Consider the following 57,671-nt stretch of genomic DNA (forward strand, 5'->3'; position numbering starts at 1 on the left):
AACGAGACTGCGTCGCGCTTGAACTGCTCGGTGTAGGTCTTGCGTGGCATGGTGGAAAGGTACCTCACTTCCCCAGCGAGATGCTGGTTTCAAGGTGTCCACCATCTGGGGGTCAGGTCCGTCTCGCTAAATAGAGCCGACAACAAAAACTAAAGAACGCCCTATGACAATCATCTTTTGCATCCATCAGATTCCACGAGCGTTCACGCCAATTCTATGAACGAAAGCGCAATGAAGGCAAAAGACACAACGCCGCAGTAGTAGCACTCGCCCGCAGACGACTCAACGTCCTTTACGCCATGATGCGCAACTACGAGTATTACCACGACCCCGCCCCCGCAAAAGAAGCCGCAGCAGCTTAACCCCTAACAGTGAAACAAGCCGCCTGGAAAAATCCCAGTCGGCTACCAGTCGCGCGCAAAACAACACACCTAAAAATCCCGAGTTAGGGATCCGCCCCCGTCCACCCCACCCGCGAGATTGACAAACTACATAGGAACACCCCCGGAAAGTAGACACGTCGGAGGGTAGCTATGCTACTAGGCTCAATGTAGCTGAATTAAGTGCTTCGAAGTCATCGGGGGCTTGAAAGTTGCACCAGGAGTGTCGTCTGCGCGTGTTGTAGCGTATGCACCACCGGAAGACTTCCTGGCGGCAGCTGATTGGACTTTCGAAGACTTTCCAATCACGCAGGACTTCACGCTTGAAAGCGGCGTTAAACGATTCTGCTAGGGCGTTATCGGTACTTGTACCCACCGCTCCCATGGATTGGCGCACACCAAGCTGGGCGCAGTGGTCCCTAAATGCCTGCGATGTGTAAACACTGCCGTAATCGGAATGGAAAATTGCCCCTGTAAGGCTTCCGCGGACCTTTCTAGCATGAGACAAAGCTTCGATAACCAGCGATACCCGCATGCGATCCGCGAGTGCATGGCCAACGAGCTTGCGCGAGTAGGCGTCGATGACTGTGGCCAGGTACATATTCTTGCCGCCCTTACACGGCAGGTACGTAATGTCGCCTACGTACACGTGGTTGGGCCTGTCCGCAGTGAATTTGCGGCCTACTAAATCTGGCATGGCTCGGTCGCCAGGCTTACGCCGAGTGGTGATGCATCGACGCTGTTTCGAAAAGCCTTTAAGCCCCATGGATTTCATGATGCGTGCGACCTTCTTGTGATTGATTGGGCGAATGCCCGAATCGTTGTTGAGGCTTGCAGCGATGCGTTTAGCACCATAAAGCCCGTGCTCATCATCGAAGATGGTCTTGATTCTTGCGCCAATAAGAGCATCGGAACACGTCTTTAACCTGCGATTTTCGCGGGTGTTGAGCCATTTGTAGAATGAGGATCGATTGAGCTTTAACACGTGGCACATCCGTGTGAGCCGAGTACTCGGTTCGGTGGTCATAGACAAACTGGAAGCGGATTACCAGCGTGTCTCTTTGGCAAAATACTTCGCGGCCTTGCGCAGGATGTCGCGTTCTTCGCGCAGCTTCGCGTTCTCTCTTTCTAACTGACAGATCCGCTCTGAATCAGTCATCACTTGAGCTTCATCGCGCAGGGTCTTCGTGCGGGCACGTTTGCCGGTGCCGTACTGCTTGATCCAAGAATAAAGTGAGGAACGATTGACTCCTAGCTCTGCTGAAGCCACGTGAAGTGAGAGGTCCTCATTATTTTCGCAGAGGGCCACAGCATCACGTTTGAAGTGTTAGGAATACCTAGGCATGGTGGTAGATTACCTTTCTTCCCAACCCAACCGGGCTGGATATCAGGTGTCTACCTAACAGGGGTCAGGTCCTTTTGCTACTTTTTGCCGCAATGGGGTTCCTTTCTAACTTTGGATGTTTTTATCAGTATTGGTTTTGTGAGATTTTTGGGTATTGGCGTTGTCAAATCGTTGTCGCAAAACGTGGCAACATAAATTACTCCCTGGTCAGACCCTTACATTACGTTAGTTGGTGTGAGTTCGAGTCTCACCAGAGGCACATTTCAACCCCGCTTCCTTCCGGATAAATATCCACGGAGGAAGCGGGGTTTCGTCATGCCACCTTGTTTATCTTGCTGCTGCCTCGATTGTGCGTATATCCTTCCACGAATTGCATATTTACACAACGCTCGAGAAGCATAGCCGTTGCAAAATAACACGTTCTTCCCTCGAGACTTTAAGCACAAGCCCATCTCATATAAGGTAGATAACCGTTAAAGTAATGAAAGATATGCAGACTTAAACCACCGCGGGCGATGGTGCACCACGCCGTTCGGTCTTGAGCCACGAGTTTTTGGCACCCCGAGTGGCCCGTCAACCGCAGTCATGTCTTATACCCAGGTAGATTTTTAATTTATGCACTATATTTTGAACGCCATTCGTGGCGCCCTCATCGGTATGGCCGAGCTGGTTCCCGGCATCTCCGGCGGAACCGTCGCCCTCATCGTGGGGATTTATGAGCGCGCCGTCCGCAATGCCAATGACCTCATTTCCGGCAACTTTAAAAAGGTCGAGTGGTCCTTTCTGGGCTCTGTCGCCGTCGGCATGCTGATCGCCGTCTTTGGCTTTTCCACGCTCCTATCCAACTTCGTCGACAACAACGTCTCTGCCTCCAGCGCACTCTTTTTAGGCATGGTGGTCATCTCCATCATCGTTCCGCTATCCATGTTGTCCAAGGCTGAGCGCACCGCCCCCTCCTCCATCATCGCGTTTATCGCTGCTGCGGTCGTAATTTTCATCGTCACGGGCTTTACCTCCGAGCCGCAGAATGACCCGAGCCTCATCGTGGTCTTCTTTGCGGCAGCGATTGCTGTATGCGCGCTAATCCTGCCGGGCATTTCCGGTTCGCTCATTTTGCTAACTATGGGGCTGTACCAGCCGATCATCGGCGCGGTATCAGACCGCGAGTTGGGCACCATGGGTGTTTTTGCATTAGGCGCCCTGTGCGGACTCGCCGCCTTCATCAAGTTGCTCAACTATTTGCTCAGCAGCCACCGCGCCCCCACCTTGGCCGCGATGGCGGGCTTCATGCTGGGCTCCCTGCGCGCCTTGTGGCCGTGGGGTGCAGACCAGGATGCCTCTTCGGGCGCCATCATCGGATACTTCATCCTCGGTGCCATTATCGTGTCCGTCTTCATCTACGTAGACCGCAGGAACGCGCGTGCCATTGGGGAAAGGACGGCGGAATATTAATGCCCTGGGCGATTAATCATCGACCACTCACGGCTGTCGTTATGGCGTGCGTACTCCCCTTGAGCGCGTGCGTGGTCAACGAGGAGGATTCGACTCCAGAGGGCTGGGAGGAACCACAGACCAGCGAGGTTCCCGAGATCGCCGCGATGTACCACGACGATGACGGCGTGCTGACGGCGGGAACGAACCCGCCCTATGCCCCGTTTCAGCTCAAGGACTCCCACGGAGATCTGCAGGGCGTAGAGCTCGACCTTGCCCGCGCCGTAGCCGGGGTGCTGGGTCTGAAATTCCAGGCCCTGGAGCAAGACTTCTCCATGATCCTGCCGGCGGTACAGTCCGGCCAGATAGACATGGGAGCCTCCGGGTTTACGGATACGGCCGATCGCCGCGATGAGTTCGACTTCGTGGATCACCTCTATGCGGGCATCCAGTGGGCAGAGCTTGTCGATGGCCCCAATATGGTCGATCCCCAAAACCCTTGCGGTTTGACCGTCGCCGTGCAGCGCACCACCGTGTCCGAGACCGACGATGTACGCCCCAAGCAAGAGGCCTGCGACGGCGATCTCACCGTCTTGTCCTATGACACTGGGGATAACGCCGCGCTCGCCGTCCTGATGGGCCGCGCCGATGCCCTATCCGCAGACTCGCCGGTAACGGCTTGGGCGGTCAATCGCTCCGAGGGAAAGATGCGCGCAGTGGGCGATATGTTCCAGGCCTCTCCTTATGGCTTCGCGGTTCCGAAGGACTCGGACTTGGGCAAGGCCTCGGCTGCAGCCCTCCAGCATCTTATCGATACCGGTGAGTACGCGGAGATCTTGGCCCGCTGGGGAATTGAGGATGGATTAGTAGACCAGGCGATGATTAATGAAAGGCCCATCAATGGTTAACGAGCACAAAGACACAGCCGGCCCTACGGCACAGCAGGAGGCACCCGCCAAGGTTGAAGCCCGGCCTCTGCGCCACCCCTGGCGGTGGATTTTTGCCGCTGTACTGTTGATCCTCGGCCTGTGGTTTGTCATAGCCTCCGCGCGCAACGAGGCCTTTGGGTGGGATACGTACTTCCAGTATCTCTTTGACCGGCGCATCGCCATCGCCTCCCTGCATACGATTGCGATCACCATCTTGTCCATGATCATTGGCGTGGTAGGCGGCGCCATCCTCGCCGTGATGCGCATGTCGCCCAATCCCATCCTGCGTGCCATTTCCTGGATCTTCTTGTGGATTTTTCGCGGCACCCCGATTTATGTCCAGCTGGTTTTCTGGGGCTTGCTCTCCGCGATTTACCAGTCCATCAACTTGGGCTTTGCAGAGGTTTCCCTGCAAAGCGTGTTGACCAATGCCTTCTTCTTGGCGGTCATGGGCTTGGGACTCAATGAGGCCGCCTATATGGCCGAAATCGTGCGCTCGGGCATTTCCTCAGTGCCGGAAGGACAAAAGGAAGCCTCCAAGGCCCTCGGCATGTCTTGGTGGATGACCATGCGGCGCACCGTATTGCCGCAGGCGATGCGCATCATCATCCCGCCGACAGGCAATGAGTTCATTTCCCTGCTCAAGACCTCGTCACTGGTGGTGGCCATCCCCTATACCCACGAGATCTTCGGCCGCGCCACGGACATTTCCGCAGCCCTCTTCCAGCCCATTCCGCTCTTGATGGTCGCCGCCTCGTGGTACTTGGTCATTACTTCCCTGCTCATGGTGGGCCAGTATTTCCTCGAGCGCCACTTTGAGCGCGGCGCCACCCGCGAGCTCACCGGGCGCCAACTTGCCGCGCTTGCCGATGCCGAAGGTACTATCCCCCGCAACGTCTCCGTAATCCAGGAGGGTAAAAACTAATGACTACTCCCATGATTTCCGCCCAGAATGTGCACAAATCCTTCGGGCAATTCGAGGTGCTCAAGGGTATTGACTTAGAGGTCCAACCCGGCGAGGTTGCCTGCCTTTTAGGTCCTTCCGGTTCCGGTAAGTCGACCTTCCTGCGCTGCGTTAACCACCTGGATAAGGCCACGGCGGGCCGCCTTTATGTCGATGGTGAGCTCATTGGTTACCGCGAAAAGAATGGAATCCTCTACGAAATCAGTGAGAAGCAGGCTGCGCAGCAGCGCTCCGATATCGGCATGGTATTCCAGTCTTTTAACCTCTTCCCCCACCGCACGGTGATTGAAAACATCATTGAAGCACCGATGCAGGTTAAGAAGATGCCAGAGGATAAGGCCCGGAAGCGTGCCATGGAGCTATTAGATGAGGTGGGACTTGCGGCGAAGGCCGATAATTACCCGGTCCAGCTGTCCGGTGGCCAGCAGCAGCGCGTGGCCATTGCTCGCGCCGTGGCGATGGACCCCAAGCTCATGCTTTTCGATGAACCTACTTCCGCCCTCGATCCCGAGCTCGTCGGCGAGGTCCTTCGCGTGATGAAGGATCTCGCGGCCCAGGGCATGACCATGCTCGTGGTGACCCATGAGATGGGCTTTGCGCGCGAGGTCGCCGATAAAATTTTCTTCATGGACAGCGGCGTAGTCCTAGAGTCCGGTACCCCGGCTGAAGTGCTCGAAACCCCACAGCAGCCGCGCACCAAGGAGTTCTTATCCTCCCTGCTTTAGGTGGGCTTCGCGCGGTGCCGGCCGCGCCCTAGGAACCGTAGGTGACGATGCCGCGAATCAGTGCACTGAGTGCACCGAGGCTTGCTACCGATAGCGACAGTGCGCGCGCGATATTCCTGGAGACTACATGCGCGATGCGCGTGCCCAGCCAGATGCCGATAAACATGCCGGCAATGCCTGCGGGCCAAATGATCCAGGGCAAGCCATCAAATGTCGCTGCACCGAGCGCCGTCTTGGTGATAACGGAAAAGAGCCCGCCCACCACAAAAATCGGCTGCAAGGTCGCTGTATACATGGCTTGCGGCCATTTGGCTGCCTGGGCGTAGACGGTAATGACCGGGCCTGCCACTCCCGCCAAAGTATTGGTAAATCCGCCAAGAATGCCCGCAGAAATGGCCGGGCCCTTGCCCTCCATCGGCGGGACGAACCTAGCGCCGTAGGTCACCACCGCCAAGGCGATAAGAAGCGCTGCACCCACCACTATCAATAGGCCTGCGGTATCGATCTTGCTAATCAACGCCGCGGCCGCCAGAGAACCGATAATCATCACGGGCGCGATGAGCCCGAACATTCTCCAGCTCACATTGCGGCGGACAGTCACCGTGGTCAGCAGCGCATTGACCGCCGCCAAGACGTTGATCACGAGGATGCCTTCTACTGGGCCCATCACCAACATAAGAATGGGCCCGCCGATGAGGCCAAGCCCCATGCCGGAGACGCGTTGCAGCGTGGATCCCGCAACAACGACGGCAAAAATAGTCAGCGCCAATATCATCGGCGGTATTTTTCTTTCACCGCTTGAACTACCGGATCCGGAAGCATCCCGGTGACCTCACCGCCGAATTGCGCGACCTGTTTGCACAGCGATGAGCTGATGTAGCCGTACTTTTCATCGGTAAGCAAAAAGACCGTATCGATGCCAGATAAACGCCGGTTCATCTGGGCCATCGGCAGTTCATATTCATAGTCCAGGGAAGAACGCAGCCCCTTGACCAAAACGTCGACGCCGTGCTGCGAGGTATAGTCCACGAGCAGGCCGGACCAGTAGTCCACGTTAATGCGCGCATCCACGCTTTGGCGGATGAGATCCATGCGCTCGTGCACGCTAAATAACCCGGAAGGCTTTTCTGGGTTGCCGGTAACGAGCACCGTAACCTCATCAAACATCTCGCTGGCACGCTCAAAAATATTCACGTGGCCAAGAGTGATGGGATCAAAAGAACCGGGACACACGGCTGTGGTCATACAATATCTCTTTCTCTAGTTATCTAAGGTGTCATCGGCATCGTCAGTACCGGGACGGGTATAGACTGCCATATCCATGCGCGCGATGCCGAAGGTACGCTTCTTTAATTTCTGCCCCGTCGGCGCAAACCCTTCTGGCCAGTCGGTCTCGGGCGATTCAACGTGGCGTTCAATGACCACCATCGCGTTATCCGTCAGCACAGGCTCTACTGCGGCGATGAGCCCGGGGACATCATCAAACGCATAAGGCGGATCGGCTAAAACCAGATCAAAGTAGCCGCGCGGGGCGCTGGCCAAGTACGTTGATACCTTCCGTTCCTCCACGCGGGCACCAGGATGCTTCACCACGCCAATGTTGTGCTTGATGATGGAGACCGCCGCAGGGTTGGACTCCACCAGCACTGCCTCGTCTGCCCCACGGCTTAATGCCTCCAAGCCCAAGGCGCCGGAACCAGCGAATAGGTCAAGCACCTTGGAGCCTGGGAACCCCCAGCGGGCATTCAACGAGGAAAAGAGGCCTTCCCTCGCGCGATCGGCGGTCGGGCGGGTTCCCTCTGCCGGAACTTTAATCGTGCGCCCCCGTGCTTCGCCTGCAATAATCCGCGTCATTTACGCTTCTCCAATCTCCATAATTAAGTCTCCGCCAATAACATCGCTAAAATCCGCCACCGCAATGCGCGAAATCGTCCCTGGACCAGGGGACACGACCGGCGATTCCAGCTTCGTTGCCTCAACGGTAGCGAGCTCCTGACCAGTGCTAATTTTCTCGCCTACATCGACATGGCAGCGAGCGATGCCCGCGAAGGGGGCGTAGATTTTCATACCTATAGCCTATCCCCTCTTAGTTTTTCTCCAAGTATTCCTGCTCGCTTTGGCTCAGATTCCGCGTTAGCTCTTCGGCCAACTGGGGATTGCGCTGGACCATGGCATACGCATCCGCGTGGGTGCGCTCGACAATATCTTGGTCATCTGCAAGGTTGAGCAGCCGCAGCGTCCGGTGCGTACCAGACTGCACCGCACCCAGGATATCGCCCTCGTGGCGTTGCCGAAGGTCTAATTCCGCAAGGTCAAACCCGGACGAGGTCTGGGCGATCTGGGTAATGCGCCGATACGAGGGCGAGTTATCCTCCGCTTTCGTATGCATCAGGCAAATCGATGCATTCCCACCGCGCCCTACGCGCCCGCGCAATTGGTGCAGCTGCGAGACGCCAAAATTCTCCGCTTCTCGGATGAGCATGACCGTGGCGTTGGGAACATCGACGCCCACTTCGATGACCGTGGTGGATACCAAGATATCGATCTCACCCCGGGCAAAAGAGGTCATGACCTCATCCTTATTTGGCATCTTGCCGTGCAAGATATCTACCCGCAGCCCTTTAAACGGGCCGGCGGCAAGCTGTTCTGCCAACTCAAGCACGCCGCCCTCGCCTTCGATGCGCGGACAGACGATATACGCTTGGTGCCCATGCGCCACTTCCTCACGGATGCGCTCGAGCGCCCGCGCCACCCATATGGGCCGCCATTCCGCCACCACGGCAGACTGGATCGGTTTTCTCCCACCGGGTAGCTCGGCGAGCGTCGATACCGCAAGGTCGCCGAAAATCGTCATGGCGATGGTTCGCGGGATAGGAGTTGCCGTCATGACCAAGACGTGGGGGCTAATCCCCTCGCGCGTTTTAGAACGCAGGCTATCGCGTTGTTCCACGCCAAAACGGTGCTGCTCATCCACGATCACCAAACCCAAATCGAAGAACTCGACGGATTCTTGAATGATGGCATGCGTGCCGATGACGATATTCGCCTCACCCGAGACGATATCCAGGAGCGCTTGGCGCTTCTCGGCGGTCCGCATGGAACCGGTTAAGAGCACAACCTTGACGCCTTCTGGCACGGACGTACCAATGGAGGCCGCGTGCTGGGAAGCCAAGACTTCGGTGGGGGCCAGTAGTGCCGCCTGGCTCCCAGCATCGATGGCCTGCAGCATGGCGCAGGTAGCAACCATGGTTTTTCCCGAGCCCACCTCGCCTTGCAACAGGCGCATCATGGGTAAGGAACCGGACAGATCATCGTCGATTTCAGTAATAACCCTGCGCTGGCCTTGCGTGAGCTCAAAGGGAAGATGGGTCAATAACTCTTCGCGGAAACCGCCCAAAATTGCAGGCATCGTCGGCGCCGTGTGCGCATGAGCATCGCGCTGGCGTAGCGCCATGACCAGGCCAATGGAAAGCGCCTCGTTGTACTTGAGGCGCTGAATCGCGCGTTGCGGGCCAGCCGCGCCGGGCTCATGGATTTCGCGCACCGCTTGATCCAGGCTGATAATCATCTGCTGGTCTAAAGGTTCCCTAATGGTTGGGGTGTGGGCGAGCACGTAGTGGATGGCCCCCATGAGGTACCACGAGGTGATCTTCGCCGTGGCGGGATACACCGGGATCCATTCCCGCTCGAGCAATAATTTATCGAGCCGCCCGAATTGGGACAGGTTGCGCAGGGACCCGGTTGCCTTCTGGGACTTTTTCTTCCCCGCCGTTGGCGCCTGTTCACGGTAGGCTGCGAGTTCCCCGTCTGGGCGCCCAAAAGCGTCGATTTCTACGAAATCCGGTTGCTGCAGCTGGGGCTGCTGGCGGAAATATTTCAATTTTCCGCTCATCATCACCCGCTGCCCACGGTGGAGCATCCGCAAGACGTACATGGCATTAAAAAACGTCGCGACGATATGACCATCGAGCTGGACATTGATGATGGTGATCTTGCCCGTATCGCGGGTCGTTATTCCCGTTACGGTTCCGGTTACGGTGACGATATCGCCCTCGGCGGCATCGCCAAGCCCCACGTCTTGATTATGGCGAATGTAATCGCGCGGATAGTGCGCTAAGAGCTCCCCGCAGGTCTTATACCCCAGCGCCTTAGTGATCTTGGTGGCGTCTTTTTTCTCCAAGACATCGGTCAACGGGCGATCATCTTGCCAGCCGAGCATCGCTATTCCACCCCGATCTCGGTAGGAATATCGGGCACCTGCAAGGCCACTACATCGACGCCTAGCTCTGCTGCCAGCTCTTCTTGCGAGATGGCAAGCGGGCTTATAACCGTCACCTGTTCCCCACCGGCGGTAAGCAGCTGGCGGCACGTCTTAGCGATGGCTGCCGCAGATTCTTCTGCCGGGTGCGCCACCCGCATCGAGTGCGCTGCATCGCGCATGGATTCTACGACCGCGGCGGTATCCGCATTATCCGGCTCATAGACGGAGATGGCGGCCAGCCCCGCCGCAAGGGAAGAGATTTCTACTGTATGCGCTGCGGTTGCGTGTTCTTCTAGCCCGCTAGATAACACGATGTCCTGGCCTGCCGCATGGATTGTTTCTCCTGGTTGAACCACCGTCACCCCGGCGGACTGCACCAGCTCGGCCACGGGGCCGGCGGGCACTGCAGCATAGACGGTGCGCGCATGACTAGCATCGGTCTCTTTGCTCCTTGCCGGGGCTTCCGGAAGGGACTCTAGGCGCAAGTTGCTCACCGATCCTGTGGCAAAGGCGGTCTCAATGACCTCACCGGCCTGGGTGGAATGAATGTGGATGGAGGCGCTATCCTCGCCTGCCTGCGCGATGACCAGGCTCGTACCCAAGGAGGCAATCTTTTCTTTCAGCGCCGCGCTATCACCTTCGAAAAAGAAGACCACCTCGAGTTCGGTGACGGTCTCTTGCATGGATTCGGGTGCGTGGCTGGTGGTTCCTTCAATTTCTGCAAGGAGGGCTTCTAAAAGGATGACTAAACCGGCACCGCCTGCATCCACGACCCCGGCTGCACGCAGTTCTGGCAGCTGCGAGGGTGTTTCCGCAAGAGCTTTCTGGGCAGCCGAAATCGTCTCTGCTACGACGCCGTGAAAACTAGATTCGGGTTGCCGCGCGGTGTGCTCCGCCTTTTCTGCTGCACACCGCAATACGGTGATGACCGTGCCTTCCACCGGCTCTGCAATGGCTCGGTCCACGAGCTCTACCGCATGCATGAGGGAGGCGGCAAAGATGGCGCCATCGATGGTGGAATCCACGGTGGCCTCCGCGATCCCGCGCAGGACCTGCGAGAGGACCATTCCGGAATTTCCCCGCGCCCCGCGCACGGCGCCCATCGCAAGCGCGGCCGCAACGTCGCCGCCACCCTTTTCCACCTCGGCGACGGCGGCTTCCATGGTGTGCGCCATATTCGAGCCGGTATCAGAATCCGGCACCGGAAAAACGTTGAGCGCATTGATTTCGGCGCGACGATGGGAAAGCTCGCCTACAGCGCGGTGCGCCCAATTGCGCAATCCGTGAGCGTCCAGCGTACTGGGGTATGACATGCGCAATAGTTTACAAGTCCCACGCGATCTCTCGCGCGCCTTGGTCCCGCAAAAGGGCGTTTGCCCGGGAAAATGGGCGGGAACCAAAGAACCCGCGGCTGGCCGAGAGCGGCGAAGGGTGCGGGGAGGTAATGCAAGGCACATCGGGGAGGAAGCGCTCGCAGGATTGGGCATCGCGGCCCCATAATATGGCGACCATCGGGGTGCGGTTAAGAGCGCGGATGGCGGCTTCGGTCACCTCTTCCCAGCCAATGTGCCGGTGCGAGCCCGCCTGTCCCGGTGCCACGGTTAGCACCCTGTTAAGGAGCAAGACTCCCTGGTCGGCCCAGGCGCTTAGATCGCCGTCCTCGCGCCCGCGAACGCCCACATCGTCATACAGCTCGCGGTAAATATTGACCAGGGACCGCGGGGGTTTAACCCCCTGCTTGGTGGAAAAGGCCATCCCCATCGCGTGGCCCGGGGTGGGATAGGGGTCTTGGCCAACGATGAGCACGCGGACATCGTCAAGCGGCATCTGCAATGCCCTGCACACGTCTTCTGCCGGCGGCAGGTAATCCTGATTGTCCAGCGCCTGAGATATCCGTGGCCACTGCTGCTCCAGCACCGGCGCGAGGACCGGTTCCCACGAGGGATGGTAAGTCGGGTGCATATCTAAAATCCTGCCCACCCTTCTGCATAACGGGGTTGTTTACCATCCACTGTAACGCCGCTGCCGCGCGAGACGGTGCCAATTTCCCGGAACCCCGAAGGCGCCTGCTTTGCGGTGGTTCCAATTAAGGTATGGTCCTCGCCGCCGGCCAGGACCCACTGCCAAGGATCGCAATCGAGGACGGTGGCCGCGGCGTGCAGGAGTGGATCGGGCTGGATGGCATCGGCCTCCAAATCGATGTGGACCCCAGAGCGCTCCGCCATGGTTCCGCAGTCTTGAATCAGTCCATCGGAATTATCGGTCATGGCGGTGACCTCGGCGGCGCGGGCGATAACGCCGCGGCCGGGGCTGAGCCAGGGGGCGCAGTGGGCATCAATAAGTGGGTACAAATCCGCATGCTCTGCCGGCAGGTCGCGGCCAAAGCGCTGCAGCAAAGATAAGCCTGCCGCCGCGTGGCCAATCGCGCCATGGGCTACGACCTTCTGGCCCGCGCGCGCCGCATCAAGGGTCAACGCTGCCCGGCTACCGCCCAAAAAGCCGACGGCGGTGATGTTGATAACCAGCAGGTCCGATTTCGTAATATCTCCGCCCACCAGCTCGGCGTTGTAAAAAGAGCAATGCTCGGCGATGCCCTTAGCCACGCCCCTGACAAAACTCACCGGCGTATCACCCGGTGCGGCGATGGCTAAAAGGGCCGCCACTGGGCGCGCTCCCATGGCCTCGATATCGGCGAAGTTGCGCAGGATGGCCTTTTTGCCTATTTCGCGCGGGGTGGACCATTCCCGCAGGAAGTGCCGGCCATCTACCATCAGATCGGTAGACGCTACCGTGCGCGAATTGGGCGGTGCCGCGAAAAGTACCGCGGCATCATCCCCATTCAAGCTGCTGGGAGCGGCCGCTGTGATTTCTTGAATCACCGCCTGCTCCCCCACGTCCGCGAGAGTCTGACTTAAGTTCACCGGCATCCTTTCGATAAAATGAACCCCTATGACATCCCAATTTAACCGCACCGCGATCCTCATTTCACTTGGGTTGTCCATAGTGATGGTTCTAGCGGTCCTTTTCGGCGCGAAATACGTATTCACAAACACAGCCAAGGCCCCCGTGGCGGTTTCCCCGGTGGATTCCCAGGAGGCCGATTCGCAGGCGTGCACGGACTTTGTGCAGGCGCTTCCCGATGAAGCCATGGGTCAACCGCGCGCCGATATTGCAGAACCCGTCCCCGCCGGCGTTGCCGCTTGGGCCGCTAATTCCCAGGAAAAGGTGACGGCGCGCTGCGGTGTTGCCATGCCCGTCCAGTACACCGATTACTCCACGACGCAAGACGTCGACGGTGAGCAGTGGTTCAAGGTCAAGGATGCGACATCTGGTTCTAGCCTCTCTACCTGGTATTCGACCCAGCGCTTTCCCGTCGTGGCGGTAACGACCTTTAATGATGAAAAGCCGCAGGACCTCAATGAGGCCGTTGCCACCCTGGAGAAAAAGCCAGCCGAGACCCATCCAGCCCCGTTGCGCGATCTTAAGGCGGCAAAAAATGACCGCTGCGCCGCGGTAGAAAAGGCGCTACCGGATGAGATTGCGGATGGCTACCACCGCCGTGAGGTTGACGATAAAGACACCTACGTGTGGAGCTCTGAAGGGCACGAGGACATCGTCGCGCGCTGTGGCGTCGCCCAGCCGGAAAATTACGAGGCTGGCGTGCAGCTCCAGCAGGTCAACGATATTGCCTGGTTTGAGGATACGACCTTGGCCCAAGGCACGACCGCAGGAACCTGGTTTGCGCTCGGCCGCGAGAACTACTTGGCGCTGCACGCCCCGCAGGATTCCGCACAGGCAGCACTGGTAGCCCTAAGCGATATCACCGCGAAGCACGTCCCAGAAAGGTAAAGGAAGCCGCAGACCTACGCGGTCCGGGCCTCTGCGCGTGCGATGAGTACCTCAAGCAGCGTGGGGTACTCCACGCCAGAGGCCGCCAGCACCTGGGGGTACATGGAAATCGGGGTAAATCCCGGCAGGGTATTGACCTCATTGATGTACAGGCCTTCTTCAGTGACGAAGAAATCCACGCGGGAAAGGCCTGCGCAGTTGAGCGCTTTGAAGGCCCGAATCGCCATATCGCGCAATTGCGCCGTGAGTTCTTCTGGGAAAGGCGCGGGAATCTGGGCCGTGACCACGTTATCTAGGTATTTGGTCTCAAAGCCATAGAAGCCCTCATCGGAGTCATCGATGCCCTTGAGCAGCGCCGGCACCGAGGCAATAAGCTCGCCATCCGGGTATTGCAGGACGCCGACCTCTACCTCGCGGCCGACGATTTCTGGCTCGACCAAAATCTTGTCATCGTCTTCCAAGGCAATGCGCACTGCTTCTGGGAAATCCGCCCAGTCGCTTACCTTGGAGACTCCAATCGAGGAGCCCCCGCGGGCAGGCTTGACGAAGACCGGCAGGCCAAGGCGGTCTTTTTCTTCCGCGGTTAATTCCGTGCGGCCCTGCACAATGACCTCTGGTGCCACCGGCAGGCCCGCGGCGGATAAAATCTTTTTGGTAAATTCCTTGTCCATTCCCACCGAGGACGCTAATACGCCTGGGCCCACATAAGGGATTCCGGAGAGCTCGAAAAGCCCCTGCATGGTGCCGTCTTCACCATAAGGCCCATGGAGAATGGGAAAGATAACGTCAACGTGGGCATACAGCGAACCGTCACTAATCGTGCGGATTTCACCCTTACGCGATGGATCCGCAGAAAGCGCCAATTCCGTGCCGCGCTTGACCTCAGGCATGACGCCATCGACAATTTCTAAGCCCTCGGTATCGCCCGGCGTCCACGTACCCTCGCGCGTAATGCCGATGGGCACCACCTCGAATTTTTCCGGATCAAGGTGCTTCATGATTGCGCCTGCGGATACGCAGGACACGGAGTGCTCGGTACTGCGGCCACCGTAAAGGACGGCCACGCGGGTCTTTTCAGTCATGGGCGATGATTTTACCTTTCTGCTACTCCGACTTCTTGGAGCGACCCATAAGGGCGATAATCATATCGTCTACAGCCATGCCCTGATGGCACACTCCGTAGACGGCTTCCGTTATTGGCATCTCTACCCCAGCCTGCTGGGCTAGGCGGAAGATGGAATCAGAGGAAAACACGCCCTCTGCTACCTGGCCATTGGTGGCCGCCTTCGCTTCTTCTAGGCTGCCGCCTTGACCGAGGCGGTAACCGAAGGTCCTATTACGCGAGAGCGTGGAGTTACACGTAGCCACCAAATCGCCCAACCCCGCCAAGCCGGAAAAGGTAAACGGCTCCGCGCCCAAGGCCGTGCCCAGGCGGGTAATCTCCGCTAAGCCGCGGGTAATCATCGTGGCCATAGTGTTATTGCCCAAGCCCTTGCCCGAGGCCATGCCGCAGGCCAAGGCGATGACGTTTTTGCAAGCACCACCGATCTCCGCGCCGATAACATCGGTATTTGTATAGGGCCGCAAGTAGGGCGCGGCGATGGCCGCCTGCACCGCCTTGGCACGCTCTTTGTCAATGCAGGCGATGACCGTGGCCGTAACCTGCCCCTGCGCCACTTCTTTGGCTAGGTTGGGTCCAGATAGCACCGCCACGCGCTGCGGATCTACGTCGGCGGCATCCACGATGACTTCGCTCATGCGCTTGAGCGTGCTGGTTTCTACGCCCTTGGAAATGGAGACCAGCGTGGAATCCTCGGGCAATACGGGCGCCCAGCGCTCCACGTTGGCGCGCAAGGACTGGGATGGCACGCCGAAGACCACGATATCCGCGCCGGAAAGCACCTCTTCCTCATCGTGCGTGGCGCGCAGTGTCTCCGGAAGGTGGATATCCGGCAGGTAATCAGGGTTTGTATGCGTTTCGTTGATCGCTTCCGCCAATTCGGCCCGTCGCGCCCACAGGGTGACATCGTTTCCTGCGTCCGCAAATACCTTGGCCAAGGTGGTGCCCCAGGAACCGGCACCCATTACCGCTACTTTTACCATGGCTTCCTCCAAACGTTTTCCTATTAGTTCCACCTTAAGGCATTTATCGCTCTGGGCGTGGCAAGGATGCGGCAGGGATCTCCCCCGTGGAACAATGATTATGAGGTTAACGCCAATTTTTCAGTCACCGAAGAAAGGCACGAAAAGCTATGCCGAGCGCGAAGAAGATGCACGAGACCGATAAAGATAAAAAGTCCGAAAAATTCATTTCCGGCCGGCATCAAGAAATTCCGGTGGATCCTGCCAAAGAATTTCCCCGCACTACCCTTGCCGCCGGCGCTGTAGTCTGGCGCGGCGACCCCGCGAACCCTGAAATCGCGCTCATTCACCGCCCGCATTACGACGATTGGTCCCTGCCCAAGGGAAAGGTGGATCCAGGCGAATCCCTGCCCACCACCGCGGCGCGCGAAATTGAGGAAGAAACCGGCTTCCAAGTGCGCTTGGGCAAGTTGATTGGCAAGGTCACCTACCCCGTACAGGGGCGCACCAAGGTGGTCTATTACTGGGCGGCGTTCTACCTCAGCGGCACCTATACCCCTAATGATGAGACCGATGAGCTGCGTTGGGTGCCCATTGACCAAGCACAGCAGCTCTTGTCCTATGACGTGGACAACGACGTCGTCGCCAAGGCACAAAAGCGTCTGCAGCTCGCCCCCACAACGCGCGTCTTGTACGTCCGCCACGCCCACGCCCACGACCGCAAGAAGTGGGAGGGCGATGACAACCTGCGGCCTCTGGATAAGAAGGGGCGCCGCCAAGCAGAAATGCTCGTGCCCATGCTGGCGGCCTACCACCCCACCGCGATCTATTCCGCTCGCCCGCATCGGTGCCAGCAAACTGCTGCGCCGCTTGCCGATGAGCTGGGTAAAGACATTGCCATTAATAAGGACTTTGGCGACGAGGTGTGGGAAAAGAATCCGGCGGCTGCCAAGAAGGCTTTCCGTCGCGTCGTAAACGACGGCGGGGTGCCGGTCATTATTAGCCAGGGACAGACCATCCCCGGCATCATCGAGGACTTAGCCCCGCAATTCCTCAAGAAGCCACAGGAGGAATTGAAGTTTAAAAAGGCCTCGGTGTGGGTTTTGTCCTTCAACAATGGTGAATTAACCGGTGCTGATTGCCTTCCCAGCCCCCTGCCTGTGCGCTAAATAGCTCGGGCCGCGCGAGCCCCTAGCCCTTAGCCGCGCATGCCAAGGTTGCGGCGCACGAAGAGGGTGGGGGCTAAGGCCATGAGCCCCGGCAGCACGACAACACCCACCACGGTTGAGCCCAGCGCCATGTAGAGGATGATGAGCGCGATACCGACCAGCAAGGTGGTACCGATGTTCCTCTTTGCGATATCCGCGGAAAGCTTAAAGCAGTCACCCAAGCCTAGGTCTGGGCGCGCTGCCTTGACGGCTGGGACCCACCACCAGAAGAACAGGGCGAAAAGTCCGGGGATTATGAGCAAGACAAAGCCGATGCCGATGACCACGCTAGTGACGAGGTAGGCCAACATGATGCCGCCCATGCCTTTGAACGTGAAGAAATCCCCGAACATCAAATCCTGGCCATTGACCTGCTTATTAGCGGCTTGGTACCAGATTGCATTTGCCCACAGATAGACAATTAACAGGGCTATTACCGCGATGGCGAGTAATAGCACGCCCAGTACGCCGAGGGAACCGTCCAAGGCGGTTCCCTCGGTCGACGCCTCGATGGAAAGGGAGCCGCCGCCGGCGGCAAAGACTACGGCGATGATGAGGTATGCGACGAAAAGGACGACCATTTGCACTAGTGGGGCAAAAAGCCACTGCACCCAATTGCGACCGAAATAGCGGAAACTATCGCCAATAATGTTGACGGCATCGATGTCGCCTGGAGCGGTCGACTCACGAAAATATCCCGGCTGCCCACCTGAGTAGGGCTGTTGGGAGCGGTGATTGTATCCATCATGGTCGCGTGATCCGGAATAAGGCGAAGTCATACCACAGAGAATAATAGATAAACCCAGCTGCACGCTTGCGAAGTCAGTTTTGTTACTCGACCGTTACCCCACCACTGCCCCGGATCATGACGACGGTGGTGTGCGCCCCGGCAAAGCGTGGGGCGCACCTGCTGGATTAGTCCGCGTGAACCGCGGGCTTGAAGCTGGTGCGAGAGTTCTCGAAGCTCGTGATCGCCTCTTCATCGCGCAGCGTGATGCCAATGTCATCGAGGCCTTCCATCAGGCGCCAGCGCGTGTAGTCATCGATGTCGAATGAGTAGGTGTTTTCGCCAATCCGAACGGTGCGCGCCTCCAGATAGACCGTGACTTGGGTTTCCCCGGCCTCCAACTGCTTCCAAATAAGCTCGATGTCTTCTTGTTCCATCAGCCCAGTAAGCAGACCAGACTTTCCCGAGTTACCTCGGAAGATATCCGCAAATCGGGAGGAGAATACTGCTTTGAAACCGTATTCGCGCAAGGCCCATACTGCGTGCTCTCGGGAGGAACCGGTGCCGAAGTCGCGGCCGGCAAAGAGTACGGAGCCGTCCTTAAACTGCTCTTGGTTAAGTACGAAGGTGGAATCAGAGCGCCAGTTGGAAAATAGCCCCTCCGCAAAGCCCGTGCGCTTGACCGATTTGAGGTAGCGCGCGGGGATGATTTGATCCGTATCCACGTTGGACGCCCGCAGCGGGACTCCCGTGCCGGTATGGGTGATAAATTTCTCCATTATTTCAACCTTTCTCGCGTGCTTATTTCAGGTCAGCCGGGCTGGACAGGTATCCGGTGACGGCGGTAGCGGCAGCAACCTGTGGGGAAACGAGGTGGGTTCGCCCGCCAGGGCCCTGCCGGCCTTCAAAGTTGCGGTTGGACGTGGATGCTGAGCGCTCCCCTGGTTTCAGCTGGTCGGGGTTCATGCCCAAACACATGGAGCATCCCGCCGTGCGCCACTCTGCGCCGAAGTCTTGGAAAATCCGGTCAAGGCCTTCCTTTTCCGCATCGGCCTTGACCACCGCGGAGGAAGGAACCACGATCATGCGCGTAGTGGAATCGATGGTGCGGCCCTTGACCACCTCAGCGGCGGCGCGCAGGTCCTCGATGCGCGCATTGGTGCACGATCCCACGAAGACGGTGTCGATCTTGATGTCGCGCAGTGGGGTGCCTGGTTGCAGGTCCATGTACTCCAAGGCCTTTTTCACGGTGGCCTTGGAATTGTCATCGCCGAAGTCTTCTGGGTCCGGTACGGTTTCGCCCAGCGGCAGGCCTTGGCCCGGGTTCGTTCCCCAGGTGACAAATGGGGTCAGGGATGATCCATCGATTTCTACGACGCGATCGAACTCGGCGCCATCGTCAGTAGGCAGCGTCTTCCAGTAATCCACCGCTTTATCCCAGTCGGCGCCCTTTGGGGCGAACTCACGGCCCTTGACGTACTCAAACGTCGTTTCATCGGGTGCGACCATACCGGCACGCGCACCGGCCTCAATGGACATATTGCAGATGGTCATGCGGGCTTCCATGGACATCTTGCGGATGGCTTCACCGCGGTATTCGATGATGAATCCTTGGCCACCGCCGGTGCCAATCTTGGCGATGATGGCCAGAATAAGGTCCTTTGCGGAGACGCCTTCCTGCAATTCGCCGGTGACTTCGATGGCCATCGTCTTAAAGGGCTTCAAAGAAAGCGTCTGGGTGGCCATGACGTGCTCTACCTCTGAGGTACCAATGCCCATGGCGATGGAGCCGAATGCACCGTGGGTCGAGGTATGCGAATCGCCGCATACAATAGTCATGCCGGGCTGGGTAATGCCCAACTGTGGGCCAACGGTGTGCACGATGCCTTGTTGCTCATCACCCATTGAGTGCAACCGCACGCCAAATTCTTCGCAGTTCTTGCGCAGGGTAGAAACCTGGGTGCGCGATACCTCGTCTTTAATCTCTAAGAGGTTGCCGGATTTAATACCCTCCGTCGGCACGTTGTGGTCCTCGGTGGCCAGGTGCAGTTCCGGGTGCCGCATTGTGCGACCTTGCAGGCGCAGCCCATCGAAGGCCTGCGGGCTGGTAACTTCGTGCAAAAGTTGAAAGTCAATATAGATAAGGTCTGGTGCGCCCGCGTCGCCCTGCTGGACAACGTGGTCACGCCATACTTTTTCTGCCAAGGTCAGCTTCTGGTTCATAAACATCACTCCACACTTGAAATCTCATAATTTGGGACGTAGATTTCATTATATGGGAGAGTATAGCGCAGTTTCCGGCATTAAGGTACTAGATCGTGCAATGGCCATCATGATGGCCGCCGCAAACAACCCATCGACCCTTAATGAGTTATGTGAAACCACGGGACTACCTCGGGCAACGACACACAGGCTAGCCACTGCGTTAGAAGCGCACCGCATCCTCGTACGCACCCCTGAAGGAAAGTGGAAAGCCGGTCCTGCGCTCCCCGGCAACCGCGACCACATTTTAGAAGTCGCAGGCCCCATCATGGACCAACTCCTCGACCGCACCGGTGAGTCCATTCAGCTCTATGAATTCACGGGAACCACCCGCACCTGCATCGCCACCCGCGAGCCCACGTCAGGGCTACACAACGTGGTCCCAGTAGGCCGCCAGCTGCCGCTGACCTCCGGTTCTGCAGCCCGCATCATCGCAGGCTACGTAGACTTCCCCCTTGACGCCGCACAATTCAGTGCCGCCGATGTAGAAACCGCCCGCCGCCAGGGCTATGCAGAATCCATCGAAGAGCGCGAGGCCGGCTTGGCTTCCATTTCCGCTCCCGTCTTTGATTCTTCCGGCGTTTTCCGCGCAGCACTGTCTATCTCCGGTTCCGCTGAGCGCTTCCGCCCCTCGCCCGCCAAGAAGTACGCCCGCCTGCTAACCTCCGCCGCCCAAGAGCTTTCAGAGCTTCTCTAGCCTCACCAACGCCCTGGACCTCCCACCGGCCCAGGGCGTTGCTGCGTTTTACCTCCACATACCCCACCCCGCCGTAGCCTATTGAAAAAATATCGAAAATCTCCCGCACGCTATTGAAACCGAACTGAAAACATGATTTAATGAAAACAGAGTGAAAACGAGAAGGACACTCCTTGACCCCAAAGGCAAAGAAAGGATTCATGATTATGACTCACGCTACCCACACTGAACACGAGCACACCCACGGCGAAGGCTGCGGCCACGTTGCTTTCCCGCACGAGGATCACACCGACTTCGTGCACGATGGTCACATCCACCGCGAGCACGAGGGCCACTGGGACGAGTGCGAGACCAACGAGCACATTGAGGCTGAACCTCACAGCGACCACACCCATGGTGAGGGCTGCGGCCACGTTGCTGTCCCTCACGGCGACCACGTTGACTACATCCACGACGGTCACCGCCACGCCGCTCACGGCGATCACTACGACGAGCACTAAGCTGCGCCGGCACGCGCCCTGCAGCACCCTAGCGCCGCGATGTTCCACCGCTTTGATGCATGGAGTATCGCGGCGTTTTTCTGCGCATTAGCCCAGCGTGAATTAACCTTTTATTAACCCTAGCCACAATTGCGTACGTCGCACGGTGGCCAAGAGGCAATCAAGCTGTCAATTTCGCCGAATCTGCCTGCTTGACTATTAGTTAACACCGTTTCGGTGCTACGGTCTTTCGAGTGATTACTAGTTGGAAGCTTTTTCTCCAAGACTTCGTCCGCCTGTGGCGGACGCCGCAAGTCTGGGTGATTCTCATCGGTTTGATGATTACCCCTGCCTTATATTCTTGGGTCAATGTCTCCGGTTTCTGGGACCCCTATGGCAATACCGAACACCTCAAGGTAGCCGTGGTGAACGAGGACAAGGGTGCCTCGTCAGATCTCACCGGCGATATTGACGTCGGCGGGCAGATGATGGAAAAGCTGCACAACAATGACAGGCTCGGCTGGCAGTTTATGGACCGCGGCGAAGCTGAACACGCCGTAAAATCCGGCGACGTTTTTGCATCCATCATCGTGCCGGAGGATTTTTCTTCCGACTTTGTCAGCCTGTTCCAAGGCACCTATTCTCAGCCCACCTTGGAGTATCAGGTCAATGAAAAAATCAATGCCATTGCCCCCAAGGTCACTGACTCTGGTTCTTCTACCCTAGAAACCACGATTAGCGCGACCTTTAATGAAAACGTCGCGAAATCGGTTTCCACCGAGTTGAGAAACTCCGGCGGCGACCTCAGCGATAGGATCAATAGAACCGCGGGTGATACCGCGAATTCTTTCTCAGAGACCGCCGATACCGTGGCCAATTCGCGCAATTCCTTGGCGGATGTCAACACCACTATCGACGATGCTCGACCCACCATCGCACAGGCTCGTCAGTCCCTCGGCTCTGTGCAGGCCACGATTGATGACGCGCAGCAGGCCTTAAACCAGGTCACCTCCTTGACCGACGAGGTGCAAAAGGAAGTTACTTCCTTCGCCGACGATGCCACTGCCGCTTATATCCAAGGCACGACTGCGCTTGCCGATGGCACCGCAAACGCCAATGCCAATATCGGTTCTGTCACCGGGCGGTTAAACGGCGCTCTCAACCGCGTCGATGCCGCGACAGACGGCGCCCAAGGCATCCTCGGTCAGGCTGATAAAGCCATCGACCAATTAGCCGGAGTCGCTTCCCTGCCAGCCCTTCACCCAGAGGTATCGCAGCAGATCAACCAGTCGGTTTCTGATCTGCGTGACCGCAACGATCAAAACCGCGCGGTGCTAGGAGAGCTGGATTCCCTTAATAGCGATACTAATGCCACCCTTGATTCGCTGAATAAGACCTCGGAATTGCTCAATTCCATGGCATCCCAGGCCCGCGATGATTCCCACGGACTGCGCGATGACGTGGCCAACGGCTTACCTAAGCTCAATTCTGCGCTGTCTAATGTCTCCGCTACCGCTGGGCGGCTATCTGCCTCGCTCAACAGCCAAAAGGCTCTGGTTGGGCAAACGGACGGGCTTCTCGGGGGCGTCGACGAGCAGTTGACCCACGCCCAAGAAGTGGTAAAGCGCTTCTCGGTTGATCTGGATCGCGTTGAAGAAGGGCTTCGTTCCGCGCGCACCGATGTTATTGCCTTGAGCAACACGGCCAATAACAATACCGTGCTGAAGTCCGTCAACGGTCTTGATACGGACCACGTGTCTTCATTCCTTTCCTCGCCCGCAGAGATGGAAAGCCATGCAGTCTTCCCCGTCGCGCACTACGGCTCCGGCATGTCCTCGCTGTTTATCAACCTCACGCTGTGGATCGGTGCCTTTATGCTCCTAATCATTTTCCGTGCCGAGGTTGACCCACAGGGCCGCCGGGATCTGACCATCAATAAGGCGTACTTCTCGCGCTTCTTGCTCCTCGGCTTTTTCGCCATTGCCCAAGCGCTTATTGTTTCCATCGGTAACTTAGTCATCGGCGTTGAGCACGTCAGCGCCACCGCTTATATCCTTACCTCTGTATTTATCAGCCTGTGCTACCTCAGCATTACCTATGGCCTCGTCTCGACATTCGGTCACGTGGGCCGCGGCATAGCGGTGGTCTTGGCCTTTATTCAGATTCCCGGCGCATCAGGCCTGTACCCCATCGAAATGACGCCGGACTTCTTCCGCGCCGTCCACCCCTTCTTGCCCTTTACCTACGGCATCGATGCCATGCGCGAGACGGTAGGCGGGTTCTACGGCACCCATTACATCCGCGATATCGCCGCGCTGACCGGCATGGCAGTTGTCGCCTACCTCATGGGCACCTTCTTAAGGCGCGGGCTGTCCAACGTCACCATGCTGGTCAATGACGAGCTGGCCAAGGGCGGGCTCGTTATCAACGAGCAGGTCCACCTGATCGGCAGCCGCTACCGTTTTACCGACCTCCTGTATGCTTCCGCGGACCGCGAGGGATACCAAAAGAGCTTGGATACCAAGTGGATGACCGCCCGGAAGAATTATTCTCAGCTAATGAAGCTCACGATCGCCATCGGGATAGCCTTGGTGCTCGCACTCGTGATTTGCTCCCGGTTCATGCCGGAACAGAAAGCGATTCTTTTCGGCATTGCGTGCCTTGTGGCGCTGATTGCGGTCGCGGTCATTTGCTCGCTGGAATACGTGAAACAAAGCATCGCGCACGATAACCGCTTGGCGGATCTCAGCGATGAAGAAATTCAGCAGCACCTAGAACATCAACGCCAAAACCCCAATCAGTATCGGCTAGAAGATGTCCAGTCGGATAAACACCCCGAAATATCTTCTACCCCACAATCGCAGGGCGATACCACAGATAAGCCCGCCGACGACGGCGAAGAAACCGGAAAGGGAGATAAGTCATGAGCAATATTCTGACCATTCTCCGCGATGACCTCAAGGCCATCCGTGGCAACGTAATGACCGCCGTCATCATTTTCGGCCTCGCCATTATCCCGCTGCTTTTTACCACTTTTAACGTGCTGGCCAGCTGGGACCCTTTTGCCAATACCAAACAGCTCAAAATCGCCGTCGCCAGTGAGGACGAGGGCCACCAAAGCGACCTAGCTTCGCTCAAGCTTAACTTGGGAGATGAGGTTTTATCCCAGCTCAGCCGCAACGACGAAATCAATTGGGTTCTTACCAATAGCGATGATGCCGTAGAGGGCACCAAGTCCGGTGAGTACTACGCAGGCATCGTCTTGCCCAAGGATTTCAGCTCAAACCTCCTCACTTTCTACGTGGAAGGCACCGAGCCAAGCAAACTTAATCTCTATACCAATGAGAAGAAGAACGCGCTGTCGACCACGATTACCCAACGCAGCGCTACCGGTGTGATCGAGAAGATCGACGAGTCCTTTACCCGCGTTGTGTCCAATGTGGGTCTTGGCGTCATTTCCTCGTTGGACCAGTACCTTGATGAGGGCGATACCCAGGCCGCGCTCAACAACGTGCACAACCGAGTCAATACCGTACAGTCGCGCCTCGATGCAGCCTCTGGCACGGTCATGGCGCTGAGTAACCTGGTAGATTCCACCATTCCGCTCACCCAGGCGGCCAATAACATCCTGAATGAAGCGGGAAACCAGGCCTCCAGTACCACCAATGACAACGGCGAATCACCCATCGATATCTTAAAGTCCACGCTGGATGAGTCCACTGGTTCCTTGGATGCGTCCCTTGCCGCGACGACGCAGAGCTACGAGGTCCTATCCTCACAAATCGAGGAATTGCTGAACAATGCCAGCGCCACCTCCGCGCAGACCGCCCAAACCTTCCGCACTGCCGCGGACCGCGTGGGACAGCAGACCGCAGCCTTCCAAGGCGTGAAGGACAGCATCCAGAAAGAAGCCGATAAGGTCGATCTCCCAGGCCCGGTAGCGGCAGGCTATGCGGCCATGATGGGGCAGCTGGATGCCAGCATCGCCCAGAGCAATGCGCTGCACGATTCCTTGACCTCTACGGCCGATAACATCGAAAACGGCAGGAATTCCCAAGAGTCCAAGCAGCAAACGCAAGCTGCGATTGCCAGCGCCAAGCAGGCCGTCGAAAACGCCCGCAACTCCTATAACTCTAATCTGAAGCCACAGCTAGCGGCTCTGGGAGATAGTGTGGGTACGGTTGCCAACGATGTTGATGCGGTCAAACGCGATATCGCAGGCATCCGAAATACCATCTCTAATGACAACGATGCCCTCGTGCGGGTGCGCGATCTAACCGCAAGCCTATCCGGTACATTGCAGCAGCAGGCGAGCCGCTTTGGCGAGCTCAGCCAAAAGATCGATGAGATCCGCGACGGCGGTGACCTCAGCCAGCTCGCCGGTCTCATTGGCGATGATCCCGAGCTACTGGCCTCCCGAATCGCTTCGCCGGTCAACGTGGACCGCCAGCCCATCTACGATGTTGCTGCATTCGGTGTTGGTATGACGCCGTTCTACCTCACGCTTTCACTGTGGGTAGGTGCCCTGCTTGCCTGCGTGCTGGTGCACACCAACGCCGAACGCAAGTACTTGAAGAAGAACGAAGGCCTCGACAAGAAGGATCACTTCACCAGGAACCAAGTCTTCCTGGGCCGCTTCCTTACCTTTGGGCTCATCGGCATCGCTCAAGCCACCCTCGTCGTCCTCAGCCTGATTTTCTTCGTGGAGATCGAGCCCGAGCACCCATTCATGATGCTCTTTGCCTCGTGGATAATCTCACTGGTGTTTATGTTGATAATATATTCACTGGTTATCACATTCGATAGCGCGGGCAAGGCCCTCGCGGTTCTGCTTTTGGTCATCCAAGTCTCCGGTTCCGGCGGCGCCTATCCCCTGCCGCTTCTTCCAGAGTGGTTCCAAAATGTCAGCCCGTGGCTGCCGGCCACCTACGGCATCGACGCGTTCCGCAGCGCCATCGCCGGCATTTACGAGGCCGACATCCTCCGTGAGCTCGGCATGCTCCTTCTCTTCGCCATCCCGGCACTCATCCTCGGTCTGTTCTTGCGTCCCGCCATGGATAACTACCACAAGCGCCTCCAGAAGGCGATTAAGAAGACGAAGGTCATGGCATAGCCTTCCACCTACATTCAACGCCCAGTGCAGCCTGAGAGGCTCGCTGGGCGTTCTTTTTGCAGTGGCGGACCCATCCCCTCCCTTGGCGCTCACGGGCGCTGACCCGGCCCCAATTCCCGCTGACCCGGTGAGTGCGAAGGGATGGCTGCGGCTACAGCAGGCGCTTTCCGATGCCTTCTCGCCCACCGCACTCTCTCCAACGCAATGCTCCATGTGGCGCAGCGAGAGCCGTTTAAGCGCCGCTTAATCTACTTCTCAAGCCCTGGGAAACGCAGAAAGAAAATGGCAAAACAAAAGGCTGCGAGCGGTGGCGCTCGCAGCCTTTAAATTGTACCCCGTACGGGATTTGAACCCGTGTTACCGGCGTGAGAGGCCGGCGTCCTAGGCCGCTAGACGAACGGGGCTCGGTCGCGCGTAGCACGCAAATCAAAAGCGATGCTGCTTAAAGCTTGCTTGCTGCGGACTCGTTAAACAGTAAACGATGGGTAAACACATTACAAATCAGCAGATAGTAAGGGAATTCGTGCCAATAGATCCCCCGGGTTAAGACCCACTTAACCCCCGTTTAGACCGCAAGCGCACATACGAAAAATTGGCTTAAGGGACATTTTGTGTGGGATTTGAGGTGTCGATTCATTCCTTGAGCTGGGGCAAGGTGCGGATATTGAATTGGAATCAGTTCCAACCTGAGGTTTAGCCCTCAAATACGCCGGTCATTGCCCACCTGTGGTATTTGAACCTGCTACGGCAATTCTTATGACAGGTCGTAGGAATCGCCCAGCATGCGCGATCTGCGGAACAAGCATGCACAAGAACGGCACAACAACAGCAGGAACCCCACGCTGGCGTTGCCCCAACTGCAACGCTTCACAAACCGGCACCAGGGCCAACACCGCCAATATCCAGCACTTCAAAGTATTTTTAGACTGGGTCCTTACCGGCGAACCAGCAGAACGCATAGCACACCGCCTTCACGTCACCCGACGCACACTCACCCGGTGGTTTACCTTCTTCTGGTTCATCGTGGTGCCCTCACATACCGACAAGTTCCGCGTCTACGACCAGTTGTTTATCGACGGCACCTACTTTCACAACAAATGCCTGCTTGTTGCGTGCACCGCCGAACACCCCGTGGCCTGGCTATGGTGCACCGGGGAATCAAAATACAACTACGCCAGACTCCTGGACATGCTCGCACCACCGCTGATCGTCACGATCGATGGCTCTGGCGGTGCCCGCGCAGTCATTAAAAAGCACTGGCCAGATACTAAAATCCAGCGATGTCTCGTTCATGTTCAGCGCAATATCCTCACCGACATCTCACGTCATCCCCGCTATCCAGCGCATAAAGCACTGCGCACGTTCGCGTATCAGCTCACACATATCGAAACTCAGGATGAAGCACGCGAGTTCATCACCAGAGTCCACAAGGCCAGCGTGACATTCGGCCCCTGGTTGAAAGAGAAAACATACCGCAGCCAGGTAAAAGCCGCAGATATACCGCGGTGGGTCAAGCCGAGTCAAAAATTCTGGTTCACGCACCGTGGCGCTAGGCGAAGCTTCAACAGGCTCAATGAACTTATCAACGACGGAACGCTATTTACCTACCTGAATCCGCCTGAAGGCGTGACCTGCGACGTGAAGTCCACAACGAACCTGCTTGAAGGCGGAATCAACAAGCAGCTCAAAGACCTTGCCAGAGCCCATCGTGGAACCTTCGATGAGCATCAACGCATCATCATGGATTGGTGGCTCTATGTCCGCACGGAAAACCCAGTGCCGCCGCTACAGCTAGCTCTTGAGCAAGATTTCGGACGCAAAGGCGAAGAGAAGGCACAGGCGGCCTGGGCCGAAGAAGAAATCAAGCGCCGAGGCCATGCTGATGGTCGACCAGCCGCCTATGACACGGGAATCGATTCCGAATGGAATCCCAGCCTTGGAGTGCGCAAAGGCTGGGCTGGACGCGGATAAATCCCACACAAAATGTCTCTTACCACGACACGCCACAGATCCCACACATTTTGTCCCTTAAGCCAAAATTCCTCCAACCACTGTGGCTGGAGGAATCTTTTTATTTGTACCCCGTACGGGATTCGAACCCGTGTTACCGGCGTGAGAGGCCGGCGTCCTAGGCCTCTAGACGAACGGGGCATAGAACTAGTGAGCCTGCTTCAAAAAAGCGTTTTCACTGCTGGCCTACCAGGACTCGAACCTAGAATGGCGGTACCAGAAACCGCTGTGTTGCCAATTACACCATAGGCCATTTGCTCACTCGCTTGGAATCGCATCCTTATCGGCTGCGCTCCCTTGCTCGCTGCAACGTGTTATAACTATAATCATCGTTTCCCAATGCGCCAAATCGCCAGCGCAACTGGAATTTTTAGGCGTTTTTCTTGAGCTAAAATAAAGCGGCGGATGACATCTGTGTAGTTCGATATTCATCCGCCGCTTTAACGGGCTGCGCCCTCCACACTTCTGGTGGTGCCGATTTACTCCGCAGCTGGAACGTACGGAGTTACCTCGCGGGCAGCACGCAGGCGCGCCAAGGTGGACTCCTTACCCAGAAGCTCCATGGACTCAAAGAGCGGCGGCGACACCTGGGCGCCGGAAATGGCTACGCGCAGCGCGCCGTAGGCCTTGCGCGGCTTTAACTCTAGATCTTCAATGAGCGCCTTGGAGAGCGCGGCTTCAATAGCGTCGGTCTTCCACTCCTCTACCGCTTCAAGGGTGTCAATGCCCACCTCGAGCGGCTGGACGGCGTCGTCTTTCAGGTTCTTCTTGGCCGCCTTTTCATCCAAGGTGAGCTCAGCATCGGGGGTGATAAGGAAGCTGAGTAGCCCATAGGCATCGGCAAGCGTCTTAATGCGCGTTTGCACTAAGTCTGCGGCGAAGGCGAATTTCTCGCCATCATAATCGGCCGGGAAATCCGTGTACTCCGTCAGGTAATTGCGCAGGCGGAAGGCAAACTCTTGGGGCTCGAGCAGGCGAATGTGATCGGCATTGATGGCCTCGAGCTTCTTCTGGTCAAAGCGCGCGGGGTTGCCCAGAACATCGTTGACATCGAAGTTCTCAATCAGCTCGTCCATGCTGAAGATGTCCTGATCTGCAGACAGGGACCAACCCAACAGCGACAGGTAGTTGAGCATACCCTCCGGGATGATGCCGTTATCGCGGTGGTTGAAGAGGTTGGACTGCGGGTCGCGCTTGGACAGCTTCTTCTTCCCCTCACCCATCACGAAGGGAAGGTGGCCAAACTCCGGGGTAAATTCCGCGATGCCGATTTCCTTCAGCACGTCATACATGGCCAGCTGGCGCGGGGTGGACGAGAGCAGATCCTCACCGCGCAGCACGTGGGTAATGCGCATCAACGCGTCATCGACCGGGTTGACCAGGGTGTACAGCGGGGCGCCGTTGGAGCGCGCCACCACATAGTCAGGCTGCGTTTCGGATTTGAAGGACATCTCGCCGCGCACGAGGTCAGTCCAGGCCCAATCCTTGTCCGGCATGCGCAGGCGCCATACGGGCTTGCGACCTTCAGCCTCAAAAGCATCAATCTGTTCCTGCGTCAGGTCGCGGTCGTAGTTGTCATAGCCCAACTTGGGGTCGCGCCCTGCGGCCTTGTGCCGCTCTTCTACCTCCTCAGCGGTGGAGTAGGCGGGGTAGACATGTCCGGCATCGATAAGCTTATTGAGCACATCCTTATAAATGTCCATGCGCTGGGACTGCCGGTACGGTTCATGCGGGCCACCCACGTTGACACCTTCATCCCAGCCCAATCCGAGCCAGGTCAAGGAGTCAATGATGGCCTGATAGGACTCTTCCGAGTCACGGGCAGCATCGGTATCTTCGATACGGAATATCAACTTTCCGCCTGTGTGGCGGGCATAGGCCCAGTTAAACAGGGCCGTGCGCACCATGCCAACGTGCGGGGTACCGGTGGGAGAAGGGCAAAATCTAACGCGAACTTCAGTCATGGCCACCATCGTAGTGGAGTCACAGGACACAGTCCGCACCAGCCCAAACCAGCGCCTCACCCTACCACCCAAAAGTGCGCCCCCATGTACTTTATTACACGCAAAAAGGGGTAGATGATAACGGGTTTCATTATAAACACACAGGTAAACGGGAACAGTTTCCAAAAGATTATCCAGTATTGGGAATCATTTTCTATAGTTTCGAGGTGAACTACTGACAACTGCAGAAAGGTAACGCGCTGGTGGCTTCTCCTCGTATTCGCTTCATGGCCGCATTCAGCACGATCGCGCTGATTGCCCCGGCTACCGCCTACGCCGGCCCCGACGATGGCAAACACATCGCAACCCAAACCCACGTCGATTCCCCCAAGAGCTTTTGGGAAGGAGACAACTTCCTACTGCGATCCGAATTTTCCGGCCAAACTCCGCTTATCGATGACACCGTTGCCTGGATAGGCAAAGGCTATAACCGCGAAGACGAGGACGGTAAGCGCCGCCAGAACTTTATGTATTCCCTGCCAGAAAACGGCACGCAGGACTACATCGGTCCTACAGGCACCACCTACTACACGGCCCCGTACCAAGCCTCCGCCAATCAAGAACCCATCTGGATCGGTTTCGGCGCAGACACTGGGCTTCCCGTGAAAGATTTCCGCGATAACATCGCCTTCCTCGACCTCTTAAGCGTGGATGGCCCAGGCGACGTGGAGCTTTTTACCAACAAGGACGATAAAGACGGCGCCGAGCTCCATCGCATGCTGGGCTCCTTCCAAGACTCACCGCACTCTACATACCTCAATGCCGGTACCCATACCCATAACGCCACTCTCTTTACCAAGCCCGGCCGTTATCGATTGACCTATCGCACCACCGCTCGCACGGCGGATGGGCAGCTCGTGGCTAGTGAGCCGCAAACCACCAGCTACCAAGTGGGCGGGCAAAAGCCAAAGGATGACAAGACCCCAAGCCTCAAGGAACGCTTCGATAGCTCCTCCTCCGGCGATGCCGCCGCTGCTGGTTACAGCCTGAGCATGGACAAAAAGCAGAACCCGGAAAAGGACGGTGACGATAAGCTCACCACCATTTCCTTCGATGCGGAAAATAAGGCATCCGGCACGCTTACGCTGCTTATCGATGGCTACTTCCTCACCGATCTGCCTGTCGCCGACGGCCACGCCGAGTGGGATGAGTACATGGGCCCAGACTCGTCTAATATCCAGGCGGTATTTACCCCAGAAGGCGATGCGCCGCGCTGGATCTCGCAGCAGGTGGAATTTACCCCAGGCTCTTCTGTCCACACCGACTCTTCTGATGCCGCAGAGGCATGGGAAGAAGCCGAAAATCCGCGCCAGCTGGCCCCCACCGAAGAGGTAACGCTGCAAGAAACCGGCTATACGGTGCGGATGCGCAAACAGGGCGAAGAAGGAACCAAAATCATCATCGACATGGAGGACAATAACTTCAGCGGCGTGATGACTGGTGGTCTCTATGACGACAAGAACGACGCGGAACCCACGGCACCAGTGGAAGCCCCAATTACCAACGGGCACGGAGAGGCAACTTTTACCAATGGCGAACTCTTTAAGAACACGATTGCCAAAGTAAACGTCTTCCCTCACTCCACTGTCAAGGCAGGACATGGCAGCACGGTGCTAGCTGAGCCCTTTGAATTCGGCGAAAACTACGAAGCGACAGGCGAGCTTTCTACCAGCGCGGATGACAACGCCGCTACCCCAGGCGAAAAACCTGGGTCCGGCGATTCACCCGCACCCGGCGATACGCCTGCACCATCTCAACCGTCACAGGACGAGGAAGCTCAGCGCTGCAGCGAAAAGCAGGTACTTGACCGCGGGCACGTCGATATCAAGGCACTGCCTACTGACGATGGTTTCCGCACCGTCCTACGCGATGACACAGGACAAATTGATAAGAACTCGGTAGACCGCTCGTTGGATGACGTCGTACTTGGCGTGCACAAAAACGCGCTTACTCCCCGCTCCCGACAGCTGGGTGATAAGGAGTTCGATTTCCTTGGCAACATCGGTGACCGTTTCTACCACCTGCCGCAGACGCAGAACCAAGCCATCATCTGGCCGGGGTATAACACCGAAAAATTGGATTACTCCAAGATGAAAGATGGCCAAGTCAATTTGAACCTCAAGCCCAAGCACACGCCAGAGGGCGCTGAGTGGGGCGTATATATCGATAAAACCAGGGGCGTTGGATATGACATCCTTGCCAATTCCGCCGAAGACGATCACACGATCGAGACCACCTTCGCATCGCATAGGCATACCCACTGGGCTTTTACTAAGCCGGGCATCTACACGTTTGAGGCAACCTATACGGCAACTACTACCGACGGCAAAGAACTTGCATCCAAGCCACAGACGTTGACCTTTGCCATTGGTGATGACGCGGTGAAGTCCTGTTCTACGGCTGCGCCATCCGATGCCCCATCGGAAAAGCCTTCCGAGACGCCGTCCGAAAAGCCTTCGGACTCGGCAAAGCCATCTAAGCCCTCGAAACCGTCTAAGCCTTCGAAGCCGTCCGAGCCATCTAAGCCGTCTACTCCTGCGGGGCCATCGTTTAATCCTTGGGCTCTGGTCTTGCCTGCGGTTCTTGGCATCACCTTCAAGGCCTTCTACAACTTCTTCCGCGACAACCAAGATCTCATTCGTGAGCGCTTTGGCTGGCGCATCTAACTACTAATCCACAGCTAATGGGAACCCCAGCCCAAACGCTCTAAAGGAATAACAACCATGGATACCAACACCATTTCACGCACCAGAGCTCACCGGCCTGGCAGCCGCATCATCGCGGCGGTAATTACCGCCCTCATCGCGTTTTTCGTTCCGGTCACACCGGCCTTGGCCTTCGATGAGGTCTTTGATTCCGGACATATCGACGCGTTCTACGTCACGGCACCTGATGGCCAGCTACACCTATCCATGCAGGAAGATGTCACCGGCTCGCACGTCCAGCGCCCTGGCGATGACGTGCTGCTCCAGGTCGTGGAATCGGCATGGTCCGATGCCACCGAGGCCGTTCCCGAGATTGGAGAATCGACCTACTTCCTGCCCCAAACCCAAGACCCAAATATCATCTGGCCGGGCTGGGATACTCAGCCGGCACGCGATGGCGGATTCACCAGCGTTGACTTCGAATTCACCAATATCTCTGGGCCGGGCTCAGTCTATGTTTTTGAAACCTCTGGGTTCGGCAACGTCGGTGCCGTGACCAATTCCGGTTCGATGGAGCTGACCAGCGGCGAGGTTATTAACCAGCCGAGTCCTGCACACCGGCACGTCAACTGGGCCTTTAGTGAGGCAGGTACCTATGAGATGACTGTTCAGGCCTCCTCTAATGGCCAAACCAGTAACGCAGTGACCTATACCTGGCAGGTAGGCGAAGGCGGAGAGACAGTCTCCGGTCACCGTTCTGCGGGCGGTTCTGGCGAGGCAGATAACTCCGGCAATGACGCTGGACACAGCAATTCCGAGGGTGGCCAAGGCGGCAACGCTGCAAGCGGCGGACAGTCCACGGATCCAGAGTGCCGTCCGGGTATTATCCCGCAGATTAAAGACGATACGGTCTCGCCGCCGCAGTGGCGCGATGCCGATGGCGCAACTTTTTACCTCTCCGATAATTCCAGCGTCGAGCTGCCAGAAGATGTTGGACCTGTTTCGGCCGGCCAAGCCTGGATGATTGGTTCTACGCAGGTCGATGGCGTGCCGTGGCTCGGTGCGAATACCCAGAGCCCCTCCATGCGCGAACACATTCCAGGTGATGTTACTTGGGAGCTCGTCGATATGAAGGGCCCTGGTGCCATGATGGTCTACAGCCAGGGTGGCCTGGGCAAAATCGTCGGCGATGAATGGTTCCGCGGCGCGAACGGCGCTGTGGAAGGCAGCTACAATATCGCCCCCAATACCCACGTGCACCCTAACTGGGTCTTCGAAAAGCAGGGCACCTATGACGTGACGATCCGCCAGGTGGCCCAGACCTCTGCCGGCAAGCAAGTAGCAGGCCAAGCAACGCTGCACTTTGTCGTCGGCGGTGGCAGGCCAGATGGCTCCTTCGATAATGGCCACTTCGACCTGGGCGCGGAAGTGAACCCGGATGGCGGCGACTGTGGTGTTGGCGCCGCAGCCGGCGCGGGCTCTAATGGTTCCGGTGCTGGCCAGGATGGCGCTGGCGGTTCCGGTGCGAATACGTCCGGTAAGGGCAGCAACGCGGCTCTTGCCAATACTGGGACCCCCACCATGCCTCTCGGAATCGGTGTGCTCGGCCTGGGCATGCTGTTCCTTGGCCTGGGTATTGCACGACTCGCTGTCGCGAGGGCAAAGAATTAATGCCAGTGCCCCACTACCGTTTCGTACCGCGCGGGCTGCAGGCCGTAGGGGCGCTCTGTAGCGTCTCCCTCCTCGCGGCAGGCTGCACGACCTCGGCAGCGGTGGATACCTCTGATCGCTTCAGCGTGGTTGCGACGACGCCGATTCTGGCGGATATGGCCCGCCACGTCGCAGGCGAGGATGCCTCGGTCACCGGCCTTATCCCAAGCGGAAAGGACCCGCACACCTTTGAGCCGACGCTGCGCACGGTGCGCAACGTGGCCAATGCGGATCTTGCCTTGAGCAATGGATACCTCTTGGAACCGCAGTCCCTGATAGATACCTTGCACGAGTCCACGGATGCGCCCGTGGTAGAGGTCGCTGACTCCGCCTCCACCCGCGGCGCTACCCTCGTGCCGCTGGTAGAAGATGTCTCCCTGGATGCCATCTGGTTGGGCCTGCGCATTAGCGGTGCCGAGCAGCGCAACTCCGGCGTGGATTTCCGCATGGTCTCTGCCGAGGGGCCAGGCGATGTCGCAGCCTACGTGGTCTCCACCTTCGGCACGCCGGAAGTGCTGTTTAATAGCGCCGATGGCATCGACTCAGGCGAAGATGCGGTCACCCTCCCGGCCAACGCGCACACGCACGTCTCGTGGGGTTTTTCGGAGCCGGGCATCTATAAGCTGGGCTTTCAGGCAGATGGCACTGAGGTAGAGCATCTAACCGTCGCGGTAGGCGTGAACCCGCCGGAAGATGTGGATGTCATTGATTCCGGCCACGTGGATATTGCCGCTGATGTGGCTAAGGGATCTATTGATCTGCGCGATCAAGACCAGCATTTTGATCCCGCTGATACCGCGGTGGCGGTCCCCTCCTCGGTATTGCAGCCCATTCCGCCGGATCCCGCCTACCGCTTCTTGGGAACCCCCGGTGCGGATACCTACCTGCTCCCCCAAGCGGTCTTAGGTAAACACATCCACGGCGAAGTGGACCCGCACCTATGGCACAACGTGGACAATGCCATTGCCTATGTCGATGTCATCGCTGAAGAAATGGCGAATGCGGATCCGTCGCACGGCGCCGATTACCGCGCCCGTGCCGAGTCCTATATCGCAGAACTGCGCGAGCTTGACGGGTATGTGGACCGCGCGATCTCTTCCATCCCGCAGAGCAACCGGCACTTGGTCACCACCCACCACGGCTATGCCTACTTAGAGCAAGGCTATGGCCTGTCGGTGGCTGGGTTCGTGACGCCCAATCCCGCCATTGAGCCTTCGCCACGGGAGGTCATTGCCCTGCGCCGGACGCTGGAGAACCTGCACCTTCCCGCGGTCTTTGTGGAGCCCGTGGAACAGGCTAGTGCCAGCACGCTGAAGGAGGCCGCCGCGCAGCAAAACGTGGAGCTGTGCCCCATTTACGGCGACACGCTTGATGATGCCGTGCCTACTTATATCGATCTCATGAAATTCAATGCTGACTCGCTGCAGCGTTGCCTACATCCTTCGAATGGAGATAACCATGCTTAACCTTGCCTCTCGAACCGTTACCCGCGCGGCCACTCGCACGGCAGCCTGCATCGTCACCGCCGGCTTAGCCGTATCCGCAACGCCTGCTTGGGCCGACGACCTCGCGCAGGTGGTCGGCGCGGATGAAACCGTGGCGCCCGAGGGCGAAGAAAAGGTCATCGATGCGGGCCACGTTGACATCGGCACGCTGCTGGATGGCTCCGATGCCGAGCTATTGGCCCGCGATGATGCAGGCGATTCCCCGGTGTGGCGCCACCTTGATGACCTGGTGTTCTCAGTAGGCGACGCGGCCCAGCAAACGCTGCCGGATACCGATGAGTTCAGCTTCGTCGGTGCACAATCTGGCGAGGATGTCTGGGTTGTCCCGCAGACTGAGCAGGCCGGCGTCCCGTGGCTGGGGTGGAATACCCAGGCGCCTTCGCTTGTCGATAACGCTGATCGCGGCGTCACCATGGAATTCCTCGGCCACTCCGGCCCAGGGGATTTTTCCCTCTTCTTGCAAAACGGCGGCTTTGAGGCACCCCAGCTGCTGTGGTCTACGGCAGAAAAAGGCGAGTCTGAGTTCTGGGTAGACCTCAATACGCACACCCACGCCAACTGGACTTTTACGGAGCCGGGCACCCACCAGGTGGGTATCCGGATCAAGGGTGAAACCACAAACGGCGAGGAGTTTAGTACCGATGGCGTGCTGACCTTCGCCGTGGGCGATGGCGCAGCCATCCAGGCCGCCCAGGATGCGGAGTGGAGCCCAGCAGACGCCACGACCGAGGATTCTTCCCTACCGGTATGGGTGTATGTCTTGGTCGGCGGCGGAATTATCGTGCTGATCGCCGGTGTTGCCGTGCTCGTGAAATCTCGTAAGCGAGGCGATGGCCATGTCTAAGCCGTGCATTCAGGTGCGCGGATTGCAGGTAGCGCTATCTGGCCGCACCGTGATTGAGGACGCCAACCTCGAGGTAGGTACCGGTGAATTCATTGGGCTTCTAGGCCCCAACGGCGCGGGCAAGACCACGCTGATGCGCGCCATTTTGGGCCTAATCCCCTCCTCCGGCACGTGCACCGTCACCGGCTCTGTGGGCTATGTTCCCCAGCGCCACGAGGTGGAATGGGGCTTTCCCATCAACGTGTACCGCACCGTGCTCAGCGGGCGGACCGGACTCATCGGGTGGTTCAAGCGCCCTAAGAAAAAGGATCATGCCGCCGCTGCAGAAGCGCTGCGCTTGGTGCATATGGAGGAATTTGCCTCCCGGCCCATCGAGGAGCTTTCCGGCGGCCAGCGCCAGCGCGTACTGATCGCCCGCGCCCTCGCCATTCAGCCGGAGGTCTTGCTACTCGATGAACCTTTTACCGGGCTCGACGCCCCGAATACCGAGGCCCTTTTGGAGCTTTTCGCCGAGCTTGCGGCGCAAGGAAAATCCATCGTGATGTCTACCCATAACCTGTCTGAGGCGGCGCACACGTGCAAGCGCCTCGTGCTATTTAATCGCACGGTCATTGCAGACGGCCCCGCCGAGGAGCTTTTGGCCGAGAAAGATCCGTGGACCCACGCGTTTGGCGTCAGTGCCTCGTCCCCGTTGCTCGCTGCGATTGGAGTGGCTGCATGATTGATATCTCATTTATCGATTTCCTGCGGGATTTAACCAATCCCCACCTCGATTTCCTAGCCCGGGCAGTGGGCATTTCGCTCATCGCCGCCATCGTGTGCGGAATCATCGGCTGCTATGTGGTGCTGCGTGGCATGGCCTTTATTGGTGATGCCGTCTCACACGCCGTGTTCCCAGGCCTGGCCATCGCCTTTGCGCTGCAGACCTCAGTCCTCTTGGGCGGGGCGGTTGCCGGCGCGGTCGTCGCGGTGCTTATCGCCGCGTTTTCGCAACGCAACCACGTGCGCGCGGATTCCATTATCGGCATCTTTTTTGCCGCCGCCTTCGCCTTAGGCATGGTGATCATCTCGCGCACGGATGGCTATAGCGCATCGCTCACCAGCTTCCTCTTCGGTTCGCTCACCGGCGTTTCGCGCACAGATATCACCGTCGCCGCGAGCGTCTGCCTCGTGGTCCTAGCCGTGGTCGTGGCCTTTGGCCCGCAGCTCAATGCCACCTGCTTGGACCGGGAGACCGCCCGCGCCATGGGCCTGCCGGTCTTTGCCCTGGATATCATCCTCTACCTGTGTGTGACCGCCGCGGTGGTCATTTCCGTAAGCACGATCGGCAATATCTTGGTCCTCGCCCTGCTGATTACCCCAGCCGCCACGGCGCGCCTGCTGACGGCCAACCTCACCACGATGATGTTCCTCTCGGCCATCATCGGTGCCGTCTGCAGCTTCTTCGGCATCTATTTGGCGTGGGCCATCGATCTTCCCGCGGGCGCGACCATCGTGCTCACGCTCACGGTCCTCTTCCTCATTGTCTGGGCCCTGCATCCCTTCCTGCGCTCTCGCCGCAAACCGGGCCACTCTTCTCCTCGCGTGCCAGCTAACGCCTCCGAGAACACCCCACGAAAGGAAACCATCGAATCATGAAACCCTTGTGCCGTACCGCTCTTGCCCTAGGCACCGCCGGATTCCTCAGCGTGGGAACCCTCACCGGTGTGGGTCTACCCTCTTCCGTTATGGCCACCGCGCATGCCGCAGAGACCTGCAGCGCAGAGGACTTTATCCGCATCACCGAAGGCCACCAAGACATGGCGCTCAAGGATGAAGGCGGGGATATCAGCTTTGTGGTCAAAGACGACCAAAAAGAAAAGGAATACCAGTCCGAAGAATTCGCGGTAGAGGTAGCGGAGAAGAACAAGCAGCGTATTTCTGATCTCAACATCCCTTCCCTGCCTGACGAGGGATGGGTGCTCCCGCAAACCCAGATTGAGGATGTTCCGTGGCTGGGCTTTAATACCCAGGAACTCTCGGAGGAATACCTCGGCTCGAAGCAGACCGCGACCTTGAGCATGGCCATCGCGTCTGGCCCAGAGGATGGGCGCATCGTGGCCTTCCAAAACGAGGGCATCGGCGATCTCAAGGTCCGTATGGATACCGAGGACGGCACCGCTTGGGACTATCCGGGCAGGTCCCACTCCCACCCTGCCTTCGCTTTTACCAAGCCGGGCACCTACGCCGTGAGCTTTACCTTTGAGCTTCCCGATGGCTCCCGCCACCACCTGCACGCCGGATTCCTCGTGGGAGATGACGCGGATCCAGCAGAGCTGTGTGGTGTGGACTACGACGAGTCCGATGATGCCGAGGGAAGCGTCCCTTCCGATGGAACCTCCCGCCCGAAACAGCTGGCCAAGGACATCAGGGGAGTAGATAAAGCCATCGCGGGCCTGGATAAGGAGCTGGAAAATACTTTGAAGGAAGGCCAAAAATTCCTCGAGGGCGATAAAAAGAAGGAGAAAGATTCCAAGGATAAATCCGGCGATAAGCCGTCTAAGCAGGGCCAGTCCGGTGGATCCGGCGGCTCCGGTGGGAAGGCCGCAGAGAAAAATTCTGGTTCGAAGCAGGGATCCAACCAAGGCTCCAAGTCTGGGTCGAAGTCCGGTTCCACCAAGGGCTCTGCTCGCGGTTCTGGCCAGAGCAAGACTAACCAAGCCCACGGTTCTGGGGCAGGCTCTGGTGCTGCGTCGCGCAATTCGGGTGGGGGCTCATCGAAGGGATCATCGGCAAGCAGCGGCTCTCGCTCCGGTTCTAAGGCTGCGCACTCCAAGTCCGGCGGAAGTTCTGGCCAGAAATCCGCGGGCAAGTCCTCCCCGCAATCCAAGAGCAACAAGTCTAAGGACAGCAAATCAAAAGGAACGAAGTCTGGAAAGCACAGTTCAGCTCCTGCGCCCAACGCGTCTGCAGGTGGCAAGAACCAGAACAATGAAGCGCTTGCCGGTGCCGCCTACACCGCCTCACTGACCAAGAGCAGCTTTTGGGCGGGCATCTTGGCGGGGCTCGGCGCATTCGCCCTCGTGCTAGGAATTGGCCTGTTGGTCTATGTCCAATTCTTCCGCAAGAAGAAGCAAGCTGGAGAACAGTCTGAGCAGCCAGAACAGCCTGGGCCGCCGCAAGCAGATGATGCCACGACGCAGATCCCGCGCGTCGACTAGAAGCTCTAAAAGTACTGCCTAGGGCTACACACGTGTCTTGGTGGAAAGGAAGTCCCACACAACATTCGGGGTATCCGGTTGCCAAAACCACGTGTGTTCAGCAGGCACCTTGATCAATTCCACGTCCTTGTGGCAACCGTTGAAGTTCAGGCGCTCGGCTCCTCCAACCTCCGCCTGGGTTTGGAAGGTCATTTCGCAGCGATTGCGGTTAAGATAGCCTCCCAAGACTGTGCGCACGGGAAGATAGCCAGCTTCGTGCCGGTCGCCGCCTTCATAGGTCATCATCTGATCGTGGGTGCCATGCATGATGAGTGTATGCATTGGCGCGTCGCCGCAATTGGTTTCAACGGGGTTATAAAAAGCTCCGGAGACCATGGCAACCGCAGCAAACGTATCTTGCGCGTGACAGCCCAAGACGGAGGTGAAACCGCCTCCATTGGACATTCCCGTGGCGTAGACGCGATTGCGATCCACATGATAGTCCGCATCCACCGCATCCAAGATGTGCTTGATGAAGCGGATATCTTCGCCATCATGGGTTTTGGCATATGGAGCTGCTTCCCAAGCGCGTTCGTAGCCCTCCGGGTAAATGATGATGGCCTCATCGGTGGCTGACGTATTTCCCATTCGTGCGTAACTAGAGAAATTTTCCGGGGAATCTCCCCAACCGCCAAATCCAAAAAGCACCGGGGATGGCTTCTCGGGAGAGTAGTGATCCGGGATACGCACGAGGTAGCGACGCTGTTTTCCCTCGTGTTCCATTTCAAGCGACTCCATAGTTCCCGGTGCAATGGCCGGATCAGGATTAATGCCGGGATCAGCAGAAGGCATGGGTGGAGTCGGCTCCGAATTGCCCGGATGTGGTGACTCACCGGGAGCGGACGTATGCTCCTCAGGATTGCGGGGAGTCGATTCAGTGACACCTTCTGGGAGCAAATGCGAGCCATCTGGTTTTGGAATCACGGGCTCGCCGGAGTGGTGGTCTTGTTCTGGCACAGGTTCCGGGTGCGTCGGTTGTACCGGCGATCCGGCGCCTTCTTGTTCCTGCGCCGTCGCCGGCACACTTATGGCGGCGCCTATCACTAGGAGCGAGGTCAAGAGATAGGTAAATCGAAGAAAAACTTTAGTCACAGTAGCCACTTTGGTAACAATAGTTACATCGGTTGTGTCACAGGGTGCCCACACGCTTGGCGAGGGCAATTTCTACCAACTTTTAACGAGGCACTAAGCTAGATCCCCATGCACGAAGACAGACCAAGCACCGCCCCCGATTTCTTGCTCTCCCGGGCAACGGGGTCTGTCCGTACCCAAGGTGCGCGGAAAACCTTTACCAGTGCCGAAACCGCGGTTGACGCCTTGCACCGAGGCGAGGCCGAGATGGTCGTTGGCGCCATCCCCTTTGACTCCGATACCCCCGCCGCCCTGACTGTTCCAGAATCGATCATCCGCGAAGACGGCCCGCTAGAACCACATGCGTTCTACCGCAATCAAACCCTCAATTCCCGCGTCGTGGGCTTTGACCCTGAGCCCGAAGAACACCTGCGCCGCGTGGAGGCGGCCATCGGCACCATCGAAACCTCGAAGCTAGAAAAGGTGGTTCTCGCCCGCGCGGTCGATATCGAATTTGCCTCCCCCATCGATCCCAGGCTGGTGGCCGCGCGCCTTATCGATCTCTCCGTCAACCGCGATGGCTTCATTGCGGATCTCTCGCCCGCAGGCCGCCCAGGGGCCATGCTGGTCGGTTCCTCTCCGGAGGTGCTCATCAAACGGCAAGGCTCGACCGTGTCTGCATTCCCGCTCGCCGGCTCCACCCCGCGCCGGGCCAATAAGGCGGCAGACCACATTGCCAGCCAAGACCTCTTGCACTCCGCCAAGGATTTGCTGGAGCATTCCTTTGTAGTAGAACACCTGCGCACTGTATTAGAACCGCTGTGCAGCAGCCTCGATATCCCCGAGACCCCGCAGCTCATACACACCAATGAGATGTGGCACTTGGGCACGCCGGTCACCGGCACGTTGCGGGATAAAGACCTCACCGCCCTGGAACTGGCAGAAGTAGTCCACCCCACCCCCGCAATCTGCGGCACGCCGACGGAAGCGGCGCAGGCGCTTATCGAGACCGCTGAGACCGACCGCGGCTTCTATGCCGGCACCGTCGGCTGGTGCGATAGCTCCGGCGATGGCGAATACATGGTAGCCATCCGTTGCGCGGAAGTTGCCGGCGATGGCCTCTCCGCCCGCGCGTGGGCCGGCGGCGGCGTGGTCGGTGCTTCCAATGCCCAAGCCGAGCTGGAAGAAACAACCGCCAAGCTCCAAACAATCCTCCGCGCGCTCAGCCTTTAAACGGTGCGGCTTAGAGCCGTTTCGCCACGAGGACCACGTCGCTTGTGTGGTGGGATCCGGCACCGCTAGTAACATGGCGCGACGATCGCCGCAGGGTCTGCACCGTCAATTCGGTAAGATTATCCGCCAGCCATTCCGGCATGGCAATCTCTTCTGACTCCATATCATGGTGAACATAGAGCAAGGTTCCACCCGGGGCGACGAGTCTTTCTAACAGCGCCACTTCCCCTGCGGTGGCACGGACGCTGCCGTAGTGAACGGTAACCAGGTCAAAAGAATCGTGGCTAAATTCATCAAAGGTAGCAACCTCGGCGGCAACTCCACGTGCCCTAGTCCGCGCTACGGCAGTAGGAGCAAAATCGATGCCGAGCACCTGCCAGCCACGATCCTGTAGCCACTGCGCATCAGCGCCTTCCCCACAGCCGATATCGAGTGCGGTACCTGCCGGAAGGTCGCTGACATAGTCCACCAGCGTGGCATTCGGGCTCCCTGACCACACCTGCGCGGTGGCACGGTAGCGCTCCTCCATCTCCTGCGCGCTCGGCGCGGACCCGCGGTGGCCTTGATGTGAATGATCCGGCACGCCGTTCTCCTTCTACCAATACCTCACCAGCGGCAGCTGACGCGAGATGAAACTATTGCGCCCTAGAGATGGTATTGCGCAAAGTACCAACCCCTGGGATCTCAATTTCAATGGTATCGCCCGGCACCATCGGTGCGGTTCCTGCTGGCGAACCGGTAGTGATGACATCGCCAGGCAGCAAGGTATAGGCGGCAGAGATTTCTTCCAAGATGCCGCCCATCTTGACGATCATCTGATCCGTATTGGAATCCTGCTTCTGCTCACGGGAACCATCGTGGGTCAGGTAAGCATTGATCTTCTGATCATCAAGATCCAAGCTATCCAGGTCCGTTTCAATCCACGGGCCCAGCGGGCAGAAGGTATCAATACCCTTGGCGCGCGCCCACTGGCCGTCCTTGAACTGCAGGTCGCGGGAGGAAACGTCGTTGCAGATGGTATAGCCCAGCACGTGGTCTTTCCAGTTTTCAGCCTGGATATTCTTCGATGGCTTGGAAATAACCACGGCCAGCTCACCCTCAAATTCCACGTTGGTGGCATAATCGGGAATCTTGATGGCCTCATTCGGGCCGATAACCGCAGTCGATGGCTTCAAGAAGATGGTTGGTGGCAGCTTATCGGAGGACTTCTTGAATACCTCCGCGACGTGGTCGGCATAGTTGCGGCCGAGCGCCACTACCTTGGTGGGCAAGGTCGGCGCCAACAGTCGCACCTCGCCCAGCTTCCATTCCCGGCCGGTGGGCTCCGGCGGGGTAAATGGAGTGCCGGAGATTTCTTTAGCTACGAGCTCCTCCATCGGGGCATCTTGTGGCCCTTCAATGATGGCAAAGCAAATTCCTTCTGGGTGTGCAATTCGTCCTAAACGCATAACGGCCATCCTACTAAAAGGTAGCCTTTACATGTGTGCAAAGTTTGCGGTGTTAATTTGCAAAGATTATTCAGTTCCCTGACAACACCGCATTCATGCGAAGGACTTCTTACGCTTAAGCCTGCAGGCTCTCCGCGATGCGGTCCCCCACCTCAACGGTCTTGATTGGGGCATCGCCGCGCTTGGCGATGTCCTCCGCCACCGCCTTTTCAATCCTCTGCGCATTGCCTTCATCGCCCAGCTGCCGCAAGAGCATCGCTGCCGACAAGATGGCCGCGGTCGGATCCGCGATGCCTTGTCCGGCGATATCGGGCGCCGAACCGTGCACCGGTTCAAACATGGAGGGGTTTACACCCGAAGCATCGATATTGCCCGAAGCAGCCAGCCCAATCCCGCCGGTAATAGCGCCTGCTAAGTCCGTTAAGATATCGCCGAAGAGGTTATCGGTAACGATGACATCGTAGCGGGACGGCTCCGTCACCATGTAGATCGTCGCGGCATCGATGTGGTTATAGTCCACTTCCACCTGCGGATACTCTGCCGAGACTTCTTCTACCGTGCGGTGCCACAGATCGCCGGCGTTGACGAGGACATTCGTCTTGTGCACCAGGGTGAGGTGATTGCGGCGCTGCGATGCCCGCTCAAAGGCGTCCCGCACCACGCGCTCCACCCCGAAGCGGGTATTTTGCGAAACCTCGCTGGCTACCTCGTGCGGCGTTCCTTCCCGCAGCGTTCCGCCATTGCCGCAGTACAGACCCTCGGTGCCTTCTCGCACCACGACGAAGTCAATCTCGCCCGGGTTATCCAGGGGCGAGTGGGCCGTGGGATACAAGATGGAGGGGCGCAGGTTCACGTGCTGATCGAGCGCAAAGCGCATCTTCAATAACAGGCCACGCTCCAGGACGCCCGGGGGGACCTCGCCGGGTGCGCCGATGGCGCCCAGCAAAATGGCATCGTGTTCGCGCAGGCTAGCCAGGTCCGCGTCTGTTAAAAGCTCGCCATTGCGCAGGTAGCGCCGCGCGCCCAGGTCATAATCGGTGGTTTCAATATCGCTGCGCACCGCCCGCAGCACCTTCAGGGCTTCCGCCGTTACTTCTGGCCCAATGCCGTCGCCGCCAATAACCGCTAATTTCATTAGATAGGATTCCTTTCTCACATAGTGGATTAGGCTTTAGCTTACCAAAGGAAACCCGCCCATCGCAGCAGAAATCTACGCGATGGGCGGGCACGAGTACGCGGTTAGGCCACTCTCCTAACCTGCGCTGAGGTTATTCATCCATGTCGAATTGCTGGCACGTAGCGCCAAGGGCCGAGTTGATCTCCTCGATGAGAGAATCTGGTACCTCGGACTCCACGCGCAAGATGAGCACGGCATCCGTTTCCTGCTTGCCCTGCGTCAAGGCTGCAGCGATGATGTTGATGCCCGCCGCGCCCAGCTTGGTACCCACGGTACCAAGCGCACCTGGGGCATCGGCATAGCGGAAGAACAAGTTGCGGCCCTCGGCCCGCATATCCACGCCGCGGCCATTGATGCGCACAAACTTTTCGGTGCCATCGATGCCAATGAGAGCACCGGTGAGCGAAGAGGTCACGCCTTCCGCGCTAATGACCTTGACCTGCAAGGAAGAACGGTGCCCCCTGGATTCTGGGTTGGTGGATACCGAAACTTCGACCCACGGCTCTCAGCAATCTGCATCGCGTTGACGAAGGTAACCGGCTCCGAGGTCACACCGCTAAACAGGCCGCGGACGGCGGAAAGGCCCAGCACATCCACATCCTCAGTGGACAGCTCGCCGCAGGCTTCGATCTCCACGGCGACGGGAGCCTGATCAAGCAGGCGCCCGGCGGTAAGGCCCAGCTTGCGGGCGAGGTCGAGCCAACCGGCAACCTCTTCGCCCACCGTGCCGCCGGAGACGTTGACCGCATCGGGAACAAACTCGCCGGCCAGAGCCTTGAGCACAGATGCGGCGACATCGGTACCCGCGCGATCCTGTGCCTCCACGGTGGACGCGCCCAGGTGCGGCGACACCGTGACCTGCGGCAGCTTAAACAACGGGGAATCCGTGCACGGCTCCGTGGAGTAGACGTCAAAGCCCGCACCGCGGTGGTGGCCGGAAGTAATAGAATCCGCCAAGGCCTGCTCATCTACGAGGCCGCCGCGGGCGGCGTTGATCAGAATCTGGCCTTCCTTTGCCTTGGCCAAAAGCTCCGCATCGAACATTCCGGCAGTCTCGGGCGTCTTGGGCAGGTGAATGGTGACAAAGTCTGCCTGCGCCATCAGCTCTTCAAGCTCGACCAATTCCACGCCAAGCGCTGCCGCACGCGCCGGATTGGCATAAGGATCGTAGGCAATAATCTTCGTTTCAAAGGCGCTCAACCGCTGTGCAAAAAGCTGACCGATGTGGCCGAAGCCGACGATACCAATAGTCTTGCCGTAGACCTCCACGCCCTTGAAGGAAGAGCGCTTCCACTCGCCCTCGCGCAAGGACTGATCCGCCGCTGGAATCTGGCGGGCAGTGGCCAAAAGCAAGGCAATCGCCTGCTCGCACGCAGAGTGGATATTGGAGGTAGGAGCGTTGACCACCATGACGCCTTTGTTGGTGGCGGTGTCAATATCCACGTTATCGAGTCCCACGCCCGCGCGACCCACAATCTTAAGCTTGGGCGCGGCTTCTAGAACTTCAGCGTCGACCGTGGTGGCAGAGCGCACGAGCAGCGCATCTGCTTCTGGAACCGCAGCAAGCAATTCCTCGCGGTTCGGGCCATCTACCCAGCGCACCTCGACAGAATCCCCCAAAGCCGTCACTGTGGATTGGGCCAATTTATCGGCGATAAGAACTACCGGCTTCGACATATCATCCTTCGTTTCAATTCGTTGTGCATTACGCGAAAATCACCGCGTGTGAAGGAAGTGTAGTTCAGTTTGGGGTGCCCTGCCTTATTTTTTCCTTAAATTCTTTCACTTGACCGAATTCCGGGCCCAAAGCAATCAGTGAACCCTCGTCCAGCCCCGCCACCATGGCCATACTCCGCTTATCTTCCAGCGGATCTGCCGTCGGCATCACCAATACCGAGCCACCATAGGCCGCGGCCGTAATGACATTGGCTACCGGGCTATCCGCCGTGGCCACAATATTGGGCGCCATCTGGCCATCGCGCCGCGACTGTGCCGGAACGGGCGATAACTTTTTACCATCGTCGTCGGGCTCACCCTCATAAGGAATCCAGGCAGGGCGCAACTCAACGTAAGGTGTTTTATCCAGCCGCGCGATGTCCTTGACCATTTGTTTCGGCGAGGCGACCACCTTGGACTCATATTGGAATGCCGTGAAATCTCCCAACGCTTCGTGCGTTCCCGGGTCCTTGATGACAGTGAAATCACCGCTGGATTGTGTCCATGGAATATCGCCAATGATGACGAGTCGTTTTACTTCCAAGTCACCTACCAGGTTGAGGATGTCACCGCGGCGCGAGCGATCGTATTCCACGGCCGGCAGGTGCTGGTTAATAGCCAACGTCGCCGCGCGCAGTTCGGATTTAGCATCGGGTGCAAAGAGCACCATCGAGTCAGAATCCTCGAAAAAAGTCCGCGCAGCGTCAATGCCGCTAGGATCATCGATGATTTCAAACTTGCCAGCGAATTTGGGATCGATAAGGCGGTTTTGATTCTCTGACTTGGCGCGCTCAAGCTCAACGTCGGACTCGGAGAGATCCGACAGCCCACGCTTTACCAGTTTGGGCTCCTGCAAGGCATCGCCGCAGCCGACAAGTACAAGGGAGGCTGCGATAACCGCTGCAGCCGCCCGGAACCTCTTAGCGGCCAAATGCATGTGGCCCCTCTTCACCGCCGGCCAGGTTTGCTTCATCGACATCTCGAATGACGGGAATGCCCAAGGTTTCTTCCACCAGGTTCACAAAACGATGGCGCCGATCCGCCAAGAATTCCTGAATCTTCGATTCCCTTAAGTTAGCGACATCGAGGTCGTGCGACGCCAAGACGGCATCAAATTCCTCGTCTTCCATGATGGACTTGGATTGCACGCGTGGCAGGTAGCGATTCGGTGCGAATCCATCGAGGACGACCTCTGTGCGTTTGCCCATCGGGGTAAAGTTCATAACCGACTGCGCCAAGACCGAATCCACCCCGTGGCGCTGGCACCAATTCAGTGGGAATACTGGGAAAAATCCAGGCTTGAGCTCTTCAAAGGTATGGCGAGTAAACTCGCTGCCCGTCCGCCAGTCCTTCGCGCCACGAGCCATGAGTAAGGCGTAGATTCCGTGCCAAACGCCATCGTTTTCATCGACCGAGAGCAGGCGGGATTCCCGGAATCCTGCATCTGCGACCGTTTTGGGAACGTCATCGGTGGCCCCGGCCACCCACTCGGTCACTTCATCCACGTCGCGGGCGGCGCGCAGCGGCACCGCGGAAGAGCCATAGAGCTCACCAAAGACGCCACACCAGAACCACTGGTCGATGCGATCCCATGCCTGCTGGCTAGAAAGCGCCCCAGGCCGCTTGGCCAAGCGCGCGATGATAACCGCCAGCGGCACGATCTGTTCCGTATAAGGAACCTGATCCAGGCTTAAAATACGGCGCTGCGCCAAGAATTCGGCGACCTCGTGGAAGGTGATGCGCAGGTCGTGCGCGGCCGCCTTGTACTCGCATAGGGACAGCTTCAAAATATCTTCGCGCTGGCCGCCGGCATTGCCCTTCTCCCCTGTGACCAAGAGGGATACTGCGGAGAGGAATTCATTGCGTCCGATGCCATCGAGCGCGGGAGAATCCCGCAGGTCCTTTTCCACCTGCTGCCAATCGTTGGCAAGGTGGAAGGTGGGATCTTCAGAAGCAAAGACGGCGGTTAAGAGATCGAAGACATCCATCTGCAGGCCGGCGGAATTCGCCTGGGCAAAGATGGAACCGATTCCGGCCCGCTCCGTTTCGCGGGATAGCCGGATCATCGGGATGTCATAGCCCGCCAAGGGACGCACGATGCGGTTATTGAACGCAGCGAGCTCGGCGCTGTACCGCTCGTGTGTGGCGGCGAGCTCGAAAAGCATGCTGGTGCCTTCCTCGCTGAGTAGCGAGGCCACAGGGATGCACATATTATCCAGGCCATCCTGGCGGCAGGTGATAGCCCCATCAATATCGGGGCCGAAGTGCGAACAGATCTCGCCGTTCTGGTCGACGGCGAAAATGGCGTCATCGGCAAGCAAGTCCCCGCTTACCGCGGCCCGGACGTCAATGAAAAAGCGGCGGCGAACCTTCTTTTTCCGGAAGTCGGTGGTCTTGACAAAACCCTCGCCGTTAAAGCAGTGATAAAGGGAGGTAAGGCGCTGTTGGCCGTCCAAAAGGAGCAGCCCAGGCTCGACGCCAGCCTCGGGCGCACCCGCCAACACTCGGGGGCGGAAACGCATCTTTTCATTGCGGATATCCAGGGCCATCAGTGCGCCGATGGGATAACCACGCAGGACCGTAACGATAAGTGAGCGGATGCGGTCTTCATCCCAGGCATAGCTGCGCTGGAAATCTGGAAGCTGGATATCGCCCCGGTCAATCCGCGAAAAAAGATCCTTGAGATCATAGCTTGGCGTCGTAAAACCCATAGGGCCAATACTACCCGCAACACCTCTGCGATACCTCACGGACTTAAGTGCTGGGATAGCACGTAGCCAAACCGCAAAAGCGGCCCGCCGGGAACCTCCCGCGGGCCGCACTGGCTTCAGCTATTGCCTAGGCAGTAGCGTCCAAAGGATTCTTTACCCAGCTCATGAGATCGCGCAGCTTGGTGCCGGTCTTTTCGATCTCGTGCTGTGCAAATTCCTCGCGCAGGTCTTCCAGTTCCTTGTTGCCGCCTTCAACGTTGGCGAGCAGCCGCTTGGTGAAGGTGCCGTCCTGGATATCGGACAGGACATCCTTCATGCGCTGCTTGGTATCAGCGTTGATGATGCGCGGGCCGGAGATGTAGCCACCGAACTCGGCGGTATCAGAAACCGAGTAGTTCATGTTGGCAATGCCGCCCTCGAACATCAGGTCCACGATGAGCTTCATCTCGTGCAGGACCTCGAAATAAGCCATCTCTGGCTCGTAGCCGGCCTCGGTGAGGACCTCAAAGCCATTGCGGATGAGGAACTCGACGCCACCACACAGGACGGCCTGCTCACCAAAGAGGTCGGTGACCGTCTCTGCCTCGAAGGTGGTGGGGATAACGCCGGCGCGGGCGCCACCGATCGCAGCGGCATAGGACAAGGTCAGGTCATGGCCCTCGTTCTTCGGGTCCTGCTCGGTGGCAATCAAGCAAGGAACGCCCTTGCCGTCAACGAACTGGCGGCGGACCAAGTGGCCCGGACCCTTTGGCGCAACCATACCGACGGTGACGGACGCAGCCGGCTCAATCAGCTTGAAGTGGATATTCAGTCCGTGACCGAATAGCAGTGCATTGCCGTCTTCCAGGTTCGGGGCAATGTGCTCTTCGAAGATCTCCTTCTGGGAGGTATCCGGCGCCAAGAGCATAACGACGTCGGCCCACTTGGATGCCTCCGCGACGGACTTGACTTCGAAGCCAGCCTCTTCCGCCTTGGCTGCGGACTTAGAGCCCTCGCGCAGACCGATAACAACCTCAACGCCGGAATCGCGCAGGTTCTGGGAGTGGGCGTGACCCTGGGAGCCGTAGCCGATAACAGCTACCTTGCGGCCCTGGATGATCGACAGGTCAGCATCGTCGTCGTAGTAGGTATCAATAGCCATTTCAAATCCTCAATTCTTTGGTAGGAGAAGCTGTAATGAAGCGTCCTAACGCAGAGTATATACCACTGCGCGAGACATTGTGTTCACATCGTGAGATTTTATTTACTTTTTGGGAGCTGTCGCCTTCGGGCCGCGCCCCAAGGCTACGTGGCCCGATTGCACGAGTTCACGAATCCCGAAGGGCTCGAGAACTTCAAGCAGCGCCGCGAGCTTGCCCGGCGTACCGGTAGCCTCCACGACAACCGATTCCTTTGCCACGTCCACCACGCGGGCGCGGAAGATATTTACCGCATCCACCACCTGCGCGCGGTTGGAATTATCGGCCGATACCTTCACCAGCATGATGGCGCGAGCAACGGTGGAATCTTCTTTAAGTTCCACGACCTTGATGACCGGAATGAGCTTATTGAGCTGCTTCGTTACCTGCTCAATGATCACCTCAGAGGCATCCACAACGATGGTCAGCCGGTTAATTCCGGGGGTTTCCGTGTGCGCGGAGACCAAGGACACCAGGCTGTAGCCACGGCGGCTAAACATTCCCACCACGCGGGCGATGATGCTTTCTACATCCTCAACTAATACCGATAAGGTATGCCGAGTTACCTCGTTTTGCGTCATGGTTTATGCCTCCTGGATGGTTTCGTCAATCTCAGCCGGGGTTTCCGCGGCGGATTCAGCTTCATCAAAAAGCGGGCGCAGGCCGCGGGCGTATTGGATTTCCTCATTGGAGGCACCTCCACCGATCATCGGCCACACCTGCGCATCTTGGCCGACGATGAAGTCAATGACAACTGGCTTATCGTTAATTTCCTGCGCGCGCTTAATGGCCGGAACGACTTCTTCTTCGCTCGTGACCCGGATGGCTTCACAACCGAGTGCCTCGGCCAAACGGACGAAGTCCGGGGTGAAGGCGTTTTCTTCGCGCAGCTTGGTGTGCGAATAGTGCTGGTCATAAAACAGCGTCTGCCATTGCCGGACCATTCCAAGGTTTCCGTTATTAATGACGGCAACCTTAAACGGGAAGCCTTCCACGGCGGCGGTGGTAAGTTCCTGGTTGGTCATTTGGAAGCAGCCATCACCATCGATGGCCCAGACTTCCTTATCTGGGCGCGCTGCCTTTGCACCCAAGGCAGCGGGAACGGCATAGCCCATGGTTCCAGCACCACCGGAGTTGATCCACGAACGCGGGTGTTCAAAGTCCAAGAACTGCGCGGACCACATCTGGTGCTGGCCCACGCCCGCACAGTAGATAGCTTCCGGCCCCACGGTCTCACTGAGCTTTTCCAAGACGAATTGCGGGTTCAGCAGGCCATCATCGGTGGGCTCATAACCGCGCGGGAAACGCTGCTGCATGCCGCGCAGGTAATCATGCCACTGTTTCACCTCGGCGGCCGGCTGTACATCCTTCTTGCGGTACTCCTTACTCAACGCGGTCAAGCACTTTTTGGCATCGCCGACGATGGGGACCGTAACTTCCCGGATCTTGCCAATCTCAGCTGGGTCAATATCGGCGTGGACGACCTTCGCATTGGGTGCGAATGTTGAGGTATCGCCGGTCACGCGATCATCGAAGCGGGCACCGATGGCAATGATGAGATCGGCGCGCTGCATCGCCGCGACGGCTGGGACCGTGCCGTGCATGCCCGGCATTCCCAGGTGCAGCGGGTGGGAGTCCGGAAAGGTCCCCAGCGCCATCAAGGTGGTAACCACAGGGATATTCGTGAGTTCCGCAAACTCCAGCAACTCTTGGGAGGCATTAGCTTTAACGACTCCGCCGCCGACGTAGAGCACGGGCTTTTCCGCTTGCGACATCAATTCCACGGCCTGGGCCACCTGCCGGTGGTGTGGCTTGGTGACTGGCTTGTATCCCTGCAGGTCAAGCGTTTCCGGGAAGCGATAATCTACAAAGCCGTTTTGCACGTCCTTCGGGATATCCACGAGCACCGGACCGGGGCGGCCGGTGGAAGCCAAGTGGAAGGCAGCCGAAATTGCAGAAGGGATCTCGGCGGGATCCGTCACGATGTAGTTGTGCTTGGTAATGGGCATGGTGACACCGCGGATATCGGCCTCTTGGAAGGCATCGGTGCCCAAAAGGTTGCTGCCCACCTGGCCGGTGATGGCGACGATGGGAACGGAGTCCAGGTTGGCATCGGCAAGCGCGGTAACCAGGTTGGTCGCACCAGGACCGGAGGTAGCGATGCACACGCCCACCTTTCCGGAAGCCTGCGCATAGCCCTCGGCGGCGTGGCCGGCGCCTTGTTCATGGCGGGTTAGCACATGGCGAAGCTTCGTTGAACCATGCAGTGCATCGTAGAGCGGAAGCACGGCACCGCCGGGAATACCGAATACGAGATCGGTGCCCAGATCTTCCAGCGTGCGGACAATAGCATGAGCCCCACTCATTCGCTCCGCAGACGCAGCAGAAGTTGCAGCGGCCGCGGAAGCAGGCGTGGGCGAGGATGTCGTTACCACGGTGTATGTGCTCCTTGGTTTGGTCTGTCATGGAAACTGATCATCGAAAACGCCCTAGTTACAACTAAAGCCCCCGCGGGCCGGTGGTCTGCGGGGGCGAAAGCGTCGACGTTCAGGAAACGTCGCGGTCACCGCCGCGCTCGTACCACCTGAAGTCGAATAATGATCATATTTCCAACTATATACCGATAGAATTATATCTGGAAGCGATTACCCCCTTTTGGGAAAACTTTCCCATATGTTGAAACGCGGTGGAAAAATGGTTCGCTTCCCCACCACATGGTCAATTAGGCTGGCTGACTATGACCCCACCAGCACAGGACAAACAACCTCGTCAGTCCACCACCCAGGCAGAGGTCTTCACCCCTTCCCGCGACCACATCTTGGGCATTTTAATTCTGTCCACGATCGCCTTATTAAGCATTGGCTGGGCGCCCAAATACCTGGGGTGGCTGCTGATTATCCCCGTTATCGGCCTCTGGTGGGTCCTCAAGGCCCGCACACGGGTCTCTGAGAAAGGCATTTCCATTTCGTATGCGTTCCGGAAGAACGTTTCTATCGCATGGGATGATTTCGCCGGGATTGGCTTCCAGCGCGCCCGGGCCTTCGCGCAGACTAAAAATGGTGCGAAACACAACCTGCCTGGCGTAACCTTCAACTCACTGCCCCGCCTGGCGCAGGCATCCCGCGGGCGCATTCCCGATGCCCTCACTCAAGGCCGCGAGGCAGCCGATGACAAGGTCGTCATCGTGCACCGCGACGGTCAGCAGATCCTCCTAAGCAAAGAGGAATATGCTGCATACCTAGAAAAACACCCCGAGCTTAAAGATTCGGCAGAAAACTAAATCTACTTTCTCCTCCCCCCCCCATTGACCAATCTAAAAGGAATGGTGACTTAAACCATGTTCCCACTGCGCTCTAAAGTAACCACCGTCGGACGTCAAGCCTCCGGTGCGCGTGCCTTGTGGCGCGCTACCGGTACCAAAGAAAATGACTTTGGCAAGCCGATTGTCGCCATCGCCAACTCTTATACGCAGTTCGTCCCCGGCCACGTGCACCTGAAAAATGTCGGTGATATCGTCGCCGATGCCGTCCGCGAAGCCGGTGGCGTGCCCAAGGAGTTCAATACCATTGCCGTGGACGACGGCATTGCCATGGGGCATAGCGGCATGCTGTACTCTTTGCCCTCGCGCGAAATCATCTCCGATTCCATCGAGTACATGGCCAATGCGCATACTGCCGATGCCCTCGTCTGCATCTCCAACTGCGATAAGATCACCCCGGGCATGCTCAATGCCGCAATGCGGTTGAATATCCCCACGATCTTCGTCTCCGGCGGACCTATGGAGGCCGGCAAGGCCGTCGTGGTCGATGGCGTTGCTCATGCTCCGACCGACCTGATTACCGCAATCACCGCATCCGCAAACGATAGCGTGAGCGATTCCGGCTTGGCCCAGGTCGAAGAATCCGCCTGCCCCACCTGCGGTTCCTGCTCCGGCATGTTTACGGCCAACTCCATGAACTGCTTGACCGAGGCTCTCGGTTTGGCGCTTCCTGGCAATGGCACCACCCTAGCCACCCACAGCGCGCGCCGTGAGCTCTTTGAAAAGGCCGGCTCCACCATCGTGGATATGTGCCGCCGCTACTACGGCGAGGAAGACAAGTCCGTCCTGCCGCGCAATATCGCCACCAAGGAAGCCTTTACTAATGCCATGGCCCTCGATATGGCCATGGGCGGATCCACCAACACCATCCTGCACACCCTCGCCGCAGCGCAGGAGGGCGAAGTGGACTTCACGCTGGATGATATTAATGACATCTCCTACCGCGTGCCTTGCCTGTCCAAGGTTGCGCCCAACGGCACCTATCACATCGAGGATGTGCACCGCGCCGGCGGCATTCCGGCCATTTTGGGCGAGCTGCGCCGCGCGGGCCACCTCAACCTCAAGGTGCACACCGCCCTCTATGACAATGCGGAGCAGTGGCTCGATGATTGGGATATCCGCAATCCCCGCGTAACCGATCAGGCCCGCGAGCTGTACTACGCCGCTCCCGGTGGCGTGCGCACGACGGAGCCATTCTCCCAGTCCAACCGGTGGGATGAACTAGATACTGACGCGGTCAATGGCTGCATTCATGATGCCGACCACGCCTTTTCTTCCGACGGCGGCCTGGTGGTCCTGCGCGGCAACCTGGCGCCAGACGGGGCCATCGTCAAGGCAGCCGGCGTGGAAGAAGAGCTGTGGACCTTCTCTGGCCCAGCCCGCGTGGTGGAGTCCCAAGAGCAGGCCGTGTCCATCATCTTGAATAAAGAAGTCCAGCCAGGCGATGTCGTCGTCATTCGCTACGAGGGCCCCTCCGGTGGCCCCGGCATGCAGGAGATGCTCCACCCGACGTCCTTCCTCAAGGGCGCAGGTTTAGGCAAGGCCTGCGCCTTGATTACCGACGGCCGCTTCTCCGGCGGCACCTCCGGGCTCTCCATCGGCCACATTTCTCCTGAGGCCGCCCACCAGGGGCTTATCGGGCTCATTGAGAACGGCGATACCATTTCCATCAATATCCACGAGCGCGAGCTCACGCTCGACGTGGACGATGATGTTCTGGAGCGCCGCCGCGCCGCGCAAGAACAACGCGAAAAGCCATGGACGCCGGTGGACCGCAACCGCCCGATTACCAAGGCGCTGCGCGCCTATGCCGCGATGGCGACCTCCGCGGACCGCGGCGCGGTGCGCGTGGTAGACGGCTTTGTGAACTAGCACAATTGGCTGCTAAATCACTGTGACCTCGGTGGGGTGCGAGCTCTGTAGTTAAAAATCGCGTAACTTGTACCGCGATGAAATTCGCTCGTACCCCGTTATTCCGATATACCGTGGCCCTGCTGGGGTTCCTTTTCGGCGCTCGGAAGGTCGTTGAAGACACCCGCATCACAGACTTCCCCATCGATATGGTGGTCTACCGCGAGGGAGTCAAGGCCTTCCTCGAGCACCGCTCCGTCTATAGCGCGCCGATGCCCGCCGGCGATATTCAGCTGCCCTTCATTTATCCGCCCTTTGGCGCCTTAGCGATGGTGCCGTTGACGGCCTTTGACGCCATCGACCACACCCTGGCCGGCAATATCATGGTGATCCTTTCGGATCTCCTAGTGCTCGTGTGCCTCTACTTCGTTTTCAGGGCGGTGCTCAAAAAGCCAGAATTCCTCTTGCCCGTAACCGCCATTACCTGGGCCATTGTCTTACACTTTGAGCCGGTCGACCTCAATAACAACTATGCCCAAATCAATATAGTGGTCATGGCGCTTGTTATCTTCGACCTCGTTCCGCGCAAGCGATTCCTGCCGCAGGGAATCCTCGTCGGCGTGGCGGCCGCCATCAAGATAACCCCTCTGGCGATGCTGCTCTACTTCCTTGTGCGCAAGGAATGGAAGCAGATTGCGACCGCACTTTTCTCCGCCGTAGCGGCCACCCTTCTTGCCGCCGCCTTCCGCTGGGAGGCTTTCGTGGAGTTCTTCAGCTCCACACTGCTCGACATGGGCTCCGGCCGCGACTTCGGCGTGGGAACCGAGTACCAGTCCAATAGCTCCATCAAGGGCGCCATTCAGCGCATGTATCCATCCATCGAACCCATGGAGGCGAATGGCCTGACGATAGGCTTCGCGTGGATCGCGGCCTCCCTTATTGTCATCGTCGTTGCAGCGTGGCTCATCAAGCGCCTGTGTGAGGAGCATTTGCTTGTCGATGCCCAATTGGTCACCGCCCTCACCGTCCTGCTCATCTCCCCTGTTTCTTGGTCCCATCACTGGGTCTGGCTCACGCTTATCATCCCGGTCTTCGCCTACCGCGCGTGGAGCTGGCTTTCTACCGGATGGGCTGCCCGCAACCTCCTGGCCGTCCTCATCGCCTGGGCAGCCCTGTTGCTCACCGTTCCACCGAAGTGGTGGTGGGGAGATCAAGTCGATGTCCATGCCATGAACCACTTCCAGAAATTCTGGGTGGATGACTTCGTCTGGCTCACCGTGCTTACCGTAGCGCTGTATGCGGCCGCATTCTGTGCCGCCCAGCGCAAGCAGACCACACGTAGCGCTACTCCTGCTCCGCTAGCGACTTAAGCGCGGCGAGGTGGGCATCGAATGCGGACTTGCCGGTAGCAGTGAGCATAACCCACACGGTGTCCTTATCGCGGGAAGACCCGTACTCGCGGAATCGGCTGATATAGCCTTCGTTTTCCAAGGCGGTTAATTGTTTAGATAAAGTAGCGGCCGATTGCCCCACTTCTTCCCGCAGCGCCGCGAAGCGCA

The 57,671-nt window shown here is 58.1% G+C and carries 46 protein-coding genes, 3 tRNA genes and 3 pseudogenes (1 of these 52 running past the window's edge); 23 read left to right on the plus strand and 29 right to left on the minus strand.

Annotated elements, in window-relative coordinates:
- Window positions 1-170: 170 nt before the first annotated feature.
- Window positions 171-362, plus strand: a pseudogene (locus MHX65_RS00005) (IS110 family transposase); the annotation flags it as partial.
- A 169-nt stretch (window positions 363-531) separates the two neighbouring features.
- Here the strand turns inward: MHX65_RS00005 and MHX65_RS00010 are convergent.
- A pseudogene (locus MHX65_RS00010) lies at window positions 532-1,704 on the minus strand (IS3 family transposase); the annotation flags it as partial.
- A gap of 636 nt (window positions 1,705-2,340) precedes the next feature.
- Between MHX65_RS00010 and MHX65_RS00015 the strand changes: the two are divergent.
- The 4 genes from MHX65_RS00015 to MHX65_RS00030 are packed head-to-tail and all read left to right on the plus strand — an operon-like array spanning window position 2,341 to window position 5,774.
- Window positions 2,341-3,177, plus strand: a complete 837-nt coding sequence (locus tag MHX65_RS00015; protein ID WP_239267614.1) for a DUF368 domain-containing protein — start codon at window positions 2,341-2,343, stop codon at window positions 3,175-3,177.
- The gene (locus tag MHX65_RS00020; RefSeq protein WP_239267616.1) at window positions 3,177-4,064 is read left to right on the plus strand and encodes an ABC transporter substrate-binding protein; all 888 of its coding nucleotides are present in this window, start codon (window positions 3,177-3,179) and stop codon (window positions 4,062-4,064) included. Before MHX65_RS00015 ends, MHX65_RS00020 begins: the two co-directional genes overlap by 1 nt.
- Window positions 4,057-5,010 (plus strand): amino acid ABC transporter permease, encoded by a 954-nt coding sequence (locus MHX65_RS00025; RefSeq protein WP_239267978.1) that lies wholly within the window; start codon window positions 4,057-4,059, stop codon window positions 5,008-5,010. The genes MHX65_RS00020 and MHX65_RS00025 overlap by 8 nt, the downstream gene beginning before the upstream one ends.
- On the plus strand, window positions 5,010-5,774 hold the full coding sequence (locus MHX65_RS00030; protein WP_284849490.1) for an amino acid ABC transporter ATP-binding protein: 765 nt from the start codon (window positions 5,010-5,012) through the stop codon (window positions 5,772-5,774). Before MHX65_RS00025 ends, MHX65_RS00030 begins: the two co-directional genes overlap by 1 nt.
- Window positions 5,775-5,802: 28 nt before the next feature.
- Here MHX65_RS00030 and MHX65_RS00035 read toward each other — a convergent pair whose 3' ends face one another.
- Genes MHX65_RS00035 through MHX65_RS00070 form a run of 8 tightly spaced genes read right to left on the minus strand, consistent with a single transcriptional unit; the run spans window position 5,803 to window position 13,037 of the window.
- Window positions 5,803-6,549, minus strand: coding sequence for a sulfite exporter TauE/SafE family protein (locus MHX65_RS00035; protein WP_239267618.1), 747 nt, complete (start codon window positions 6,547-6,549; stop codon window positions 5,803-5,805).
- Window positions 6,546-7,019, minus strand: a complete 474-nt coding sequence (gene coaD / locus MHX65_RS00040; protein ID WP_023031110.1) for a pantetheine-phosphate adenylyltransferase — start codon at window positions 7,017-7,019, stop codon at window positions 6,546-6,548. Before coaD ends, MHX65_RS00035 begins: the two co-directional genes overlap by 4 nt.
- 15 nt (window positions 7,020-7,034) lie before the next feature.
- A complete protein-coding gene (gene rsmD, locus MHX65_RS00045; RefSeq protein WP_239267620.1) occupies window positions 7,035-7,628 on the minus strand; it encodes a 16S rRNA (guanine(966)-N(2))-methyltransferase RsmD in 594 nt (197 codons plus the stop codon).
- Window positions 7,629-7,841, minus strand: coding sequence for an acetyl-CoA carboxylase biotin carboxyl carrier protein subunit (locus MHX65_RS00050; RefSeq protein WP_239267622.1), 213 nt, complete (start codon window positions 7,839-7,841; stop codon window positions 7,629-7,631). It abuts the gene before it with no gap.
- Window positions 7,842-7,860: 19 nt separating this feature from the next.
- Complete coding sequence (locus tag MHX65_RS00055; protein ID WP_239267624.1) at window positions 7,861-9,993, minus strand: ATP-dependent DNA helicase RecG; 2,133 nt, start codon at window positions 9,991-9,993, stop codon at window positions 7,861-7,863.
- Between the two features lie 2 nt (window positions 9,994-9,995).
- Complete coding sequence (locus tag MHX65_RS00060; protein ID WP_239267626.1) at window positions 9,996-11,348, minus strand: DAK2 domain-containing protein; 1,353 nt, start codon at window positions 11,346-11,348, stop codon at window positions 9,996-9,998.
- A 10-nt stretch (window positions 11,349-11,358) separates the two neighbouring features.
- The gene (locus MHX65_RS00065; protein WP_239267628.1) at window positions 11,359-11,997 is read right to left on the minus strand and encodes a uracil-DNA glycosylase; all 639 of its coding nucleotides are present in this window, start codon (window positions 11,995-11,997) and stop codon (window positions 11,359-11,361) included.
- Between the two features lie 2 nt (window positions 11,998-11,999).
- Complete coding sequence (locus MHX65_RS00070) at window positions 12,000-13,037, minus strand: thiamine-phosphate kinase (protein WP_239267630.1); 1,038 nt, start codon at window positions 13,035-13,037, stop codon at window positions 12,000-12,002.
- Here MHX65_RS00070 and MHX65_RS00075 point away from each other — a divergent pair.
- Entirely contained in the window at window positions 12,985-13,884 is a 900-nt protein-coding gene (locus MHX65_RS00075; protein ID WP_239267633.1) for a DUF3515 domain-containing protein, read from the plus strand. The two genes, MHX65_RS00070 and MHX65_RS00075, sit on opposite strands and share 53 nt — an antisense overlap.
- A gap of 14 nt (window positions 13,885-13,898) precedes the next feature.
- On the opposite strand, the gene MHX65_RS00080 is transcribed toward MHX65_RS00075, so the two are convergent.
- Entirely contained in the window at window positions 13,899-14,966 is a 1,068-nt protein-coding gene (locus MHX65_RS00080) for a D-alanine--D-alanine ligase family protein (RefSeq protein WP_239267635.1), read from the minus strand.
- A gap of 22 nt (window positions 14,967-14,988) precedes the next feature.
- Window positions 14,989-15,987, minus strand: coding sequence for an NAD(P)H-dependent glycerol-3-phosphate dehydrogenase (locus MHX65_RS00085; RefSeq protein WP_239267637.1), 999 nt, complete (start codon window positions 15,985-15,987; stop codon window positions 14,989-14,991).
- Window positions 15,988-16,136: 149 nt separating this feature from the next.
- On the opposite strand from MHX65_RS00085, the gene MHX65_RS00090 reads away from it, so the two are divergent.
- Window positions 16,137-17,135: an NUDIX hydrolase gene (locus MHX65_RS00090; RefSeq protein ID WP_239267639.1), complete on the plus strand. Its 999-nt coding sequence runs from the start codon at window positions 16,137-16,139 to the stop codon at window positions 17,133-17,135.
- Between the two features lie 29 nt (window positions 17,136-17,164).
- On the opposite strand, the gene MHX65_RS00095 is transcribed toward MHX65_RS00090, so the two are convergent.
- The 3 genes from MHX65_RS00095 to leuC all read right to left on the minus strand — a co-directional run bounded on the left by MHX65_RS00095 (window position 17,165) and on the right by leuC (window position 20,124).
- Window positions 17,165-17,953 (minus strand): hypothetical protein, encoded by a 789-nt coding sequence (locus tag MHX65_RS00095; protein WP_239267641.1) that lies wholly within the window; start codon window positions 17,951-17,953, stop codon window positions 17,165-17,167.
- 136 nt (window positions 17,954-18,089) lie between these two features.
- Window positions 18,090-18,680, minus strand: coding sequence for a 3-isopropylmalate dehydratase small subunit (leuD, locus tag MHX65_RS00100; protein ID WP_239267643.1), 591 nt, complete (start codon window positions 18,678-18,680; stop codon window positions 18,090-18,092).
- Window positions 18,681-18,702: 22 nt separating this feature from the next.
- A complete protein-coding gene (leuC, locus tag MHX65_RS00105) occupies window positions 18,703-20,124 on the minus strand; it encodes a 3-isopropylmalate dehydratase large subunit (RefSeq protein WP_239267645.1) in 1,422 nt (473 codons plus the stop codon).
- 52 nt (window positions 20,125-20,176) lie between these two features.
- Between leuC and MHX65_RS00110 the strand changes: the two genes are divergently transcribed.
- The 4 genes from MHX65_RS00110 to MHX65_RS00125 all read left to right on the plus strand — a co-directional run bounded on the left by MHX65_RS00110 (window position 20,177) and on the right by MHX65_RS00125 (window position 26,452).
- Window positions 20,177-20,860 carry an IclR family transcriptional regulator gene (locus MHX65_RS00110; protein ID WP_239267647.1) on the plus strand — a complete coding sequence of 228 codons (684 nt, stop codon included), beginning with the start codon at window positions 20,177-20,179 and terminating at the stop codon, window positions 20,858-20,860.
- A gap of 206 nt (window positions 20,861-21,066) precedes the next feature.
- A complete protein-coding gene (locus MHX65_RS00115) occupies window positions 21,067-21,360 on the plus strand; it encodes a hypothetical protein (protein ID WP_239267650.1) in 294 nt (97 codons plus the stop codon).
- Window positions 21,361-21,593: 233 nt separating this feature from the next.
- Window positions 21,594-24,266 (plus strand): YhgE/Pip family protein, encoded by a 2,673-nt coding sequence (locus MHX65_RS00120; RefSeq protein ID WP_239267652.1) that lies wholly within the window; start codon window positions 21,594-21,596, stop codon window positions 24,264-24,266.
- On the plus strand, window positions 24,263-26,452 hold the full coding sequence (locus MHX65_RS00125; RefSeq protein WP_239267654.1) for a YhgE/Pip domain-containing protein: 2,190 nt from the start codon (window positions 24,263-24,265) through the stop codon (window positions 26,450-26,452). The genes MHX65_RS00120 and MHX65_RS00125 overlap by 4 nt, the downstream gene beginning before the upstream one ends.
- 331 nt (window positions 26,453-26,783) lie before the next feature.
- Here the strand turns inward: MHX65_RS00125 and MHX65_RS00130 are convergent.
- A tRNA-Glu gene (locus MHX65_RS00130) sits at window positions 26,784-26,856 on the minus strand.
- Between the two features lie 352 nt (window positions 26,857-27,208).
- Between MHX65_RS00130 and MHX65_RS00135 the strand changes: the two genes are divergently transcribed.
- Entirely contained in the window at window positions 27,209-28,423 is a 1,215-nt protein-coding gene (locus MHX65_RS00135; RefSeq protein ID WP_239267656.1) for an IS1249 family transposase, read from the plus strand.
- Between the two features lie 107 nt (window positions 28,424-28,530).
- Here MHX65_RS00135 and MHX65_RS00140 read toward each other — a convergent pair.
- The 3 genes from MHX65_RS00140 to gltX all read right to left on the minus strand — a co-directional run bounded on the left by MHX65_RS00140 (window position 28,531) and on the right by gltX (window position 30,435).
- Window positions 28,531-28,603, minus strand: a tRNA-Glu gene (locus MHX65_RS00140).
- Window positions 28,604-28,643: 40 nt separating this feature from the next.
- Window positions 28,644-28,715 (minus strand) — tRNA-Gln (locus MHX65_RS00145).
- A 226-nt stretch (window positions 28,716-28,941) separates the two neighbouring features.
- Window positions 28,942-30,435 carry a glutamate--tRNA ligase gene (gene gltX, locus MHX65_RS00150; RefSeq protein WP_239267982.1) on the minus strand — a complete coding sequence of 498 codons (1,494 nt, stop codon included), beginning with the start codon at window positions 30,433-30,435 and terminating at the stop codon, window positions 28,942-28,944.
- A gap of 233 nt (window positions 30,436-30,668) precedes the next feature.
- On the opposite strand from gltX, the gene MHX65_RS00155 reads away from it, so the two are divergent.
- From MHX65_RS00155 to MHX65_RS00185, 7 genes are read left to right on the plus strand one after another with little or no spacing between them, the layout of a single operon-like run.
- Window positions 30,669-33,131 carry a choice-of-anchor M domain-containing protein gene (locus MHX65_RS00155; protein WP_239267658.1) on the plus strand — a complete coding sequence of 821 codons (2,463 nt, stop codon included), beginning with the start codon at window positions 30,669-30,671 and terminating at the stop codon, window positions 33,129-33,131.
- Window positions 33,132-33,188: 57 nt separating this feature from the next.
- Entirely contained in the window at window positions 33,189-34,781 is a 1,593-nt protein-coding gene (locus MHX65_RS00160; RefSeq protein ID WP_239267660.1) for a choice-of-anchor M domain-containing protein, read from the plus strand.
- Entirely contained in the window at window positions 34,781-36,286 is a 1,506-nt protein-coding gene (locus tag MHX65_RS00165) for an anchored repeat ABC transporter, substrate-binding protein (RefSeq protein WP_239267662.1), read from the plus strand. The genes MHX65_RS00160 and MHX65_RS00165 overlap by 1 nt, the downstream gene beginning before the upstream one ends.
- Window positions 36,279-37,169 carry a choice-of-anchor M domain-containing protein gene (locus tag MHX65_RS00170; RefSeq protein WP_239267664.1) on the plus strand — a complete coding sequence of 297 codons (891 nt, stop codon included), beginning with the start codon at window positions 36,279-36,281 and terminating at the stop codon, window positions 37,167-37,169. Before MHX65_RS00165 ends, MHX65_RS00170 begins: the two co-directional genes overlap by 8 nt.
- Window positions 37,156-37,890, plus strand: coding sequence for an anchored repeat-type ABC transporter ATP-binding subunit (locus tag MHX65_RS00175; protein WP_370657774.1), 735 nt, complete (start codon window positions 37,156-37,158; stop codon window positions 37,888-37,890). The genes MHX65_RS00170 and MHX65_RS00175 overlap by 14 nt, the downstream gene beginning before the upstream one ends.
- Window positions 37,887-38,807 carry an anchored repeat-type ABC transporter permease subunit gene (locus MHX65_RS00180; protein WP_239267668.1) on the plus strand — a complete coding sequence of 307 codons (921 nt, stop codon included), beginning with the start codon at window positions 37,887-37,889 and terminating at the stop codon, window positions 38,805-38,807. Before MHX65_RS00175 ends, MHX65_RS00180 begins: the two co-directional genes overlap by 4 nt.
- Window positions 38,804-40,369 (plus strand): choice-of-anchor M domain-containing protein, encoded by a 1,566-nt coding sequence (locus tag MHX65_RS00185; RefSeq protein ID WP_239267670.1) that lies wholly within the window; start codon window positions 38,804-38,806, stop codon window positions 40,367-40,369. Before MHX65_RS00180 ends, MHX65_RS00185 begins: the two co-directional genes overlap by 4 nt.
- 24 nt (window positions 40,370-40,393) lie before the next feature.
- On the opposite strand, the gene MHX65_RS00190 is transcribed toward MHX65_RS00185, so the two are convergent.
- Entirely contained in the window at window positions 40,394-41,500 is a 1,107-nt protein-coding gene (locus tag MHX65_RS00190) for an alpha/beta hydrolase family esterase (protein ID WP_239267672.1), read from the minus strand.
- 108 nt (window positions 41,501-41,608) lie between these two features.
- Here MHX65_RS00190 and MHX65_RS00195 point away from each other — a divergent pair, with 108 nt between their 5' ends.
- Window positions 41,609-42,712, plus strand: coding sequence for an isochorismate synthase (locus MHX65_RS00195; RefSeq protein ID WP_239267674.1), 1,104 nt, complete (start codon window positions 41,609-41,611; stop codon window positions 42,710-42,712).
- A 10-nt stretch (window positions 42,713-42,722) separates the two neighbouring features.
- On the opposite strand, the gene MHX65_RS00200 is transcribed toward MHX65_RS00195, so the two are convergent.
- The 9 genes and pseudogenes from MHX65_RS00200 to MHX65_RS00240 all read right to left on the minus strand — a co-directional run bounded on the left by MHX65_RS00200 (window position 42,723) and on the right by MHX65_RS00240 (window position 53,377).
- Window positions 42,723-43,241 carry a class I SAM-dependent methyltransferase gene (locus MHX65_RS00200; RefSeq protein WP_255716810.1) on the minus strand — a complete coding sequence of 173 codons (519 nt, stop codon included), beginning with the start codon at window positions 43,239-43,241 and terminating at the stop codon, window positions 42,723-42,725.
- A gap of 106 nt (window positions 43,242-43,347) precedes the next feature.
- Complete coding sequence (locus MHX65_RS00205) at window positions 43,348-44,160, minus strand: fumarylacetoacetate hydrolase family protein (protein ID WP_239267678.1); 813 nt, start codon at window positions 44,158-44,160, stop codon at window positions 43,348-43,350.
- Between the two features lie 115 nt (window positions 44,161-44,275).
- Window positions 44,276-45,295 carry a 3-isopropylmalate dehydrogenase gene (locus MHX65_RS00210; RefSeq protein ID WP_239267680.1) on the minus strand — a complete coding sequence of 340 codons (1,020 nt, stop codon included), beginning with the start codon at window positions 45,293-45,295 and terminating at the stop codon, window positions 44,276-44,278.
- 133 nt (window positions 45,296-45,428) lie between these two features.
- A pseudogene (gene serA, locus MHX65_RS00215) lies at window positions 45,429-47,014 on the minus strand (phosphoglycerate dehydrogenase).
- A 64-nt stretch (window positions 47,015-47,078) separates the two neighbouring features.
- Window positions 47,079-47,990: a hypothetical protein gene (locus MHX65_RS00220; RefSeq protein ID WP_023026406.1), complete on the minus strand. Its 912-nt coding sequence runs from the start codon at window positions 47,988-47,990 to the stop codon at window positions 47,079-47,081.
- Window positions 47,974-49,764 carry a GmrSD restriction endonuclease domain-containing protein gene (locus MHX65_RS00225; protein WP_239267682.1) on the minus strand — a complete coding sequence of 597 codons (1,791 nt, stop codon included), beginning with the start codon at window positions 49,762-49,764 and terminating at the stop codon, window positions 47,974-47,976. The genes MHX65_RS00220 and MHX65_RS00225 overlap by 17 nt, the downstream gene beginning before the upstream one ends.
- 127 nt (window positions 49,765-49,891) lie before the next feature.
- Window positions 49,892-50,905, minus strand: a complete 1,014-nt coding sequence (ilvC, locus tag MHX65_RS00230; RefSeq protein ID WP_005280254.1) for a ketol-acid reductoisomerase — start codon at window positions 50,903-50,905, stop codon at window positions 49,892-49,894.
- Between the two features lie 102 nt (window positions 50,906-51,007).
- Window positions 51,008-51,523: an acetolactate synthase small subunit gene (gene ilvN, locus MHX65_RS00235; RefSeq protein WP_023026400.1), complete on the minus strand. Its 516-nt coding sequence runs from the start codon at window positions 51,521-51,523 to the stop codon at window positions 51,008-51,010.
- 3 nt (window positions 51,524-51,526) lie between these two features.
- Window positions 51,527-53,377, minus strand: coding sequence for an acetolactate synthase large subunit (locus MHX65_RS00240; RefSeq protein ID WP_239267684.1), 1,851 nt, complete (start codon window positions 53,375-53,377; stop codon window positions 51,527-51,529).
- Window positions 53,378-53,679: 302 nt separating this feature from the next.
- Between MHX65_RS00240 and MHX65_RS00245 the strand changes: the two genes are divergently transcribed.
- The 3 genes from MHX65_RS00245 (at window position 53,680) to MHX65_RS00255 (ending at window position 57,482) form a co-directional block, all read left to right on the plus strand.
- Entirely contained in the window at window positions 53,680-54,222 is a 543-nt protein-coding gene (locus MHX65_RS00245) for a PH domain-containing protein (RefSeq protein ID WP_023026397.1), read from the plus strand.
- Window positions 54,223-54,279: 57 nt separating this feature from the next.
- A complete protein-coding gene (gene ilvD / locus MHX65_RS00250) occupies window positions 54,280-56,133 on the plus strand; it encodes a dihydroxy-acid dehydratase (RefSeq protein WP_239267686.1) in 1,854 nt (617 codons plus the stop codon).
- Between the two features lie 77 nt (window positions 56,134-56,210).
- Complete coding sequence (locus tag MHX65_RS00255; RefSeq protein WP_239267688.1) at window positions 56,211-57,482, plus strand: glycosyltransferase family 87 protein; 1,272 nt, start codon at window positions 56,211-56,213, stop codon at window positions 57,480-57,482.
- Here the strand turns inward: MHX65_RS00255 and MHX65_RS00260 are convergent.
- Window positions 57,457-57,671 carry the 3' portion of a transcriptional regulator gene (locus MHX65_RS00260; RefSeq protein WP_239267690.1) on the minus strand. It continues 103 nt past the right edge of the window, so only the last 215 of its 318 coding nucleotides appear in the window; its start codon lies off the right edge, out of view — the gene reads right to left on this strand; it ends in the stop codon at window positions 57,457-57,459. The two genes, MHX65_RS00255 and MHX65_RS00260, sit on opposite strands and share 26 nt — an antisense overlap.

Source organism: Corynebacterium sp. ACRPS, assembly GCF_022346005.1.
In the GTDB taxonomy this organism is placed as follows: Bacteria; Actinomycetota; Actinomycetes; order Mycobacteriales; family Mycobacteriaceae; genus Corynebacterium.

Bases quoted from the DNA above. Each gene is read 5' to 3' on its own strand.
- MHX65_RS00015 (WP_239267614.1), top strand. From the start codon at position 2,341: ATGCACTATATTTTGAACGCCATTCGTGGCGCCCTCATCGGTATGGCC.
- MHX65_RS00020 (WP_239267616.1), top strand. From the start codon at position 3,177: ATGCCCTGGGCGATTAATCATCGACCACTCACGGCTGTCGTTATGGCG.
- MHX65_RS00025 (WP_239267978.1), top strand. From the start codon at position 4,057: ATGGTTAACGAGCACAAAGACACAGCCGGCCCTACGGCACAGCAGGAG.
- MHX65_RS00030 (WP_284849490.1), top strand. From the start codon at position 5,010: ATGACTACTCCCATGATTTCCGCCCAGAATGTGCACAAATCCTTCGGG.
- MHX65_RS00035 (WP_239267618.1), bottom strand. From the start codon at position 6,549: ATGATATTGGCGCTGACTATTTTTGCCGTCGTTGTTGCGGGATCCACG.
- coaD (WP_023031110.1), bottom strand. From the start codon at position 7,019: ATGACCACAGCCGTGTGTCCCGGTTCTTTTGATCCCATCACTCTTGGC.
- rsmD (WP_239267620.1), bottom strand. From the start codon at position 7,628: ATGACGCGGATTATTGCAGGCGAAGCACGGGGGCGCACGATTAAAGTT.
- MHX65_RS00050 (WP_239267622.1), bottom strand. From the start codon at position 7,841: ATGAAAATCTACGCCCCCTTCGCGGGCATCGCTCGCTGCCATGTCGAT.
- MHX65_RS00055 (WP_239267624.1), bottom strand. From the start codon at position 9,993: ATGCTCGGCTGGCAAGATGATCGCCCGTTGACCGATGTCTTGGAGAAA.
- MHX65_RS00060 (WP_239267626.1), bottom strand. From the start codon at position 11,348: ATGTCATACCCCAGTACGCTGGACGCTCACGGATTGCGCAATTGGGCG.
- MHX65_RS00065 (WP_239267628.1), bottom strand. From the start codon at position 11,997: ATGCACCCGACTTACCATCCCTCGTGGGAACCGGTCCTCGCGCCGGTG.
- MHX65_RS00075 (WP_239267633.1), top strand. From the start codon at position 12,985: ATGACATCCCAATTTAACCGCACCGCGATCCTCATTTCACTTGGGTTG.
- MHX65_RS00070 (WP_239267630.1), bottom strand. From the start codon at position 13,037: ATGGACAACCCAAGTGAAATGAGGATCGCGGTGCGGTTAAATTGGGAT.
- MHX65_RS00080 (WP_239267635.1), bottom strand. From the start codon at position 14,966: ATGACTGAAAAGACCCGCGTGGCCGTCCTTTACGGTGGCCGCAGTACC.
- MHX65_RS00085 (WP_239267637.1), bottom strand. From the start codon at position 15,987: ATGGTAAAAGTAGCGGTAATGGGTGCCGGTTCCTGGGGCACCACCTTG.
- MHX65_RS00090 (WP_239267639.1), top strand. From the start codon at position 16,137: ATGCCGAGCGCGAAGAAGATGCACGAGACCGATAAAGATAAAAAGTCC.
- MHX65_RS00095 (WP_239267641.1), bottom strand. From the start codon at position 17,953: ATGACTTCGCCTTATTCCGGATCACGCGACCATGATGGATACAATCAC.
- leuD (WP_239267643.1), bottom strand. From the start codon at position 18,680: ATGGAGAAATTTATCACCCATACCGGCACGGGAGTCCCGCTGCGGGCG.
- leuC (WP_239267645.1), bottom strand. From the start codon at position 20,124: ATGAACCAGAAGCTGACCTTGGCAGAAAAAGTATGGCGTGACCACGTT.
- MHX65_RS00110 (WP_239267647.1), top strand. From the start codon at position 20,177: ATGGGAGAGTATAGCGCAGTTTCCGGCATTAAGGTACTAGATCGTGCA.
- MHX65_RS00115 (WP_239267650.1), top strand. From the start codon at position 21,067: ATGACTCACGCTACCCACACTGAACACGAGCACACCCACGGCGAAGGC.
- MHX65_RS00125 (WP_239267654.1), top strand. From the start codon at position 24,263: ATGAGCAATATTCTGACCATTCTCCGCGATGACCTCAAGGCCATCCGT.
- MHX65_RS00135 (WP_239267656.1), top strand. From the start codon at position 27,209: ATGACAGGTCGTAGGAATCGCCCAGCATGCGCGATCTGCGGAACAAGC.
- gltX (WP_239267982.1), bottom strand. From the start codon at position 30,435: ATGGTGGCCATGACTGAAGTTCGCGTTAGATTTTGCCCTTCTCCCACC.
- MHX65_RS00160 (WP_239267660.1), top strand. From the start codon at position 33,189: ATGGATACCAACACCATTTCACGCACCAGAGCTCACCGGCCTGGCAGC.
- MHX65_RS00165 (WP_239267662.1), top strand. From the start codon at position 34,781: ATGCCAGTGCCCCACTACCGTTTCGTACCGCGCGGGCTGCAGGCCGTA.
- MHX65_RS00170 (WP_239267664.1), top strand. From the start codon at position 36,279: ATGCTTAACCTTGCCTCTCGAACCGTTACCCGCGCGGCCACTCGCACG.
- MHX65_RS00175 (WP_370657774.1), top strand. From the start codon at position 37,156: ATGGCCATGTCTAAGCCGTGCATTCAGGTGCGCGGATTGCAGGTAGCG.
- MHX65_RS00180 (WP_239267668.1), top strand. From the start codon at position 37,887: ATGATTGATATCTCATTTATCGATTTCCTGCGGGATTTAACCAATCCC.
- MHX65_RS00185 (WP_239267670.1), top strand. From the start codon at position 38,804: ATGAAACCCTTGTGCCGTACCGCTCTTGCCCTAGGCACCGCCGGATTC.
- MHX65_RS00195 (WP_239267674.1), top strand. From the start codon at position 41,609: ATGCACGAAGACAGACCAAGCACCGCCCCCGATTTCTTGCTCTCCCGG.
- MHX65_RS00200 (WP_255716810.1), bottom strand. From the start codon at position 43,241: ATGGAGGAGCGCTACCGTGCCACCGCGCAGGTGTGGTCAGGGAGCCCG.
- MHX65_RS00205 (WP_239267678.1), bottom strand. From the start codon at position 44,160: ATGCGTTTAGGACGAATTGCACACCCAGAAGGAATTTGCTTTGCCATC.
- MHX65_RS00210 (WP_239267680.1), bottom strand. From the start codon at position 45,295: ATGAAATTAGCGGTTATTGGCGGCGACGGCATTGGGCCAGAAGTAACG.
- MHX65_RS00220 (WP_023026406.1), bottom strand. From the start codon at position 47,990: ATGCATTTGGCCGCTAAGAGGTTCCGGGCGGCTGCAGCGGTTATCGCA.
- MHX65_RS00225 (WP_239267682.1), bottom strand. From the start codon at position 49,764: ATGGGTTTTACGACGCCAAGCTATGATCTCAAGGATCTTTTTTCGCGG.
- ilvC (WP_005280254.1), bottom strand. From the start codon at position 50,905: ATGGCTATTGATACCTACTACGACGACGATGCTGACCTGTCGATCATC.
- ilvN (WP_023026400.1), bottom strand. From the start codon at position 51,523: ATGACGCAAAACGAGGTAACTCGGCATACCTTATCGGTATTAGTTGAG.
- MHX65_RS00245 (WP_023026397.1), top strand. From the start codon at position 53,680: ATGACCCCACCAGCACAGGACAAACAACCTCGTCAGTCCACCACCCAG.
- ilvD (WP_239267686.1), top strand. From the start codon at position 54,280: ATGTTCCCACTGCGCTCTAAAGTAACCACCGTCGGACGTCAAGCCTCC.
- MHX65_RS00255 (WP_239267688.1), top strand. From the start codon at position 56,211: ATGAAATTCGCTCGTACCCCGTTATTCCGATATACCGTGGCCCTGCTG.